The organism is Leisingera sp. S2M4 (genome assembly GCF_055398055.1).
Map to the genome: position 1 here is coordinate 2,268,818 of NZ_AP040861.1, position 53,570 is coordinate 2,322,387.

At 65.9% G+C, this 53,570-nt stretch carries 59 protein-coding genes and 1 tRNA gene (2 of these 60 running past the window's edge); 35 read left to right on the forward strand and 25 right to left on the reverse strand.

The window, feature by feature from the left end; genetic code table 11:
• On the reverse strand, positions 1-62 hold the start of the coding sequence (locus ACZ52D_RS11000) for a haloacid dehalogenase type II (RefSeq protein ID WP_464441335.1). 625 nt of this gene lie to the left of the window's left edge; only the first 62 of its 687 coding nucleotides appear in the window; its start codon is at positions 60-62; its stop codon lies beyond the left edge, outside the window.
• 160 nt (positions 63-222) lie between these two features.
• On the opposite strand from ACZ52D_RS11000, the gene ACZ52D_RS11005 reads away from it, so the two are divergent.
• Positions 223-651 (forward strand): FKBP-type peptidyl-prolyl cis-trans isomerase, encoded by a 429-nt coding sequence (locus ACZ52D_RS11005; protein WP_222454940.1) that lies wholly within the window; start codon positions 223-225, stop codon positions 649-651.
• A gap of 153 nt (positions 652-804) precedes the next feature.
• Here the strand turns inward: ACZ52D_RS11005 and ACZ52D_RS11010 are convergent, their stop codons facing one another.
• The 5 genes from ACZ52D_RS11010 to fabA all read right to left on the reverse strand — a co-directional run bounded on the left by ACZ52D_RS11010 (position 805) and on the right by fabA (position 4,779).
• A complete protein-coding gene (locus ACZ52D_RS11010) occupies positions 805-1,422 on the reverse strand; it encodes a TetR/AcrR family transcriptional regulator (RefSeq protein ID WP_464441336.1) in 618 nt (205 codons plus the stop codon).
• Between the two features lie 65 nt (positions 1,423-1,487).
• Positions 1,488-2,051 carry an HD domain-containing protein gene (locus ACZ52D_RS11015; RefSeq protein ID WP_464441337.1) on the reverse strand — a complete coding sequence of 188 codons (564 nt, stop codon included), beginning with the start codon at positions 2,049-2,051 and terminating at the stop codon, positions 1,488-1,490.
• A gap of 145 nt (positions 2,052-2,196) precedes the next feature.
• Positions 2,197-2,988, reverse strand: a complete 792-nt coding sequence (locus ACZ52D_RS11020) for an enoyl-ACP reductase FabI (RefSeq protein WP_417472830.1) — start codon at positions 2,986-2,988, stop codon at positions 2,197-2,199.
• A 6-nt stretch (positions 2,989-2,994) separates the two neighbouring features.
• Complete coding sequence (fabB, locus tag ACZ52D_RS11025; protein WP_369926776.1) at positions 2,995-4,224, reverse strand: beta-ketoacyl-ACP synthase I; 1,230 nt, start codon at positions 4,222-4,224, stop codon at positions 2,995-2,997.
• A gap of 45 nt (positions 4,225-4,269) precedes the next feature.
• On the reverse strand, positions 4,270-4,779 hold the full coding sequence (gene fabA / locus ACZ52D_RS11030; RefSeq protein WP_464441338.1) for a bifunctional 3-hydroxydecanoyl-ACP dehydratase/trans-2-decenoyl-ACP isomerase: 510 nt from the start codon (positions 4,777-4,779) through the stop codon (positions 4,270-4,272).
• 216 nt (positions 4,780-4,995) lie between these two features.
• Between fabA and irrA the strand changes: the two genes are divergently transcribed.
• Positions 4,996-5,412: an iron response transcriptional regulator IrrA gene (irrA, locus tag ACZ52D_RS11035; protein ID WP_222454946.1), complete on the forward strand. Its 417-nt coding sequence runs from the start codon at positions 4,996-4,998 to the stop codon at positions 5,410-5,412.
• On the opposite strand, the gene ACZ52D_RS11040 is transcribed toward irrA, so the two are convergent.
• Positions 5,377-6,309, reverse strand: coding sequence for a LysR family transcriptional regulator (locus tag ACZ52D_RS11040; RefSeq protein ID WP_464441339.1), 933 nt, complete (start codon positions 6,307-6,309; stop codon positions 5,377-5,379). The genes irrA and ACZ52D_RS11040 overlap by 36 nt on opposite strands.
• A gap of 99 nt (positions 6,310-6,408) precedes the next feature.
• Between ACZ52D_RS11040 and ACZ52D_RS11045 the strand changes: the two genes are divergently transcribed.
• Entirely contained in the window at positions 6,409-7,206 is a 798-nt protein-coding gene (locus ACZ52D_RS11045; protein WP_464441340.1) for a phytanoyl-CoA dioxygenase family protein, read from the forward strand.
• A gap of 80 nt (positions 7,207-7,286) precedes the next feature.
• On the opposite strand, the gene ACZ52D_RS11050 is transcribed toward ACZ52D_RS11045, so the two are convergent.
• The 5 genes from ACZ52D_RS11050 to ACZ52D_RS11070 are packed head-to-tail and all read right to left on the reverse strand — an operon-like array spanning position 7,287 to position 10,940.
• On the reverse strand, positions 7,287-8,123 hold the full coding sequence (locus tag ACZ52D_RS11050; protein WP_464441341.1) for an energy transducer TonB family protein: 837 nt from the start codon (positions 8,121-8,123) through the stop codon (positions 7,287-7,289).
• Positions 8,120-8,503 carry an ExbD/TolR family protein gene (locus ACZ52D_RS11055; protein WP_222454950.1) on the reverse strand — a complete coding sequence of 128 codons (384 nt, stop codon included), beginning with the start codon at positions 8,501-8,503 and terminating at the stop codon, positions 8,120-8,122. The genes ACZ52D_RS11050 and ACZ52D_RS11055 overlap by 4 nt, the downstream gene beginning before the upstream one ends.
• 10 nt (positions 8,504-8,513) lie before the next feature.
• Positions 8,514-8,891, reverse strand: a complete 378-nt coding sequence (locus ACZ52D_RS11060; protein ID WP_222454951.1) for an ExbD/TolR family protein — start codon at positions 8,889-8,891, stop codon at positions 8,514-8,516.
• Between the two features lie 4 nt (positions 8,892-8,895).
• The gene (locus ACZ52D_RS11065) at positions 8,896-9,891 is read right to left on the reverse strand and encodes a MotA/TolQ/ExbB proton channel family protein (RefSeq protein ID WP_464441342.1); all 996 of its coding nucleotides are present in this window, start codon (positions 9,889-9,891) and stop codon (positions 8,896-8,898) included.
• On the reverse strand, positions 9,888-10,940 hold the full coding sequence (locus tag ACZ52D_RS11070; protein ID WP_464441343.1) for a siderophore-interacting protein: 1,053 nt from the start codon (positions 10,938-10,940) through the stop codon (positions 9,888-9,890). The genes ACZ52D_RS11065 and ACZ52D_RS11070 overlap by 4 nt, the downstream gene beginning before the upstream one ends.
• A gap of 302 nt (positions 10,941-11,242) precedes the next feature.
• Here ACZ52D_RS11070 and rimO point away from each other — a divergent pair, with 302 nt between their 5' ends.
• The 6 genes from rimO to rpsA all read left to right on the forward strand — a co-directional run bounded on the left by rimO (position 11,243) and on the right by rpsA (position 20,018).
• Entirely contained in the window at positions 11,243-12,661 is a 1,419-nt protein-coding gene (gene rimO, locus ACZ52D_RS11075) for a 30S ribosomal protein S12 methylthiotransferase RimO (protein ID WP_222454954.1), read from the forward strand.
• Between the two features lie 127 nt (positions 12,662-12,788).
• Positions 12,789-13,241 (forward strand): MarR family winged helix-turn-helix transcriptional regulator, encoded by a 453-nt coding sequence (locus tag ACZ52D_RS11080; RefSeq protein ID WP_464441344.1) that lies wholly within the window; start codon positions 12,789-12,791, stop codon positions 13,239-13,241.
• A gap of 39 nt (positions 13,242-13,280) precedes the next feature.
• Positions 13,281-16,478 (forward strand): 2Fe-2S iron-sulfur cluster-binding protein, encoded by a 3,198-nt coding sequence (locus tag ACZ52D_RS11085; protein ID WP_464441345.1) that lies wholly within the window; start codon positions 13,281-13,283, stop codon positions 16,476-16,478.
• Positions 16,479-16,649: 171 nt separating this feature from the next.
• On the forward strand, positions 16,650-17,852 hold the full coding sequence (locus tag ACZ52D_RS11090) for a GTP-binding protein (RefSeq protein WP_464441346.1): 1,203 nt from the start codon (positions 16,650-16,652) through the stop codon (positions 17,850-17,852).
• Positions 17,845-18,114: a DUF6525 family protein gene (locus tag ACZ52D_RS11095; RefSeq protein ID WP_222454958.1), complete on the forward strand. Its 270-nt coding sequence runs from the start codon at positions 17,845-17,847 to the stop codon at positions 18,112-18,114. Before ACZ52D_RS11090 ends, ACZ52D_RS11095 begins: the two co-directional genes overlap by 8 nt.
• A gap of 224 nt (positions 18,115-18,338) precedes the next feature.
• A complete protein-coding gene (gene rpsA, locus ACZ52D_RS11100; RefSeq protein ID WP_222454959.1) occupies positions 18,339-20,018 on the forward strand; it encodes a 30S ribosomal protein S1 in 1,680 nt (559 codons plus the stop codon).
• 101 nt (positions 20,019-20,119) lie between these two features.
• Here the strand turns inward: rpsA and ACZ52D_RS11105 are convergent, their stop codons facing one another.
• Positions 20,120-20,509, reverse strand: a complete 390-nt coding sequence (locus tag ACZ52D_RS11105; protein WP_464441347.1) for a MerR family transcriptional regulator — start codon at positions 20,507-20,509, stop codon at positions 20,120-20,122.
• 87 nt (positions 20,510-20,596) lie between these two features.
• Between ACZ52D_RS11105 and ACZ52D_RS11110 the strand changes: the two genes are divergently transcribed.
• Together ACZ52D_RS11110 and ACZ52D_RS11115 are read left to right on the forward strand one after the other, a co-directional pair.
• Positions 20,597-20,920, forward strand: a complete 324-nt coding sequence (locus tag ACZ52D_RS11110; RefSeq protein WP_464441348.1) for a hypothetical protein — start codon at positions 20,597-20,599, stop codon at positions 20,918-20,920.
• 4 nt (positions 20,921-20,924) lie between these two features.
• On the forward strand, positions 20,925-21,143 hold the full coding sequence (locus ACZ52D_RS11115) for a GDCCVxC domain-containing (seleno)protein (RefSeq protein WP_464441349.1): 219 nt from the start codon (positions 20,925-20,927) through the stop codon (positions 21,141-21,143).
• 33 nt (positions 21,144-21,176) lie between these two features.
• Here ACZ52D_RS11115 and ACZ52D_RS11120 read toward each other — a convergent pair whose 3' ends face one another.
• Entirely contained in the window at positions 21,177-21,845 is a 669-nt protein-coding gene (locus ACZ52D_RS11120) for a ZinT family metal-binding protein (protein WP_464441350.1), read from the reverse strand.
• 102 nt (positions 21,846-21,947) lie between these two features.
• Here ACZ52D_RS11120 and ACZ52D_RS11125 point away from each other — a divergent pair, with 102 nt between their 5' ends.
• The 5 genes from ACZ52D_RS11125 (at position 21,948) to trpB (ending at position 25,221) form a co-directional block, all read left to right on the forward strand.
• Positions 21,948-22,172, forward strand: coding sequence for a hypothetical protein (locus ACZ52D_RS11125; protein WP_222454964.1), 225 nt, complete (start codon positions 21,948-21,950; stop codon positions 22,170-22,172).
• Complete coding sequence (ihfB, locus tag ACZ52D_RS11130) at positions 22,159-22,443, forward strand: integration host factor subunit beta (RefSeq protein WP_222454965.1); 285 nt, start codon at positions 22,159-22,161, stop codon at positions 22,441-22,443. Before ACZ52D_RS11125 ends, ihfB begins: the two co-directional genes overlap by 14 nt.
• Positions 22,443-22,793 (forward strand): lipopolysaccharide assembly protein LapA domain-containing protein, encoded by a 351-nt coding sequence (locus ACZ52D_RS11135; RefSeq protein ID WP_222454966.1) that lies wholly within the window; start codon positions 22,443-22,445, stop codon positions 22,791-22,793. Before ihfB ends, ACZ52D_RS11135 begins: the two co-directional genes overlap by 1 nt.
• Positions 22,794-22,799: 6 nt before the next feature.
• On the forward strand, positions 22,800-23,453 hold the full coding sequence (locus ACZ52D_RS11140) for a phosphoribosylanthranilate isomerase (RefSeq protein ID WP_464441351.1): 654 nt from the start codon (positions 22,800-22,802) through the stop codon (positions 23,451-23,453).
• A gap of 508 nt (positions 23,454-23,961) precedes the next feature.
• Positions 23,962-25,221 carry a tryptophan synthase subunit beta gene (gene trpB, locus ACZ52D_RS11145; protein WP_369926812.1) on the forward strand — a complete coding sequence of 420 codons (1,260 nt, stop codon included), beginning with the start codon at positions 23,962-23,964 and terminating at the stop codon, positions 25,219-25,221.
• 86 nt (positions 25,222-25,307) lie between these two features.
• On the opposite strand, the gene ACZ52D_RS11150 is transcribed toward trpB, so the two are convergent.
• From ACZ52D_RS11150 to ychF, 3 genes are all read right to left on the reverse strand, one after another.
• Positions 25,308-25,628, reverse strand: a complete 321-nt coding sequence (locus tag ACZ52D_RS11150) for an antibiotic biosynthesis monooxygenase family protein (RefSeq protein ID WP_464441352.1) — start codon at positions 25,626-25,628, stop codon at positions 25,308-25,310.
• 121 nt (positions 25,629-25,749) lie between these two features.
• Positions 25,750-26,127, reverse strand: a complete 378-nt coding sequence (locus tag ACZ52D_RS11155) for a DUF2237 family protein (protein WP_222454969.1) — start codon at positions 26,125-26,127, stop codon at positions 25,750-25,752.
• Between the two features lie 196 nt (positions 26,128-26,323).
• Positions 26,324-27,421 (reverse strand): redox-regulated ATPase YchF, encoded by a 1,098-nt coding sequence (gene ychF, locus ACZ52D_RS11160; protein WP_369926816.1) that lies wholly within the window; start codon positions 27,419-27,421, stop codon positions 26,324-26,326.
• Positions 27,422-27,646: 225 nt separating this feature from the next.
• On the opposite strand from ychF, the gene ACZ52D_RS11165 reads away from it, so the two are divergent.
• From ACZ52D_RS11165 to ACZ52D_RS11200, 8 genes are all read left to right on the forward strand, one after another.
• Positions 27,647-28,141, forward strand: a complete 495-nt coding sequence (locus ACZ52D_RS11165) for an acyloxyacyl hydrolase (protein WP_464441353.1) — start codon at positions 27,647-27,649, stop codon at positions 28,139-28,141.
• An 82-nt stretch (positions 28,142-28,223) separates the two neighbouring features.
• On the forward strand, positions 28,224-29,015 hold the full coding sequence (gene trpA / locus ACZ52D_RS11170; RefSeq protein ID WP_464441354.1) for a tryptophan synthase subunit alpha: 792 nt from the start codon (positions 28,224-28,226) through the stop codon (positions 29,013-29,015).
• A 26-nt stretch (positions 29,016-29,041) separates the two neighbouring features.
• Positions 29,042-29,836: a hypothetical protein gene (locus ACZ52D_RS11175; protein WP_464441355.1), complete on the forward strand. Its 795-nt coding sequence runs from the start codon at positions 29,042-29,044 to the stop codon at positions 29,834-29,836.
• Between the two features lie 145 nt (positions 29,837-29,981).
• Positions 29,982-31,148, forward strand: a complete 1,167-nt coding sequence (locus ACZ52D_RS11180; RefSeq protein WP_417472790.1) for an alpha-hydroxy acid oxidase — start codon at positions 29,982-29,984, stop codon at positions 31,146-31,148.
• 127 nt (positions 31,149-31,275) lie between these two features.
• Positions 31,276-31,905, forward strand: a complete 630-nt coding sequence (locus tag ACZ52D_RS11185; protein ID WP_222454974.1) for a 50S ribosomal protein L25/general stress protein Ctc — start codon at positions 31,276-31,278, stop codon at positions 31,903-31,905.
• Between the two features lie 158 nt (positions 31,906-32,063).
• Complete coding sequence (locus ACZ52D_RS11190; protein WP_464441356.1) at positions 32,064-33,305, forward strand: NAD(P)/FAD-dependent oxidoreductase; 1,242 nt, start codon at positions 32,064-32,066, stop codon at positions 33,303-33,305.
• Positions 33,306-33,382: 77 nt separating this feature from the next.
• Positions 33,383-34,081, forward strand: a complete 699-nt coding sequence (gene pth, locus ACZ52D_RS11195; RefSeq protein ID WP_464441357.1) for an aminoacyl-tRNA hydrolase — start codon at positions 33,383-33,385, stop codon at positions 34,079-34,081.
• A gap of 20 nt (positions 34,082-34,101) precedes the next feature.
• Positions 34,102-35,022 carry a nucleoside hydrolase gene (locus ACZ52D_RS11200; RefSeq protein ID WP_369926828.1) on the forward strand — a complete coding sequence of 307 codons (921 nt, stop codon included), beginning with the start codon at positions 34,102-34,104 and terminating at the stop codon, positions 35,020-35,022.
• A 150-nt stretch (positions 35,023-35,172) separates the two neighbouring features.
• Here ACZ52D_RS11200 and ACZ52D_RS11205 read toward each other — a convergent pair whose 3' ends face one another.
• The 3 genes from ACZ52D_RS11205 to ACZ52D_RS11215 are packed head-to-tail and all read right to left on the reverse strand — an operon-like array spanning position 35,173 to position 38,054.
• On the reverse strand, positions 35,173-36,453 hold the full coding sequence (locus ACZ52D_RS11205) for a TRAP transporter large permease (protein ID WP_464441358.1): 1,281 nt from the start codon (positions 36,451-36,453) through the stop codon (positions 35,173-35,175).
• Positions 36,450-37,013, reverse strand: coding sequence for a TRAP transporter small permease (locus ACZ52D_RS11210; RefSeq protein ID WP_222454979.1), 564 nt, complete (start codon positions 37,011-37,013; stop codon positions 36,450-36,452). Before ACZ52D_RS11210 ends, ACZ52D_RS11205 begins: the two co-directional genes overlap by 4 nt.
• 60 nt (positions 37,014-37,073) lie before the next feature.
• On the reverse strand, positions 37,074-38,054 hold the full coding sequence (locus ACZ52D_RS11215) for a TRAP transporter substrate-binding protein (RefSeq protein WP_222454980.1): 981 nt from the start codon (positions 38,052-38,054) through the stop codon (positions 37,074-37,076).
• Positions 38,055-38,310: 256 nt separating this feature from the next.
• Here ACZ52D_RS11215 and ACZ52D_RS11220 point away from each other — a divergent pair, with 256 nt between their 5' ends.
• From ACZ52D_RS11220 to ACZ52D_RS11245, 6 genes are all read left to right on the forward strand, one after another.
• Positions 38,311-39,486 carry an L-rhamnonate dehydratase gene (locus ACZ52D_RS11220; RefSeq protein ID WP_464441359.1) on the forward strand — a complete coding sequence of 392 codons (1,176 nt, stop codon included), beginning with the start codon at positions 38,311-38,313 and terminating at the stop codon, positions 39,484-39,486.
• Positions 39,483-40,394 carry a dihydrodipicolinate synthase family protein gene (locus tag ACZ52D_RS11225; RefSeq protein WP_464441360.1) on the forward strand — a complete coding sequence of 304 codons (912 nt, stop codon included), beginning with the start codon at positions 39,483-39,485 and terminating at the stop codon, positions 40,392-40,394. The genes ACZ52D_RS11220 and ACZ52D_RS11225 overlap by 4 nt, the downstream gene beginning before the upstream one ends.
• Before the next feature lies 1 nt (position 40,395).
• Positions 40,396-41,103, forward strand: coding sequence for a GntR family transcriptional regulator (locus tag ACZ52D_RS11230; protein WP_222454983.1), 708 nt, complete (start codon positions 40,396-40,398; stop codon positions 41,101-41,103).
• 15 nt (positions 41,104-41,118) lie between these two features.
• A complete protein-coding gene (locus ACZ52D_RS11235) occupies positions 41,119-42,126 on the forward strand; it encodes a 4-hydroxythreonine-4-phosphate dehydrogenase PdxA (protein ID WP_464441361.1) in 1,008 nt (335 codons plus the stop codon).
• Positions 42,123-43,634, forward strand: coding sequence for an aldehyde dehydrogenase (NADP(+)) (locus ACZ52D_RS11240; RefSeq protein ID WP_464441362.1), 1,512 nt, complete (start codon positions 42,123-42,125; stop codon positions 43,632-43,634). Before ACZ52D_RS11235 ends, ACZ52D_RS11240 begins: the two co-directional genes overlap by 4 nt.
• 204 nt (positions 43,635-43,838) lie before the next feature.
• Positions 43,839-43,928 (forward strand) — tRNA-Ser (locus tag ACZ52D_RS11245).
• A gap of 145 nt (positions 43,929-44,073) precedes the next feature.
• Here ACZ52D_RS11245 and ACZ52D_RS11250 read toward each other — a convergent pair.
• The gene (locus tag ACZ52D_RS11250; protein WP_369926842.1) at positions 44,074-44,535 is read right to left on the reverse strand and encodes an Lrp/AsnC family transcriptional regulator; all 462 of its coding nucleotides are present in this window, start codon (positions 44,533-44,535) and stop codon (positions 44,074-44,076) included.
• 175 nt (positions 44,536-44,710) lie between these two features.
• On the opposite strand from ACZ52D_RS11250, the gene ACZ52D_RS11255 reads away from it, so the two are divergent.
• The 3 genes from ACZ52D_RS11255 to ACZ52D_RS11265 are packed head-to-tail and all read left to right on the forward strand — an operon-like array spanning position 44,711 to position 47,652.
• On the forward strand, positions 44,711-45,751 hold the full coding sequence (locus ACZ52D_RS11255) for a pyridoxal-phosphate dependent enzyme (protein WP_464441363.1): 1,041 nt from the start codon (positions 44,711-44,713) through the stop codon (positions 45,749-45,751).
• On the forward strand, positions 45,744-46,904 hold the full coding sequence (locus ACZ52D_RS11260) for a M24 family metallopeptidase (RefSeq protein WP_464441364.1): 1,161 nt from the start codon (positions 45,744-45,746) through the stop codon (positions 46,902-46,904). The genes ACZ52D_RS11255 and ACZ52D_RS11260 overlap by 8 nt, the downstream gene beginning before the upstream one ends.
• Before the next feature lies 1 nt (position 46,905).
• Positions 46,906-47,652 carry a maleate cis-trans isomerase family protein gene (locus ACZ52D_RS11265; protein WP_464441365.1) on the forward strand — a complete coding sequence of 249 codons (747 nt, stop codon included), beginning with the start codon at positions 46,906-46,908 and terminating at the stop codon, positions 47,650-47,652.
• Positions 47,653-47,771: 119 nt separating this feature from the next.
• Here the strand turns inward: ACZ52D_RS11265 and ACZ52D_RS11270 are convergent, their stop codons facing one another.
• Genes ACZ52D_RS11270 through ACZ52D_RS11285 form a run of 4 tightly spaced genes read right to left on the reverse strand, consistent with a single transcriptional unit; the run spans position 47,772 to position 52,008 of the window.
• On the reverse strand, positions 47,772-48,554 hold the full coding sequence (locus ACZ52D_RS11270) for an arginine deiminase family protein (protein WP_464441366.1): 783 nt from the start codon (positions 48,552-48,554) through the stop codon (positions 47,772-47,774).
• Between the two features lie 3 nt (positions 48,555-48,557).
• Positions 48,558-50,165 (reverse strand): 5-guanidino-2-oxopentanoate decarboxylase, encoded by a 1,608-nt coding sequence (locus ACZ52D_RS11275; RefSeq protein WP_464441367.1) that lies wholly within the window; start codon positions 50,163-50,165, stop codon positions 48,558-48,560.
• Positions 50,162-51,346 carry a pyridoxal phosphate-dependent aminotransferase gene (locus ACZ52D_RS11280; protein ID WP_464441368.1) on the reverse strand — a complete coding sequence of 395 codons (1,185 nt, stop codon included), beginning with the start codon at positions 51,344-51,346 and terminating at the stop codon, positions 50,162-50,164. Before ACZ52D_RS11280 ends, ACZ52D_RS11275 begins: the two co-directional genes overlap by 4 nt.
• Positions 51,343-52,008 carry a TetR/AcrR family transcriptional regulator gene (locus ACZ52D_RS11285; protein WP_464441369.1) on the reverse strand — a complete coding sequence of 222 codons (666 nt, stop codon included), beginning with the start codon at positions 52,006-52,008 and terminating at the stop codon, positions 51,343-51,345. The genes ACZ52D_RS11280 and ACZ52D_RS11285 overlap by 4 nt, the downstream gene beginning before the upstream one ends.
• Positions 52,009-52,102: 94 nt before the next feature.
• On the opposite strand from ACZ52D_RS11285, the gene ACZ52D_RS11290 reads away from it, so the two are divergent.
• Together ACZ52D_RS11290 and ACZ52D_RS11295 are read left to right on the forward strand one after the other, a co-directional pair.
• Positions 52,103-52,900 carry an ABC transporter ATP-binding protein gene (locus ACZ52D_RS11290; protein ID WP_464441370.1) on the forward strand — a complete coding sequence of 266 codons (798 nt, stop codon included), beginning with the start codon at positions 52,103-52,105 and terminating at the stop codon, positions 52,898-52,900.
• 44 nt (positions 52,901-52,944) lie between these two features.
• A protein-coding gene (locus ACZ52D_RS11295; RefSeq protein WP_464441371.1) for a transporter substrate-binding domain-containing protein crosses the window boundary here: on the forward strand, positions 52,945-53,570 show its 5' portion. It continues 139 nt past the right edge of the window; the window shows 626 of its 765 coding nt (coding positions 1-626); its start codon is at positions 52,945-52,947; its stop codon lies off the right edge, out of view.

Here is a 53,570-nt window from a genome sequence, read left to right on the forward strand (position 1 = left end):
GCGGCGGCGCTGACGTCGAACAGGGTTCCGTAGGCGTCAAAGATGCAGGTTGTGATCGGCATGAAATCCTCCGCTATGGTTGCCAGCCGGTGGCTCGCGGCGACAGTGGCACGAAGCGCGCAACAGGGCAAAGCGGATAATTGTACCGGATACGGGTTTACATCAGGGCCTCAGCCTTTAGGCTGCGCGGCTTTGACACCCTATACCTGGACAGGAGATCCCATGACCGAGGTCAAGAACGGCGACACAGTGCGCATCCATTACACCGGCAAGCTGACGGACGGCACCGTCTTTGACAGCTCCGAAGGGCGCGACCCGCTGGAGTTCACCGTTGGCAGCGGTCAGGTGATCGCGGGCATGGACGCCGGTCTGACCGGCATGTCCGTGGGCGAAAAGAAGACGCTGGAAATCGCCTGCGCCGACGGCTACGGGCCGGTCAACCCCGATGCGCGCCAAGAAATCCCGCGTGAAGGCATCCCGGCGGATATCCCGCTGGACCTGGGCACCCAGCTGCAGATGCAAAGCCCCGAAGGCCATGTGCTGCCGGTGACCGTGGTCGATGTGACCGAAGAGACGGTGACGCTGGACGCGAACCACTTCCTGGCCGGCAAGGACCTGGTGTTCGAAGTCGAGCTGGTCTCGGTGAACTGAACCCAGACGCACGGCGGAGGGCGGGGCGCTCCCGCCCATTGCGGTGCAATCCCTAGGGATTGCCTCCTCATCGGTTGGGCCCGGCGCCGCCTGCGGCGGCGGGTCTTTTTCTGTTCCCGCATTGCCCGAAACCCGGGGGGCGGATTGCCGATATCAGGTGCGCGCGGCCGTCGCCCGGGGCTGTGCCACCAGGGCAGCGATGCCCTCAGCCGCCGTTGCGGCAAAGCGCATCAGGCTCTCCCGCTCGTTCCCGGCGCGTGCCCGGATGCCAAGCGAGTGCAGGGTTGCGGCTGCCAGAGCGGATGCGGCCTCCAGCGACGGCGGATCAGCCTGCGGTGCGCATCGGGCCAGCAGGCGGTGGAAGAATTCGTCATTCGATGCAATCTGCTGAAACAGGCGGGCGCGGATTTCGGGATGCGTCGGGGCCTCTGCCGCGGCGGTGGTGAAGACCAGGCAGCCGCGGCCTCCGTCCCTATCCAGATAGATGTCCAGCGCCGTCTCGAACACCAGTGTGAGCGCTGTGCGCGCAGATGATGCGCCGCCGCTCACCACCTCCAGCTGCTGCCGGATGCCCGCGGCAAAGTCCTCCATCGCGCCCAGGAACATCTGTTCCTTGCTGCCGAAGGCGGCGTAGAGGCTGGGCCGCACCAACCCGGTCGCCCGCGCCAGATCATCCAGCGAGGTCGCTGCATATCCCTTGGTGCGGAAGCAGTCGACGATTGCCGAGCGTACCTCCGCCTCGACGAACTTGCGCGGACGACCGCGGCTCATTCCGGGAAATCCGCTTCGTGCAGCATGTCGCAGAAATGCGGCACCGCGAAACCCGACACGTTGCGCTAGGCAATATCAGCGCCAAAATTGTGCAGCGCGGTCATCGGCTTGCGGGCATAGACCCGGCTCAGTGCATCTTCCATGGCCCGTTTGAACCCCAGCCGCGGATAGGCGTCAAGCACCTGCTCCATCACCTCGGGCGTGACCTGGCTGTGCGGCAGCACGCCCACATCCATGGCGGCGCCGATCTGCACCAGCGCCGCCTCGGGCGATTTCTTCTGCGGGATCGAGAAGGTGGTATGCAGCGCAATCGCGTCCCAGACACGGTCGATGCGGGACTGCTCGACCTTCTGGCGCGCAAGGAAGGCCGCCGCGGCCTCGGCACCGTCGATCTCGAAGCGGTCGTCGCCTTGGTAGGCTTCTGTCAGTCCGAGGTCATGCAGCATGGCGGCCACGTAAAACAGCTCCGGGTCGTATTGCATCTGCGATTGCCGCGCTGCCAGCGCGCCGAAAGCATAGGTGCGGCAGACGTGGTTGTAGAGAAACGGCCGACTTGCCATGCGCGCCACCTCGGCGGCGGCGGTGCAAAGCGCGGTATCGGGAATGCAAATGTGGTCGCTAAGGCCCATGTCAAAATCCTGCTGAGGTGGCTTTCGGGTATTTATATGCGATTCGGTATATAAATAAAAGCAGCCCTGGGCCGGTGCAGTGGCGGGCAAAAGAAAAGGCGCCCCGAAGGGCGCCTTGTCAGAATTAGCTATTGAAGACCGTGCTTTACAGGTGGTCCTGTTGCGGCATCCCCAGCACGTGGAAACCGCCGTCCACGCGGATGATCTCGCCGGTGGTGTAGGCGCCCGCATCCGAGGCCAGGTAGACCGCGGTGCCGCCCACCGCCTCCAGCGTCGCGTTGGAGCGCAGCGGTGCGTTCTGCTCGGTGTGCTTGTAGGTCTTGCGCGCGCCGCCGATGGCCGCACCCGCCAGCGTCTTCATCGGGCCGGGGGAGATCGCGTTCACCCGGATGCCGTCGGGGCCGAGGTCGTTGGCCAGATAGCGGGTGGCACTTTCCAGCGCGGCCTTGGCAACGCCCATGACGTTGTAGTTCGGGGTGACCCGGTTGGAGCCGCCATAGGTCAGCGTCAGCAGGGTGCCGCCGTTTTCCTGCATCATCGGATAGGCGCGCCGCGCCACCTCGATGAAGGAATAGGCGGAGATATCCATCGAGTTCTTGAAGTTGGCCCGGCTGGTGTTGATGAATCGGCCGGTCAGCTCGGTCTTGTCGGAATAGGCGATGGCGTGGACCAGGAAGTCGATCGTCGGCCAGCGGGCGCTCAGCTGGTCGAACGCCGCATCAAGAGAGGCATCGTCGGTCACGTCCACGTCGACCATGAAATCGGACCCGACGCTGGCGGCCAGTGGCTCCAGACGCTTGCCAAAGGCCTCGCCCTGGTAGGTAAACGCCAGTTCGGCGCCAGCATCGGCCATCGCCTTGGCAATGCCCCAGGCGATGGAACGCTCGTTGGCCACACCCATGATCAGGCCGCGTTTGCCGCTCAGCTGTCCAGCCATTTTCTGTTATCCTTTGTACTTGCTCAGGACCATGGAGCCATTGGTGCCGCCAAAGCCGAAGCTGTTGGTCATCACCGAATCCAGACCGGCGTTTTCCACCAGATCGGTGGCGATCTCGCCCGGCAGGATGCCATCGGCGAGGGTGTCGACATTGATCGACGGGGTGATGAAATCCTTGTCCAGCATCAGCAGGCAGAAGATCGCCTCCAGCGCGCCGGCCGCCCCCTGCGCGTGGCCGGTCATCGACTTGGTCGAGGAGATCGGCGGCACCTTGCCTTCGCCAAAGACGCGGCGGGCGGCTTCGACCTCACCCACGTCGCCCACCGGCGTCGAGGTGCCATGCGCGTTGATGTAATCCACCTTGCGGCCTTCGGGCAGGGTCTGCAGCGCCAGGCGCATCGCGCGCTCGCCGCCTTCGCCCGAGGGCGCCACCATGTCATGCCCGTCGGAAGTCGCGGCAAAGCCGGTTACCTCGGCGTAGATCTTGGCGCCGCGCGCCAGCGCATGGTCCAGATCTTCCAGCACCACGATGCCGCCGCCGCCCGAGATCACGAAACCGTCGCGGTCCTGGTCGAAGGCGCGGGAGGCCTTCTCCGGCGTGTCGTTGTATTTCGAGGACATCGCGCCCATGGCGTCGAACAGGCAGGACAGGGTCCAGTCCAGCTCCTCGCCGCCGCCGGCGAACATCACGTCCTGCTTGCCCATCATGATCTGCTCCGCGGCGTTGCCGATGCAGTGCAGCGAGGTCGAGCAGGCCGAGGTGATCGAGTAGTTGATGCCCTTGATCTTGAAGGCGGTCGCAAGGTTCGCCGAGATCGTCGAGGACATGCACTTGGGCACCGCGAAGGGGCCGATGCGCTTGGTGGCGCCGGATTTCAGCACCGTCTGATGTGCCGTGAACATGGCCGAGGTCGACGGCCCGCCGGAGCCTGCAACCAGGCCGGTACGCTCGTTCACGACCTGGGATTCGTCCAGGCCGGCATCGGCAATCGCCTGTTGCATGGCGATATGGGCATAGGCGGCCCCAGCCCCCATGAAGCGCAGGGTGCGCTTGTCCACATGCTCGGCCACGTCGATCTTCAGCGTGCCCGCCACCTGGCTGCGGAAGCCATGCTCCGCCATTTCGGGGCTGGCAACGATGCCGGATTTGCCCGCTTTCAGCGAGGCGGTGACTTCTTCGGCATTGTTCCCGATGGAGGAGACGATCCCCAATCCGGTGACGACGACGCGGCGCATTAGCGTACTCCTGTTTCTGTGCGGTTGGTCTCGTGCGAAAGCGGCTCAGCTTTCGGACAGGGCCACCTTCATGTCCTTGACCTGATAGATCACTTCACCATCCGCTTCGACGATGCCATCGGCAACGCCCATGGTCAGGCGGCGGGTCTGCAAGGCCTTGGTGAAGTTGATGCGATAGGTCAGCATCTTGCGGTCCGGGCGTACCATTCCGGTCAGCTTGACCTCACCCACACCCAGCGCATAGCCGCGGCCTTTCCAGCCGCGCCAGCCCAGGTTGAAGCCGGTCAGCTGCCACAGCCCGTCAAGGCCCAGGCAGCCCGGCATGATCGGATTGCCGGGGAAGTGGCAGTCAAAGAACCACAGGTCCGGGGTGATGTCGAATTCGGCGACCACGTGGCCCTTGCCGTGCTCGCCGCCGTCACCGGAAATCTCGGTGATACGGTCCATCATCAGCATCGGCGGGGCCGGTAGCTGGGCGTTGCCCGGCCCGAACAGCTCTCCCCGTGCGCATTTCAGCAAATCTTCCTTGTCAAAACTGCTGGGGTAATCGGCCATTCGGATCTGTCTCCCGCCATTTGGGTCTGGTATTTATATCTGGCCCCCTGTAGCACCCGGCCTCAGGGTCCTGCAAGAGGACGCTGGGTCACTTCCTGCGCTCAATCTGCCACAGACGGGCGGGAAAACGACGCGGAACTGCAAATGAATTTCATTTGAAATACCCCCGAAGGTGCTCCTATATATACGGTCAGCAACGCGATGCAGGAACTGCTCATGACGCCAAACAGCGAAGAAGTGGCCACACGCTGGCTGACCAATGCCGGTCTGCGCCCGACCCGGCAGCGGGTGGCGCTGGCCGAATTGCTGGTGGGGGACGGCAAGCACCGCCACATCACCGCCGAGAGCCTGTTTGAAAGCGCCCGCAAGAAGGGCGCGGCAGTGTCTCTGGCCACCGTCTACAATACCCTGCGCGCCTTCTGCGATGCCGGGGTGCTGCAGGAAATCCCACTGGACGGTTCCAAAAGCTACTTTGACACCAATACCCACGACCACCCGCATTTCTTCTGGGAGGACGAAGGCCGCGTCAGCGACGCGCCCGCCCAAGACCTCGTGATCAAGAAGCTGCCGGAAGCGCCCGAGGGGATGGAGATCGCCTCAGTCGACGTGGTGATCCGGCTGCGCAAGGTCTGAGCGGTCGCGGCGCAGAACGCGCAGAAGCACCGCATGCGCCCGGGCGGAGGCCGAGGTTTCGGGCTGTGACGCATGGCTGGCCAGAATCACTGGCTCCTGTGCTTGCCGATCGCGGATCGGCACCGCATGAAGCGGTTTTCCGTCATAGCTGATGTTGCCCGGCGGCAGGCTGTAGCTGATGCCGACACCTTCGCCATTGGCGGCCAGGCTGCGCAGCAGCTCCAGCGAGCCCGCCCGATGCGCAATGCGTGGCACCAGCCCCTGCGCCCGGAACAGCCCCAGCATATGCTGCACCGACAGCCCCTCCTGTGATAGCACCAGCGGCTGATCTGCCAGTTCCGCCAGCGTCAGGCTCTGGCGCTGTGCCAGCGGGTGCTGCGGCGGCACCAGCACATGCGGCGCCAGCCGGTCCAGCTCGCTGCGGGTGAAACTGGCGTCCAGCCCCAGGTCATAGGTGATCGCCAGATCCGCCTCGCCCGCACTCAGCGCCGCGATCAGCGGCTGGAAGGCGCAGCTGTGGTGGCGGATTTCCACTTCCGGTAGCGCCTGGCGCAGCGCCTTTAGCGCCGGGGCCAGCAGAAACGGCGCCAGATCCGCAAAACACAGCAGCGTCAGCCGCTGCGGGGCCGAGGTGGCGGCGCCGGGATCCTCCAGCTGCGCGGCCTGCTCCAGCAACTGTTCGGCGCGATCGGCAAACTGCCGGCCCTGCGGCGTCAGCGCCAGCGCGGCGCCGCGGCGGCGCAGGAACAGCTGATGGCCCAGATGCGCCTCGATCCGGGCCAGCGCCGCCGACAGCGCGGGCTGGCTCACATGCAGTGCCTCGGCCGCCGCGGACAGGCTGCCATGGCGGGCGACCGCGCAGACATATTCGTAGTGGCGCAGGGTGAGGTATAACATGAATCGAAAGGTACCTTAGGCAGATATGATTTGAAACTATGCCAGTCCGCGCGGCAGATAAAGGCATCACGAACAGCGATACCAACAGCGGAGACAGCCATGGTCCACCCCCTCATCACCCAGGAACACGTCCAACGTTACCAGCGCGACGGCGTCGTGCTGATCCGCGGATTGTTCGCCGAACAGGTTGAGCTTCTGCGCGCCGGCGTGGCTGCCAACATGGACGATCCCGGCCCCTATGCCTCGAACAACGAAAAGGCGGGGCAGACCGGCCGTTTCTTTGACGACTACTGCAACTGGACCCGGATCCCGCAGTTCCAGCAGGCGATCGAGCAGTCCCCGGTGGCCGAGGTCGCAGCCGATCTGATGCAATCGTCCACGGTGCAGATGTTCCACGACCACGTGCTGGTCAAGGAGCCGGGCACCTCGATGGCAACCCCCTGGCATCAGGACGGGCCCTATTACTTCGTCGAGGGCCAGCAGACGGTCAGCTTCTGGTCCCCGCTGGACCCGGTCAAAGAGGCCACCCTGCGCTGCGTCGCGGGCTCCCACAAATGGGAAAAAGAGGTGCTGCCGACCCGCTGGGTGTCCGAGGCGGACTTCTTCCCGGACGAGGGTCAGTACATGGCGGTGCCGGACCCGGATGCCGAGGGCATGACGGTGCTGGAATACGAAATGGAGCCGGGCGATGCGGTGGCCTTCAACTACCGCACCCTGCACGGCTCGCGCGGCAACACCAGCACCAGCCGCCGCCGGGCGTTCTCACTGCGGCTGGTGGGCGATGATGCGCGCTACGTCGAGCGCCCGGGTCCGACCTCGCCGCCGTTTCCCGGCCACGACATGCAGCCCGGCCAGCGCCTGCGCGAGGATTGGTTCCCGGTTCTCTTGCAGCGGTAACTACCCTGACCGCGAAGGGGAGGGGGCGTTGCCGCCCCCTCTCGGACCCTTGGGTGTGGATGCCAGCGACGCGCCAGGCCTTACCTGACAAACTGGATCGGCAGGGTAAAGCTCATCTGTGTCAGTCGCAGCTTCTTTGGGGCCGCAGGGAAGCGTCCGGCACTTCGCACGGCCGCCAGTGCCGCTTGGTCCAGCGTCGCATTGCCCGAGGAACGGACGATGCGGCTGTTCAGCAGCTGGCCGTTGCGGGCCACGGTGAGGTCCACCAGCACCGTGCCGGCCCCCTTGCCGCGCGGCGTGCGACGCGCCACGCGGGCACGGATCTTGGCACCCCAGACATGTTGCAGCTTCGTCTGGCGTCCCGCGTCTGCCGTGGCCGCCTGCGCCCCGCCGGCCTGTCCGGCATGGGCCCCGCCGCCTGAACCGGCAGACTTTTGCTCGGCCCGCCCGGCGGAGGTCTGCGCGGCCGGTTGGCCCTTTGGCTGCGGCTTGGGCGCAGGTTTGGGGCGCGGTTGCGGCTTTGGTTCGGGTTTGGGCTCGGGCTTGGGCTTGGGTGGTGGCGGAGGCGGGGGCGGCGCGGTGTCCGCCTGCGGTGCCTCCGCCCGTTGCGGCTCGCTCAGGGCGATGAGCGCTGCGGCGCGCGGCGTCCGGGCCAGCTCGAATTGTGGCAGCGCGGGCGATTGCGGCTGCTGCAGCGGCTCGGCCATCTCGGTTTCGAGCGTCGCTTGGGTCTCGGGCGGGCGTTCCCAGGCGTCCACCATTTTGGCAATCGTCTCCGGCGCCGCCTGGATCGAGACCATGGCCTCGCCACCTGAGCCGCTGGAGGCGGCACCGCTCTCGGGGGCGCTGCTGAACAGCGTGATGTGAATCACCCCCGCAATGGCGGCAAAGATGATGGGTTCGACAATTCGTTTCATGGCTGACGCACCACCAGTTCCGCGTGGCTCAGGCCCGCTTCCGCCAGCTGTCGCAGGATTCGGGCAAGGGCGCTGGCTTCCAGCTGCGCATCGGCGCGCAGTTGCACCTTGGCGGCGTCGGCGCTGGCGGCGGCCAGCGTGGCCAGGGCCGCGTCGCCCTCGTGCCCGCCATAGTGCAGCCTGCCGTCGGCGCGGATGAACAGCACCGGCTCGGCCTCCGGCTCGCTTTCCAGTGCCGCGTCGGGCGGGGTGACCTCGAATGGTTCCGGCTCGGCCAGTCGCGAGGTCATCAGGAAGAAGATCAGCAGCAGGAAGACCACGTTGATCATCGGCACGATGCTTTCGCCGCGCGGTCGGCGGGGTGGGTCGCTCAGGTCCATCGGCGCCTCCTCATTCCACCAGGACGAAATTGGTCAACCCTGCCTGCCGCAGCAGGGTGGTGACATCGGTGATCCGCTGCAGGTTGGCCCCGTCGCGGCCGCGCAGGATCAGCATGTCGGCGGGCGATGTCATCAGCGGTGCCAGCGCCTGGGTCAGGTTCTTGTCCGCAACCGGCACGCCGTTCACATCCAGGTTGTTCGCACCGATGCCGATCAGCCGGGGCGGCCCGTCGTAGGAGCCGCCCTGGCCCGCCAGCGGCAATTGCAGCACCGCGTCCGAGCCGAAGCGTGAGGCCAGCATGAAGAACACGAGGAGCAGAAAGACCACGTCGATCATCGGCGTCAGGCTGGGCTTGCGCCGCCGCCGCGGGGCTTGGGTGAACTGCATGGGATCACTCGGCCGCCAGCTGCAGGTGCTGCGGTTCCCGGGCGACGAAGATGCGGGTGGCACTGTCCTCGATGTCCTGGCGGATGCGGGCGATCACCGCCTCGAACCAGGTCAGCGCCGCGGAGGCGGGAATCGCCACCGCCATGCCCGCAGCGGTGGTCAGCAGCGCCTCCCAGATGCCGCCGGCCAGCAGCGCCGGGTCCGCCTTGGAACCCGCCGCCTGCAGCGCCTGAAAGGCGGCGATCATGCCCAGAACCGTGCCGAGAAGACCCAGGAGCGGCGCGATGGTGGCGATCAGCTCCAGCGCGCCAAGGCCGGTGCTGGCGCTGGCCAGATGCAGCTTGGCAACCCGCGCGGTTTCCTCGCGGGCGCGGTCTTCGGGTAGGGTCGCGCTGGCCGTCAGCGCGGCGGCGACGACGCGCGAACGGATGCCGATGCGGCCCTTGACGATGGCCAGCGCAGCCTCGGCGTCGCCGCGTTCAAAGGCGGCCACGGCCTTGCCCGCCTTGCCGCGCGACCAGGCACCGATCAGCGCCAGCCGCCAGATCTTCCACAGGATCAGTGCCAGCGTGATCACCGACAAAGCCGCGATCGCCCAGATCGAGGGGCCGCCGTCACGCAGAAACTTCAGCGCTTTGGCGGTGGCATCGCTGGCCATTTCCGTCAGCTCGTCCTGCCGCGTCACGGTCGCGGGCGCTTCGGCGCTGGCTGGCGAAGCCTGCTGCGGCGGCGCTTCCCTGACCGATGCGGCCTGTTCCGCCTCTGCGGACGGTGCGGTCTCTGTCGTGGCCTGCGCCGGTTGGGACGGGATCAGCGGCGTCGGTGCCGCCGCATCGGCGCCATCGCCGGGCAGCAGCGGCTCGGCCCCGGGTGCTTCGAGTGCGATGAAAGGGACCGGCGGTGCAGCCGGTGCGCCCTGAGGATCCTGTGCCTCCTGCGCCAGTACCGCCGGGACGCTCATCACAAGGGCGGCGAGGGCTGCGGAAATACGAAGGGTCATGGCTTGCTCCAATAAGCTGCAATGTAGTGGGTGGCGGGGTCGGCCTGGGCGTCTTTGACCGCCTTCCGCACCGGTTGTGTTTGGGATTTTTCGGCGGCGAACCACAGGAAGTGGTCGCGGTGTCCCGGCCACGCCGCCAGCGCCAGTTCGGTCAGTGCATCGCCTTGGCGCCGGTCCAGCCAGCGCAGGGTGATGCCTGCGGGTGGGGTGAGCGGATAGCCGCAGTCCGCGCCGCCATCGGCCTGCAGCACCGCCGCGCCGCTGGTGTCCGCAGGCAGGCTGTCCAGAATGCGCGCGATGGCGGGCAGGGCGGTTTCATCCCCGTACAGCAGTATCTTGCGCGTATCAGGGATGCCGCCGCCGCCGGGTCCGGCAATGGCCAGCCGGTCACCCGGCCGGGCGCGGTTGGCCCATTCCGTTGCGCGCCCCCCCTCGTGCACGAAGATGTCGAACGCCATCTCGCCGCTCTGGTGGCAGATTTTGCGGGTGGTATAGACCGGCCGGTGCAGCGCCATCTCTCCCTTGGGCCAGATGGTGGCGCCGTTCTCACCCAGCCGCGGCCACTCCGGCGTTTCGCAGTCAGAAGGCGGCAGCAGCAGGCGAAAGTGGATGGCATCTTCCCGAAATCCGGAGAGGGCGTCGCCCTTGATTGTTACCCGCAGAAAGCTGCGCCCCAGCGGTGCAACCGACTGCACGGTGGTGAAATGCACGTTCGGCGGCACCGCGCCCGCGGCCTCGCCGCCCTGCCAGCGCAGGGTCTCGGCCGCCTGCGGCTGCAGCCCGCGCAGTTGTTCGACGAAACTGTCCTGCAGCATCTGCAGCCGGTCGGGCAGGGCCGCGCGCAGCCGCACCTCGCAGCCCTCCGCGCACGCCTCGGCCTGAAGGCGGCCGAAATCGCGCACCTCGACAAGGATCCGCTGCGCGCTGTCTTCCAGTATCTCCAGCTCGTACACCTGCGCCTGCTGCCGCATGGTCCCGGCCAGGGCGGCAAAATCCAGCCCTGCCAGCGTTGTGCGGGTCTCCAGTGTGAATGTCGGGCTGATTGTCATTCCGGGCCTTCCCTGCTGCCAGCAAAGCCGCAGGAGGCAAGCGGCGCGGCGCAGCCGGGGCCGGGTCATCCTGTCAGCTGTTCGATTGTGCGTGGCTGGGCGCGGCGGCGGGACATGCGGGCCGGGGCCGTAGCTGGAAACGCGCCATGCGGCGCATCGCTGCGCCTAAAATAACCGAGTTCTTTTGTCAAGAAACTTGTCGCCAGAGGCCACCCCGCTGCTGCCCCCTGCATGGCTGCCATGCCGCCGCGGCAGCAATTCTTTCGTTCCCAAAGTCCGCGCCGCGCGCTATATGCGCGCGCATGACCAGTGACGCGCCCAGCAACCCGCCCAGCCTCCGTCCCGACCTTGCGCCGCAGCCGCAGTTCCGCGAGGCGCCCCGTGACGGCCAGCCGACTCTCGGCATGGTCTCGCTTGGCTGCCCCAAGGCGCTGGTGGACAGCGAGCGCATCCTGACCCGCCTGCGCGCCGAGGGCTACGGCATCTCGCCCGATTACGCGGGCGCCGACGCGGTGATCGTCAACACCTGCGGTTTCCTGGATTCGGCCAAGGCCGAAAGCCTCGAGGCGATCGGCGAAGCGCTGAAGGAGAACGGCAAGGTGATCGTCACCGGCTGCCTCGGAGCCGAGCCGGATTATATCCGCGAACATCACCCGCGCATCCACGCCGTCACCGGCCCGCACCAGTATGAGCAGGTGCTGGACGCGGTGCATTCCGCGGTGCCGCCCAGCCCGAACCCCTATGTGGATTTGCTGCCTGCGGCGGGGGTGAAGCTGACCCCGCGCCACTTCAGCTATCTGAAGATTTCCGAGGGCTGCAACCACAAGTGCAAGTTCTGCATCATCCCCGACATGCGCGGCAAACTGGCCTCGCGCCCGGTGCACGCCGTGCTGCGGGAGGCGGAGAAGCTGGTCGAGGCTGGCGTGCGCGAACTCCTGGTGATTTCGCAGGACACCTCCGCCTACGGTCTGGACCGCAAATATTCATCCCACCCGTGGAAGGGTGAAGAGGTGCGCAGCCATATCCAGGACCTCAGCCGCGAGTTGGGCAAGCTGGCCCCTGCCGAGGACCTCTGGGTGCGGCTGCACTATGTCTACCCGTATCCGCATGTGCGCGAGCTGATCCCGCTGATGGCGGATCCGGACAATGCGCTGCTGCCCTATCTGGATATCCCCTTTCAGCACGCCCACCCGGACGTGCTGCGCCGCATGGCACGGCCCGCGGCAGCGGCGAAAACGCTGGACGAGATCCGCAACTGGCGCGAGACCTGCCCGGACATCACCCTGCGCTCGACCTTCATCGTCGGCTACCCTGGCGAGACCGAGGCGGAGTTCCAGCATCTCTTGGACTGGATGGACGAGGCGCAGCTGGACCGGGTCGGCTGCTTCAAATACGAAAACGTCGACGGCGCGCGCTCCAACGACCTGCCGGACCACGTCCCGGAGGAGGTGAAGCAGGAGCGCTGGGAGCGCTTCATGGAGAAGGCGCAGGCCATCTCCGAGGCCAAGCTGGCGGCCAAGGTCGGCCAGACATGCCAGGTGATCGTCGATGATATCGACGAGGATGGCATCGCCACCTGCCGCACCAAGGCCGACGCGCCGGAGATCGATGGGAACCTGTTCATTGATGAGAACACCGAGGGGCTGCAGGTCGGCGATCTGGTCACCGTCACCGTGGACGAGGCCGGCGAATACGACCTCTGGGGTGCCCGCGCCGAGTGAGGCGCAGACGTAACCACCTGATTTTATTGAACCGGCCCGCTCAGTGCGGGCCGGTTTTTTCGTGGGACGGTGCCCTTGCAGAAACCACTGGCTTTTTGCGGCGATATAGTTGACACTGTCAATTACTATGACAGATGACCGTTTTCAGCTTCACAGCTCCCTGGGCTATCAGATCACCATGCTGGCGCGGGTGATCGAACGCCGGTTCGAACAGCGCATTGCCGACTACGGGCTGACCCGCCCGATGTGGTGCGTGCTGCTGGCGGCCGGGCAGGAGGGGCTGCACAGCCCGTCCGAGATCGCCGATTTCATCGGGATCGACCGCACCGCCACCTCGCGCACCCTGCGCAAGATGGAGGAGCGCGGCTTCATCACCCGCGGCAGCGGCGAGGGGGACGGGCGCTCGATCCATGTCACCCTGCGCGAGCGTGGCCAGCAGGCATTGGAGGCGGTGCTGCCGATGGCGCAGGAGAACGCCGCGCATTTCGAGGCCAAGCTGACCGAACAGGAGCTGGCGCAGCTGCGCACCGCCGCCGCCAAGCTGCTGCGGGACGAGCCGCGCATCGTACCGAAACTCTGACCCGCTCCCCCCCCAGCGAACGAACCGCAAGGAAGAACCATGGGCAAACTGTTTTCCTACCGCAACCGGCCGGTGCATCTGGGCGCCTATCCGATGGAAACTCTGGCGCGGCAGGCCGCCGCTGAGGGGCTGGAGGCAATCCCGGTGCGGCCCCAGACCGCCTTCCGCCGCCCCGAAGCGCCGCTGTCGATCGTCAACGCGATGCGCGACTACCAGGCGATGCTGGATGCCACCCGCGAGGGGCTGGTCAAACGCGAGCGCGCCGAAATCCCAAGCGACCCGCAGGAGCGCAGCGATCATCTGAAGGCCTTTGGCTATTTCTGCGATGCGTCCATCGTCGGCGCCTGCGCAGTGCCGCCGTCGGCCTGGCTGGACACGCCGCTGGCCAACCCGGACGTGGACGCGCTGGCCGAGGCGCTGCGCAGCAAGCAGACCAAGACCTTTGCCTCGGGCATCGACGCGGTGATGGCCACCTTGCGCGAAACCATGGATGCGCCGCCCGCCAGCTGCCGTCATCACGGCCATGCGCTGGTGTTCCTCTATGAATTTCCCCGTGACCCCGAACCGGGCGAAGACGGTACCGACTGGCTGGCGGACGCACAGGACCAGCGCGCCTGCCTGCGCGCGGCGGAAACCGTGGTGACGCTGGCCAGCTACATCCGTCTGCTCGGCTGGGAGGCCCGCGCCCATACTGGCGCGGCAACCGATGTCCACCTGGCGCAACTCGCGGTGCAGGCGGGGCTGGCCACGTTTGAGGATGGCGAACTGGTGAACCCCTTCCTCGGTCGTCGCTTCGGCATCGCCGCGGTAACCACCACGCTGGAGCTGGCCCACGACCTGCCGCTGGTGCCGGGGCAGACGCCGGGGCTGGGCTACCGCTATGGTCTTGGCCGTCACGCCAAAAGCGCCGCCACCCGCGACCCCTATGCCAAGCGCCGCTTCAAGGATGGCCCGCACCCGTTCGAAACCCTGAAGCGTGTTGACGATCCCACCACCTATATCGACGAGGTGAACGTCGCCCGCGTCCCAAAACGCGCCGACATGTTCGCCCGCACCCTGTTCGGCGACCTCGGCAAAGGCCCGCAGGAGGCCGCCAAGAACGGCAACTACGTGCGCAAGTCGTCCTCGGCTTTTGCCTTCCGCTTCTCGCTGGCGGCCTTCGTGCTGCTGCAGGACGGCGAGGTCGCGCCAGAGGTGCATCCCTCCGCCGCGGACGCCGCCCGCAACGCCGCCAATATCAAGGCCACCGCCTATTTCCTCGGCTGCGACGCGGTGGGCATCTCGCGCTGCCCGGACTGGGCCTATTATTCCCATGACGCGGCGGGCGAAAAGCTGGAGCCCTACCACAAGAACGCCATAAGCATCATCATCGACCAGGGGCACGAGACGATGGATGGTGCGTCGGGCGACGACTGGATCGCCTGCGCGCAATCGATGCGCGCCTATCTGCGGTTCTCGCTGCTGGGCGGGGTGATCGGTCAGCAGATCCGCAACCTCGGCTATTCCGCCCGCGTGCATTCGGTGATGGACGGCGAGGTGCTGCAACCGCCCTTGCTGCTGCTCTCGGGTCTGGGCGAGGTCTCCCGCATCGGCGAGGTGATCCTGAACCCCTTCCTCGGCCCGCGCCTGAAATCCGGCGCGATCACCACAAACCTGCCGATGGACCACGACAAGCCGGTGGATTTCGGCCTGCAAAAGTTCTGCGAGGCCTGCAACAAATGTGCCCGCGAGTGTCCGTCGGGCGCCATCACCGCCGGGCCGAAGCTGATGTTCAACGGCTACGAGATCTGGAAGTCCGACAGCCAGAAATGCACCACCTACCGGGTCACGGTCCCCGGCGGCGCCATGTGCGGGCGCTGCATGAAGACCTGCCCGTGGAACCTCGAAGGCCTGTTCGCCGAGGCCCCGTTCCGCTGGGCGGCGATGAACGTGCCGGGCAGCGCGCCGCTATTGGCCAGGCTGGACGATGCGCTGGGCAACGGTGAAGTGAACCCCGTCAAGAAATGGTGGTGGGATCTGGAGATGGAGGACGACGGCGCGTATCTGCCGTCGAAACACCCGGTCAATGCGCGCAAGCTCTCCAAGCATCTGGACCTGAAGTACGAGGATCAGACCCTTGCGGTCTACCCCGCGCCGCTGGCGCCGCCGCCCTACGCCTGGCCCGCGCCGATGGACCGCGAGGCAGGGATCGCCGCCTATGAGAACATGATAACGGCGGAAGAACACAAACGCCGCCGCGCCGCGGGCCAGCCGCCCGAGCATGTCTATAGCGCCGATCAGGGTGATGCGCCGGTGATGCGGGTCAGGCTGTCCAAGGTCGAGCACATGACCGATACGGTGACCAAGTATGAATTCTCCATGCCCGACGGATCGCCCCTGCCTGCCGCCACGGCCGGCGCCCACATCGACGTGGTCGTCGCGCCGGAATACTTCCGCCAGTACTCGCTGTCGGGCGACCCTGCCGACACCTCGAAATACCAGATCGCGGTGCTGCGCGAGGACGAAGGGCGTGGCGGCTCGCGCCTGCTGCACCGCATCTTCGAGGAAGGCCGCATGGTGTTTGTCTCCAAGCCCATCAACCACTTCCCGCTGCACGAGGATGCGGAGAAATCCTACCTGATGGGCGGCGGTATCGGGGTCACCCCGATGATCGCCATGGCCCACCGCCTGCACGCGCTGGGGCGCGATTTCGAGTTCCGCTACTCCTGTTCCAAACGGGCCAATGCGGGCTTCCTCGCGGACCTCAGGCAAGTGCCCTGGGCCGACAAGGTGCATCTGCATTTCTCCGACGAGGGCAGCCGCGTGGATCTGGCAGAGGTGCTGCAATGGGCACTCGGCCGCCATGTCTACACCTGTGGGCCGGACGCCTACATGCAGGCGGTTCTGGACACCGCCCGCGCCAACGGCTTCCCGGAAGAGAACCGTCACATGGAATATTTCTCGGTGCCGGAACAGCCCGAGTATGAAAACTACGACTTCACCCTGAAGCTTGCGAAAACGGGCCGCGAAATCGTGATCCCCGCCGACAAATCCGCAACCGACGTGCTGGCCGAGGCGGGCATCCATGTCGATGTGAAATGTTCGGACGGGATCTGCGGGGTGTGCAAATGCGGGCTGCTCTCGGGCGAGGCCGAGCACCGCGATTTCGTCCTGTCCAACAAGCAGCGCGAGCGGGCCATCATCCTCTGCCAGTCTCGCGCGGCGGAGCCGGGCGGCGTGCTGGAGGTGGATCTCTAAGGGGCTGCCCCTCGCCGTCAGCAGCGCAGTTCTCCGCACGAGGGAAATAATCAGAATTTGTGCCCGCGCTCGGATCACCTCCGACGCGGTGCGCGCTCGGGCTTGCCGGGCGCGGGCAGGAATGCTATGCGCTCCGTCAGTTTTGTTATGATATAACATAAAGGGTTTGGCATGACGGACAACAGGCTGCCGGTGACGGTGCTTTCCGGCTTTCTTGGGGCGGGCAAGACAACGCTGCTCAACCACGTTCTGAACAACCGCGCGGGCCGCCGGGTGGCGGTGATCGTCAACGACATGAGCGAGGTGAACATCGACGCGGACCTGGTGCGCGGAGATACCGAACTGTCGCGCCAGGACGAGAAACTGGTGGAGATGACCAACGGCTGCATCTGCTGCACCCTGCGCGATGACCTGCTGCAAGAGGTCCGCCGCCTCGCCGCCGAGGGGCGCTTTGACTACCTCCTGATCGAAAGCACCGGCATTGCCGAGCCGCTGCCGGTCGCCGCGACCTTCGATTTCCGCGACGCCGAGGGCAACAGCCTGTCCGACGTGGCGCGGCTCGACACGATGGTGACAGTGGTGGACGCGGTCAACCTGCTCAGGGATTTCTCCAGCCATGACTTCCTCAGCGACCGTGGTGAAAGCCTGGGCGCAGAGGATGACCGCACCCTGGTCAACCTGCTGACCGATCAGATCGAATTTGCCAATGTCATCATCCTCAACAAGGTTACCGATGCGGGGCCGCACCAGACCCAGGCCGCGATCACGGTGATCAAGGCGCTGAACCCCGATGCCGAGATCATCCAGACCGACCATTCGCAGGTCGACGCCAGCCGCATCTTCAATACCGGGCTGTTCGATTTCGACCGCGCGCATGAACACCCGCTCTGGGCCAAGGAGCTCTACGGCTTCGAACATCACGTGCCGGAGACCGAGGAATACGGCATCTCGTCCTTTGTCTACCGGGCCCGTCGCCCCTTTGACCCGGCGCGGATCCACGCGACCCTGAATGGCGACCTGCATGGGGTGATCCGCGCCAAGGGGCATTTCTGGATCGCCAGTCGCCCCGACTGGGCGGCGGAATTTTCGCTGGCGGGGGCGATGTCCTCGGTGCGGCCGATGGGATTGTGGTGGGCCGCGGTGCCGACCGAACGCTGGCCGAGCCATCCCGAGGCGCGCAGCGAATTCCTGCGCAACTGGGATGAAATCTGGGGCGATCGCCGTCAGGAACTGGTGTTCATCGGCGCGGGCCTGAACCCGGAGGCGTTGCGCGCGCAGCTGGATGCCTGCCTGATGCCGGAAGCCGCGCAGGGTCTGGACCCGGCCTGGGCCACACTGGAAGACCCGTTCCCGGCCTGGCGGCGCAATGGCTGACCGTCGTCCGCGCCGCAACCTCAACTCGACCCTGCGCCGCCGCCGCAGGGTCGGGGACCCGATGCAGGCCTATGACGCCCTGCCAGCGCCCCTGCGCCGCTGGCTGGCCTCGGCCTGTCTGCCCTGGAGTCCGGCCTCGGCGCTGCGGCTGTGGCGCAAGGCCGGTGGCGCGCGCGACCCGGCGGCGGCGCTGGCCCGGCTGGACGCCGCCGAACAGGCCATGCTGCGCCGCGACGCGCAGGTGTGGCAGGGCAGGGGATAACCCTCTGCCCCCTTGCGCTGGACCGGGAATCCGCCTATACGCGCGCTGTCGAGACAGGACGGCCAACGTCCGGGTGACATGTCTGAGCAGGGCTGGGGACTACCTCGGCCCTTTGTGTTTGTTTGATCGGACATGTTCCGGGCCACGTTCTTGACTGGCTAACCAAGACCGGCGGAGACAACCGCCCGGCCAGAAAACCGTTAGTAAAGGAAACCTGAGACCTCATGGCTCAAAACGCATCGATGGAGGAATTCGAAGCCCTCCTGAATGAAAGCTTCGAAATGGACACTCCGGACGAAGGTTCGGTTGTCAAAGGCAAAGTGCTGGCGATCGAAGCCGGCCAGGCCATCATCGACGTCGGCTACAAGATGGAAGGCCGCGTTGATCTGAAAGAATTCGCAAACCCCGGCGAAGCGCCCGAAATCTCTGTCGGCGACGAAGTCGAGGTGTACCTGCGCGCGGCTGAGAACGCCCGTGGCGAAGCCGTCATCTCCCGCGAGATGGCCCGCCGCGAGGAAGCCTGGGACCGCCTGGAAAAAGCCTACGCAGACGATCAGCGCGTCGAAGGCGCGATCTTCGGCCGCGTCAAAGGCGGCTTCACTGTCGATCTCGGCGGCGCCGTGGCCTTCCTGCCCGGCTCGCAGGTTGACGTCCGCCCCGTGCGCGACGCAGGCCCGCTGATGGGTCTGAAGCAGCCGTTCCAGATCCTGAAGATGGACCGTCGTCGTGGCAACATCGTTGTCTCCCGCCGCGCGATCCTCGAAGAGTCCCGCGCCGAACAGCGCGCCGAAGTCATCGGCAACCTGTCCGAAGGCCAGGCAGTGGACGGTGTCGTCAAGAACATCACCGAATACGGTGCGTTTGTTGACCTCGGCGGCGTTGACGGCCTGCTGCACGTCACCGACATGGCATGGCGCCGTGTGAACCACCCCTCCGAGATCCTGTCGATCGGCGAAACCGTCAAGGTTCAGGTCATCAAGATCAACAAAGAGACCCACCGCATCTCCCTCGGCATGAAGCAGCTGCAGGAAGACCCGTGGGATCTGGTTGGCGCCAAGTACCCGCTGTCCTCCGTGCACAAGGGTCGCGTCACCAACATCACCGATTACGGTGCATTTGTTGAGCTGGAGCCCGGTGTCGAAGGTCTGGTCCACGTCTCCGAGATGTCCTGGACCAAGAAGAACGTGCACCCCGGCAAGATCGTCTCCACTTCGCAGGAAGTCGACGTCATGGTTCTGGAAATCGACGGTGCCAAGCGCCGCGTGTCCCTGGGCCTGAAGCAGACCATGCGCAACCCGTGGGAAGTCTTTGCTGAGACCCACCCGGAAGGCACCCAGGTCGAAGGCGAAGTCAAGAACATCACCGAATTCGGTCTGTTCATCGGCCTCGAAGGCGACATCGACGGCATGGTTCACCTGTCCGACCTGTCCTGGGACGAGCGTGGCGAAGACGCGATCCAGAACTACCGCAAAGGCGACGTGGTTCAGGCCGTTGTCTCCGAAGTGGACGTCGAGAAAGAGCGTATCTCGCTGTCGATCAAAGCCCTGGGCGGTGACAAGTTCGCCGAAGCCGTGGGCGGCGTGAAGCGTGGCTCCATCGTGACCGTTGAAGTGACCGCGATCGAAGACGGTGGCATCGAAGTGGAATACGAAGGCATGAAGTCCTTCATCCGCCGCTCCGACCTGGCCCGCGACCGTGCCGACCAGCGCCCCGAGCGTTTCTCGGTTGGCGACAAGGTCGACGTCCGCGTCACCAACGTCGACTCCAAGACCCGCCGCCTGGGCCTGTCCATCAAGGCGCGCGAGATCGCGGAAGAAAAAGAAGCAGTCGAGCAGTATGGCTCCTCGGATTCCGGCGCATCGCTGGGCGACATCCTGGGCGCCGCTCTGAAGTCGGGCGACTAATCGCCCGGCCTCACGGCTGACAAAACTGAGCCCCGCAGGAAACTGCGGGGCTTTTTCATTGGCGCGCAGCGCTGGCTGATCGCGCGGCTCGGGCGGCCGTGTCAGGCGTCCTGCAACTCGGCCAGCATCGGGCAGGATACATTGCCGCTGGCGCAGTTGCGGGTCAGCTCGTGTAGCGCTGCCTCCAGGCGTTCCAGCTCGGCGATCTTGCGGCGGACTTCCGCAATATGCCCCTCTGCCAGTGCCTTGACCGCCGGACAGTCGTCGCTGCCTTGCTCGGCCAGATCCAGCATCGTCTTGGCATCCGCCAGCGAGAACCCCAGCGCCCGGCACCGTTTCAACAGCCGGAGCCGCCCCACGTCCCGGGCGGAGTAGAGCCGCCGGTTGTTCGCCGCCCGGGCAGGCTTGGGCACGATGCCTTCGCGCTCATAATAGCGGATCGTCTCGATGCCGACGCCGCTTTGGCGGGAGGCTTCTCCAATGGCGATCATCTCTCTTTCCCGCTTGCTCCTGTAGTGGCTACAGGAAGTATACCTGCCGTCATGGCTTGCAGCAAATCCACGCGGAAAGGGCGGCAGATGCAGACATACCTGAAGCTCAGCTACCTTGGTTCGTCCTCGGCGCTGCTGGCGGCGACCTGCTGCGTTCTGCCGATGCTGCTGATGTTGCTGGGGATCGGCGGCAGCGGGCTGGCGGTCTTTGGCCTGCTGGCCGCGGCCAGCTATCCCGTGCTGGTCCTGTCGACCGCGCTGCTGCTGGTCGCCGGATGGCTGGCACATCGCCGCGGAACTGCGGCGCGGCTGCGCTGGTGGCTCGGCGGCAGCGCCGCGCTGACTGCCATCGCATGGCTGATCGCGCTGAACGAAAGCCGGATAAACGATTACCTGATTATGCAGATGTGAGCCGATGACCGAGCAACCGATCGAATTGCAAAGCACCCTGACCTGCCCTGAATGCGGCCATGCGCAGACGGAAACCATGCCGACCGAGTCGTGCCAGTGGTTCTATGAATGCACGGCCTGCCAGACCGTCCTGAAGCCGCAGCCGGGCGATTGCTGCGTGTTCTGCTCCTATGCCACCGTCCCGTGCCCGCCGGTGCAACGGGGCGGCGGCTGCTGTGGCTGACCACGGGAACCGGCCCGGATCAGCCCTGCGGCGTCAGTGCGCCAGCATTTCGTGCAGGATCTCCTCGCCGCTCATCGAGGCGGGGTAGTAGGTCGGCCAATTGGTCAGCTCCTTCAGCACCTCGGCACGGTCATCGCCCCAGTAGAGGTGGTAGTGATCCACCTTCTCCGGCGCGATGCGATGGTCGCTGAACTGGATGTAGCCGGGGGCCGCCGCATCACCGCTTTCCTTCCGGAAGACATAGCGCACCCCGCGGTTGCCCTTCTTGTAGGTCAGCACTTCGTAGCCGTCCGAGACATAGGTGCCGCTGACACTGCCCGCGTCGCTGGTGAACGTGACGGTCTGCCCGTCGATGCGGATGGCATGCGTGTCGGTGCCATAGCCGGTGGTGTAGTAGGCGCGGTACTCCTCGACAGTCTTGTCGCCATGGGCGGCGCGGTCTTCCAGCACCGGGTCAAGCGTGCCGTCCTGCAGGTAGGGGAACACCGACTGCCAGTCGCCCTCCCAGTCGGACAGCGGCCGCGGCTGGATCTGGCTGTCCTCGAAATAGCCCTCGTAGATGCGCTTTTCGGCCTCGGTCTGTTCATGGCTGTGGCCGTGGTCGTGGGCATGGGTCTTGGCGGCCACGGCGGGCAGGGCGGTGGTCAGGAACAGGGCCGCGGCGGCCAGCGCGGGCAGAGAGGTCAGTCTGGTCTTGGTCATTGGATCACCCTATCGATTCGGAATGTAATAACATAACAGTCACTGGTTAGGCCCATTCCCGCAGCTCTGCAAGGGGGCAGAGCGGGCAGATTGGCCCGAATCATGCAGCGCGGCGTTGTATCCAGCTTTGTCCAATGCCGCATTGCGGCGGCGAAATGCCGCCCGAAAATTGGCGGTGCGGCGTTGAAAACCTGCGCATTGGTGGTGGAATACCCGGCCTCCGGTGCGGCATTTTGTTCCCCCGCCACTGGATTTTTCCTATACTCTCAGAATAATAGCCGAAACAACACGGTGATCTGGGAGGAAACAGACCATGATCCGCTCTGAACTCATTCAGAAGATTGCAGACGAAAACCCGCACCTGTATCAGCGGGACGTAGAGAGGATCGTGAACACGGTGTTCGAAGAGGTGACCAACGCCATGGCCCGCGGTGACCGGGTCGAATTGCGCGGCTTTGGGGCCTTTTCGGTCAAGAAGCGGGATGCCCGCGTCGGTCGCAACCCGCGCACCGGTGAAACGGTCAATGTTGAAGAAAAACATGTGCCGTTCTTCAAGACGGGTAAACTCTTGAGGGACCGCCTGAACGGGAAAGCCTGATGCGTTACATTCGCTACGCGGTTCTTGCGGCCCTGGCCATCGTGCTGGTGTCGGTGTCTCTGGCCAACAGCGCGGTGGTGCAGCTTCGGCTGATGCCGGACGCGCTGGCCGATCTCTTCGGATTCAACCACGGCATCGCGCTGCCGCTGTTCGTGGTGGTTCTGGGCGGCGTCGGGGTCGGCCTGATCATCGGCTTCCTCTGGGAATGGATCCGCGAGCACAAGCACCGCAGCGAAGCGGCGCAAAAAGCGCGGGAGGCCCGCAGGCTCGACCGCGAGGTGAAGCGGCTGAAAAAGCAGAAACACGAAGGCAAGGACGAGGTTCTCGCGTTGCTCGACGACGCGGGCTGACCGGTCATGTCTGATATCCGGGTCAAGATCTGCGGTCTGAAGACGCCGCAGGATGTGGCGGCTGCCGCCGCCGCGGGGGCAGCCTACGCGGGCTTTGTGTTCTTTGCGAAATCGCCGCGCCACGTCACGATTGCCGAGGCGGCGGCGCTGGCGATCGATGCGCCGGTCGGCCTGTGCAAGGTGGCCCTGACGGTCAATGCCACCGACGCCGAGCTGGATGCCATCACGGATGCGGTGCCCCTGGACATGCTGCAGCTTCACGGTAAGGAGCCTCCGCAGCGTGTCGCAGAGGTGCGCGCGCGTTATGGTCTGCCGGTTATGAAGGCGGTGGGCATCGCCGATGCCTCCGACCTGCCGCAGATTGCGGAATACGAACAGGTCGCTGACCAGCTGCTGATCGATGCCAAGCCCCCCAGGGACGCGGTGCTGCCGGGCGGCAACGGTCTTGCCTTTGACTGGCGGCTGTTGGCGGGGCGCAAGTACTGGCAGAAACCCTGGATGCTGGCAGGAGGCCTGACACCCGACAACGTGGCCGAGGCCATTCGCATGACCGGCACGCGCCAGGTCGATGTCTCCTCCGGTGTCGAAAGCGCACCGGGACAGAAGGACGCCGCCCTGATCGACGCCTTCACCAAGGCGGCCATCGCCGCCCGCGGCTGACCGGGCGGGCGGTCGGCCGACGGCAGCGCGCGGGTAGGCTTTGGATTTGAGTATTTGTGGAAAGATGAAGGCACAGGCCCCGGGTCTTCATCTTTCTGAAAATACTCATTGCTCACCCTGGCGCCAATCCGGCTCCCCGGGTGTTGCGCACAGGGCGTGCGCCCCTCTCATGCGATCTTAAGCCCGGTCAGCCACACTGCTTCCCGATCGCGATCATCGCCGGGCCTGACACCCCCGGCATCCAGGAACAGGGCCCCCGCGGCAGGGGGCACGCAGAGACAACGTTTAGCGTGCGGGCGGATACGCCCGTCCCGCCTCCGCCCCCGTGGCGGCGCCGCCATCCTTGACTGCTCCCGATAGAACGGACGGCAACCGGCAGGACCAGAACTTCGGCGACACTGGCAGGGCAGCGCCCCGCGCCAGGTGGTCGCGCTTGCGCAATCCCCTTTACCAAGCCCCCGCCGCGCTATAGTCAAGGCTGGCACGGCGAAAGCGAGAGGGAACACCCATGGCCGACGATCTTTTCAACAGCTTCATGAACGGGCCGGACGAACAGGGCCGTTTCGGCATCTTTGGCGGGCGCTTCGTGTCCGAAACCCTGATGCCGCTGATCCTGAGCCTGGAAGAAGAATACAACCGCGCCAAGGATGACCCCTCCTTCTGGGCCGAAATGCGCGACCTGTGGACGCATTACGTCGGCCGTCCCAGCCCGCTCTATCACGCCGAACGGCTGTCGGCGGAACTCGGCGGTGCCAAGATCTACATGAAGCGCGACGAGCTGAACCACACCGGCGCGCACAAGGTGAACAACGTGCTGGGCCAGATCCTGCTGGCGCGGCGCATGGGCAAGACCCGCATCATCGCCGAGACCGGTGCGGGCCAGCACGGCGTGGCCACCGCCACCGTCTGCGCCAAGTTCGGCCTGAAATGCGTGGTCTACATGGGCGCGCATGACGTCAAGCGCCAGGCGCCCAACGTCTTCCGCATGCGCCTGCTGGGCGCCGAGGTGATCCCGGTGACCTCTGGCCGCGGTACCCTGAAGGACGCCATGAACGACGCGCTGCGCGACTGGGTGACCAACGTGCGCGACACCTTCTACTGCATCGGCACCGCGGCCGGCCCGCACCCCTATCCGGCGATGGTGCGTGATTTCCAGTCCGTGATCGGCAAGGAAGTCCGCTGGCAGCTGGCCGAGCAGGAGGGCGAAGGCCGCCTGCCGGACACCGTGATTGCCGCCATCGGCGGCGGCTCCAATGCCATCGGCCTGTTCCATCCGTTCCTGGATGATCCGTCGGTGAAGATCATCGGCGTGGAGGCCGGTGGCAAGGGCGTCGACGACCGTATCCAGCATTGTGCCTCGCTCACCGGCGGTCGGCCCGGCGTCTTGCATGGCAACCGGACCTACCTGCTGCAGGACGAGGATGGCCAGATCCAGGAAGGCTATTCGATCTCGGCTGGGCTGGATTATCCGGGCATCGGCCCGGAGCATTCCTGGCTGCATGACACCGGGCGCGCCGAATATGTCTCGATCACCGACAAGGAAGCCCTGGAAGCCTTCCAGGTCAGCTGCCGCACCGAGGGGATCATCCCGGCGCTGGAGCCCTCCCACGCGCTGGCGCATGTGATGAAGATCGCGCCGGACCTGCCGTCGGACCACATCATCGTGATGAACATGTGCGGCCGCGGCGACAAGGACGTCTACACGGTCGCCAAACATCTCGGCTTTGACATGTCCGACACCGAGGAAGGCCGCACCTTCGAGGAGTGAGCCCGCGAGGTTAGACACAGGAACAGGCGCCCAGCGGGGCGCCTTTTTCGTCTCTGATCAGCGGTTTGACAGATCCCGACCGGGGATTACGCCTCGTGCAGTACGGTTTCGAACCCTTCGAACTGCGGGTGCCCCATGATCGGGCTTTCGCCCTCGCGCTTGCCCGCGTTGCGGTGCGACGCGCGGAATTGTTCGGATTTGGTCCAGGCTTCGAAGTCTTCACGGCTGTCCCAGATCACGTGGCTGGAATAGAGCCGGTGATCCGCGGCTTCGGGGCCTTTCAGCAGCCGGAATTCGCGAAAGCCGGGCACCTCTTTCAGGCGGCTTTCCCGCGATGCCCAGATGGATTCGAAATCAGCCTCGCGGCCAAGGCGGATCTTGAAGCGGTTCATGGCAATATAGCCCATGCAGGGTGCCTCCTCGGGGTGGTCAGTCTCGGAACGAAGGCTGGCAAGGCAGGCGAGGGATCCGGCGGGCTGGCTTGCATGTGCACTTACGGCAGTGCTGCCGACAGGTCAATGCAGCGGCTCAGGCCGGGTCGGCGGCATAGGATTGCAGGATGCGCATCGGCACGATGTCGAGCGCCCGCAAGTGGGTCGCCTCCAGGTTCACCTGCGGCGCGCAGCCCTCATCCGCTGCCTGCAGGAACCGCGCGGCACAGAGGCACCAGCGGTCGCCGGGTTTCAGCCCGGCGAAATTGAACTCGGGCCGCGGGGTCGACAGGTCGTTGCCGACATATTTGGAAAAGGCCAGAAATTCGGCCGTCATCACCACGCAGACGGTGTGGCTGCCCTGGTCCTCGGCGCAGGTGTTGCAATGGCCGTCGCGGAAAAAGCCGGTCAGCGGCGCGGTGGAGCAGGGGGCCAGCGGGCCACCCAGAACGTTGATGCTGGTCTCTTTTTGCATGATGCGGCCCCGTGATCTGCGGATGAGGATGACTCTAGCGCGATTGCTGGCGGACGCCCGGATTTTCCGCGCGCCGCCGCCATCATGGCAAAGCCGGGTCCGCGGTCAATCCCCGCTGAGGGTCGGTTGCGGGGCGCAAAAGAAAACCGCCTGCCAAGGGGTTGGCAGGCGGTGAGCTGTCACGTTTCGGGGCGCTTCAGGTGTTGAACAGGAAGTGCAGCACGTCGCCATCCTTGACGATGTAGCTCTTGCCTTCGGCGCGCATCTTGCCCGCTTCCTTGGCGCCCTGTTCGCCGTTGCAGGCGATGAAATCCTCATAGGCGATGGTCTCGGCGCGGATGAAACCCTTTTCGAAATCGCCGTGGATCACGCCTGCCGCCTGTGGTGCCGCGGTGCCCTGGCGGATGGTCCAGGCGCGGGCTTCCTTGGGCCCGACGGTGAAGTAGGTCTCAAGGTGCAACAGGTCGTAACCCGCGCGGATCAACCGATCGAGGCCCGCCTCTTCCAGCCCCATTTCCTCCAGGAACATCTGCGCTTCTTCCGGGTCGAGCTGGCTGATCTCTTCCTCGATCTGGGCGGAGATGATCACGTGGCTGTTGCCCTGCGCCGCCGCCATTTCGGCGACCTTGGCGGAATGCGCGTTGCCCTCCACCGATTCCGACTCGCCGACGTTGCAGACATAGAGCACCGGCTTGGTGGTCAGCAGCTGCAGCATCTTCCAGGCCTTGGCGTCTTCGGCGTCGACCTCGACCAGGCGGGCGGGTTTGCCATTTTCCAGCATCTCCTGCGCGGCGGCCAGCAGGCGGTCCTGCTGCTGCGCTTCCTTGTCATTGCCCTTCAGCTTGCGCACCAGGTTGGCGCGGCGCTTCTCGATGCTTTCGAGGTCGGCCAGCATCAGCTCGGTCTCGATCACCTCGGCATCAGCCACCGGGTCGACGCGGCCGTCCACATGGGTGACGTCGCCGTCTTCAAAGCAGCGCAGCACATGGGCGATCGCATCCGTTTCGCGGATGTTGGCGAGAAACTGGTTGCCGAGGCCCTCCCCCTTGGAGGCGCCTTTGACCAGACCCGCAATATCGACGAAGGTCATCCGGGTCGGGATGATCTGCTTGGACTTGGCGATTGCCGCCAGCTTGTCCAGCCTTGCGTCCGGCACCGCCACTTCGCCCACGTTGGGCTCGATGGTGCAGAACGGAAAGTTGGCCGCCTGCGCCGAGGCGGTTTTGGTCAGCGCGTTGAACAGCGTCGATTTACCCACGTTGGGCAGGCCGACGATTCCCATTTTAAAGCCCATACCGGCCTCCTGATACCACTTGGGAGCTGCTTCTAGGCAGCAATCGACGTGCGTGCAAGGCACCTGTGCCGGGCAGGTGTGCCACTTTTGCCATCTGTGCACCTGTTCACAGACAGCCTGCAGCGCAAAGCAGCATAGGGGGGTTCAGATATCGCAAGCAAAGCCGTATCTCTGGGCGGCGTAAAGCTGCCGACAAGCGGCATGTAATGATCGAGGGGCTTGATAATGAAAAAAGCGGCTGTGTTGGCGGCGGTCTTGTCGACCGCAGCTCTGCCTGTGGCGGCACAGGAAGTGACATTGGGCGTGGGGTACTCCGACTATCACCGCGAGATCGCCGAGGATGGCGCGATCGTCTCGCTGGAGTATCTGCACACGCCGTTTCACCAGCGTGGCCGACTGTCGGCGCGCTTTGGCGCGACGCTGGACGTGCAGGAGACCGGCGATGTCTTTGCCGGCGTGGGGATCAGCGGTGTGTATGATCTGAAGAACGACTGGTTCATCGAGACCAGCGTGATGCCCGGCGCCTACCACGATAACTCTCCGGAGAATGATCTGGGGTCGGCCTTCGAGATCCGCAGCCTGCTGGCGGTGGGCAAGCGGTTCCAGAATGGCAAGGCCGTGTCGCTGGCGATCAGCCACAAATCCAACGCCTCGACCGCTGACGAGAATCCCGGCGTCAACTCCTTGACGCTGCGCTGGCATATCCCGCTCGGCCGCTGAGAGCGCTAGCCAGGCTGCGCGGGATTGATTTCCCGCGCAACATTCGGCACACCGGGGCGGACAGATTTCAAAAGGCCCGCCCATGACCCGTATTGATGCCAAATTCGCCGAACTGAACGCCGTCGGCAAGAAAGCCTTTGTCACCTATGTGATGGCGGGCGATCCGGATTACGATACCTCGCTGGAGGTGGTGAAGGGGCTGCCGGGTGCCGGTGTCGACATCATCGAACTGGGCCTGCCCTTTACCGACCCGATGGCCGACGGCCCGACCATCCAGCTGGCCGGCCAGCGCGCCCTTGACGGCGGCATGACGCTGGAGCGCACGCTGCAGCTGGCGGCCGACTTCCGCAAGACCGACGACACCACCCCGATCGTGCTGATGGGCTACTACAACCCGATCTACAACCGCGGCGTGGACACATTCCTGGCGGATGCCAAGGCGGCCGGCATCGATGGTCTGATCGTGGTGGACCTGCCGCCCGAGGAAGACGAAGAGCTGTGCATTCCGGCGCAGAAGGCGGGGCTGAATTTCATCCGCCTGGCCACCCCGACTACCGACGACGCACGCCTGCCCAAGGTGCTGCAGAACACCTCCGGTTTTGTCTACTACGTCTCGATCACCGGCATCACCGGTGCCGCCGAGGCCGAGGCCGGTGACGTTGGTCCCGAGGTTGCCCGCATCAAGGCGGCCACTGATCTGCCGATCATCGTGGGCTTTGGCATCAACACGCCGGAGAAGGCGGAGAAGATCGCCTCGGTCGCCGATGGCGCGGTGGTGGGCAGCGCCATCGTGAGCCAGATCGCCTCCGGCAAGTCGACGGAAGAGGTGCTGGCTTTCGTGAAGTCGCTGGCTGACGGCGCGCACAGGGGCTGAGCACGGCAAACACCGCTTGGCGGGTATTGACCGCCAAGCGTTTCGTCCATTTCTTTACCGACAATTTTGGATCTTGCATGTTTAAGATGTATGCTCGCGCCACCCGCGTATTCTGCGCGAGCTTTCCGCTGTTTGCAGTGTTCGCGGCTTTGGCCGTAGCGCTTGATGTCATCTCCGAGATTACCGGGTCCAGCAGTGGTGTTTTAGTCGCAAGCCTTATGGTGTTTGGCTTTGTCAGCCTGTTCAGCCACCGTCTGCTGCTGAGCGGCCAAAAAGCGGCTGTTGCTGACGTGTTCAAACGGCAGCCGGTTGGACCGCTGGCAGGGGCGCAGAAGCCTTTCATGTTGCGATTGGTTGGCCTTTGGCTGGTCGGCTTTCTGGCCTGGGCGTTTTTCGCGTGGCTTCTCTATGGGATTGTTCCGGGGCCTAAGCGGACCCTTCCGATGGTTGTCATGATGCTCGGGATCCTTCCTGCGGGGCTGCTGATCTATGTTGTTCTGGCCTTGTTCGGCACGGCTTTGCCCGCGGCGGCGGCGCTGCAGGATGCGCGGTTCTCTACGGCTTTGCAGCGTGGCAAACAGTCCTTCTGGACGACACTGTTGCTGTTGCTGACAGGGAACGGGTTGTTCACCTTGGCCTCCTTCGCCGGTGTCATTCTGCTGGGAAACAGTCTGTGGGAAGATGCGCCCAGGGCCGTGACGCTGCTGCTCGATTTCCTTGTCCAGCTGGCTGCTTTGTTCAGCATTCACCTGACCGCAACAGCGCTGTGTATGGCATATGAGGCAGCAGAGCCGCAGGCAGCGGCCGAAGCCGTCGGCTGAAGGGGAAAGGGTGTTACTGCTGGGCAGCTGAGCCGCACCAATGGGTGCGGCTTTTTGCGTTTTCAGCCTGCGGCAAAGGCGCCGTTGATTTTGATCGCCGGGATTGGTAAAGAAATTTTACCAGATTAAGGCGGGAGAATGGCCGGTGCCGGTAATCACGAATATCAACGACCTCAAGCGCATCTATGAACGCCGCGTGCCGCGGATGTTCTACGACTATGCCGAAAGCGGCAGCTGGACCGAGCAGACCTTCCGCGAGAACACCTCGGATTTCGAGAAGATCCGCCTACGCCAGCGGGTTGCGGTGGACATGTCCGGACGCTCGACCGCGAGCCAGATGATCGGTCAGGACGTGGCGATGCCGGTGGCCTTGGCGCCAGTGGGGCTGACGGGCATGCAGCACGCCGACGGCGAAATCAAGGCGGCGAAGGCGGCGGAAGCGTTCGGCGTGCCCTTCACCCTGTCGACCATGTCGATCAACTCGATCGAGGAGGTGGCCGAGGCGACCTCCAAGCCTTTCTGGTTCCAGCTTTATACCATGAAGGACGAGGATTATATCCGCCGCCTGATCCAGCGCGCCAAGGATGCGCAGTGCTCGGCGCTGGTGATCACGCTGGACCTGCAGATCCTCGGCCAGCGCCACAAGGACCTGAAGAACGGCCTGTCGGCGCCGCCGAAGCTGACGCCGAAAACCATTGCCAACCTGATGACCAAATGGGCCTGGGGCATCGAGATGCTGGGCGCCAAGCGGCGCAACTTCGGCAATATCGTCGGCCACGTGAAGGGCGTCTCCGACACCTCGCAGCTGGGCGCCTGGACGGCCGAGCAGTTCGACCCCTCGCTGGACTGGGGCAAGGTCGAAAAGCTGATGGAGATGTGGGGCGGCAAGGTGATCCTGAAGGGGATTCTGGATGCCGAGGACGCGCGCATGGCCGCCAAGCTGGGCGCGGATGCCATCGTGGTGTCGAACCACGGCGGGCGGCAGCTGGACGGCGCGCTGAGTTCGATCCGCATGCTGCCGGAGATCGTCGATGCGGTCGGCGGCGACGTCGAGGTGCATCTGGACAGTGGCATCCGCTCCGGTCAGGACGTGCTGAAAGCGCTGGCTCTGGGGGCCACTGGCACCATGATCGGCCGGGCCTTTGTCTATGGCCTCGGCGCGATGGGGCAAAAGGGCGTCAGCACCGCGCTGGAGGTGATTCGCAAGGAGCTGGACACCACTATGGCGCTGTGTGGTGAACGCCGCGTGCAGGATCTCGGCCGCCATAACCTCCTGGTGCCGGAGGATTTCGGCGGGCGCTGGCAGCAATAATGCTGCTGCGGGGCAGGGCCGGAGGGCTTTGCCCCTTCCCAAAGCCTGCGTTCCGGTCTATAGGCACGGCTTCACGCGGGGTGACAGCCTTGGAGGCACCCCGCCCTAGACATATTGGAGAATAGACATGGCAAAAGAGATTCCTGATCTCGTAGCCGAAGTACGTGCGGGGACGGGCAAGGGCGCCGCTCGCGCAGCTCGCCGCGCAGGCATGGTTCCCGGCGTTGTGTACGGTGGTGACGTGGATCCGGTTGCGATCCAGATCCCGTTCAACGAGCTGCTGAAAAAGCTGAAAGCCGGCCAGTTCAAGTCCACCCTGTGGAACCTGAAAGTGGAAGGCCAGGACGACGTGCGCGTGATCTGCCGCGACGTTCAGCGTGACGTGGTCAAGGACCTGCCGACCCACTTCGACCTGATGCGCCTGCGCCGCACCTCGAAAATCAACCTGTTCATCCCGGTTGAGTTCGTGGGCGAAGAAGCCGCTCCCGGCATCAAGAAGGGTGGCGTTCTGACCGTCGTTCGCCCCGAGGTGGAACTGGTTGTGACCGCCGGTGACATTCCGGAGAAGATCACCGTCGACCTGACCGGCCTGAACATCGGCGATGTTATCACCATCTCCTCGATCGAGCTGCCGAACGGCACCAAGCCGACCATCGACCGCGACTTCGTGATTGCCAACATCTCCGCACCTGCGGGCCTGGCCGCTTCCGATGACGAGGAAGCCGAAGGCGAAGAAGGCGAAGCCGCCGAAGCATAAGCATCGCACCCTGGTATCAGGGTCTGCTGCACGGGCTCCCGTTTCGGGAGCCCGTTTTTTTATGCGCATTTGGCGGCCCGGCGTCGCGGCAATTGACATTCTCCCGCGGCGCTGTCCCTCTGGCGCCGGATGTCAGCATTTTTTCTTCGGGGGCAGGGATGGCGGATTACGACATGGTGATTGCCGGCGCCGGGATCATCGGCGTTTCCTGTGCGCTCTGGGCGCGCATGCGGGGCTTGCGGGTGCTTCTGGCGGATCCGAACCCGCCGGGCAGTGGCACCAGCTCCGGCAATGCCTGCACGTTGGCGACCTATGCCTGTCTGCCGGTGAATGATCCCTCGGTGCTGCGCAGCCTGCCCAGCCTGATGCTGTCCGGCGACAGCCCGCTGGGGGTCTCCTACGCCCACGCGCTGAAGAACCCGCGCTGGATGCTGGCGTTCCTGGCCAATTGCCGCGCTGCGCCGTCGGCGCGGATTGCCGGGTACCTGGCGGCGCTGATGGCGCAGGCCGACGACGGCCTCGACCCGCTGATCGAGGCGGCGGGCGCGCAGGATCTGGTGGAAGCGCGCGGCCAGCTGAACATCTGGTCCACCGCCGCCGGGGCCGCCGCCGCCGAAGCCGGACTGCAACGTCGGCGCGCGTTGGGGGTTGCTTGGCGAGAGGTCTCGCCGCGCGAGGCCCAGGCGATGGAGCCGGGTTTGAAATTGCCGATCCAGCGCGCCGTGCATTTCCACCAGGCCCGCCATCTGCGCAACCCGCAGGCGCTGATTGCGCGGATGCACCAGAGGTTCAGCGACCTCGGCGGCAGCAGCATGACGGCGCCGGTCGAGGCTGTTCAGGCCGGGCAGGACCGGGTGACGGTGACGGTGGACGGCCAGCGCCTGAGCGCCGATCACGCGGTGATCGCGGCCGGAGCCTATTCCGGCCGCATCCCCGGCGCGGGCACTGCCGATCTGCCGCTGGGCACCGAGCGGGGCTATCACCTGATGTTTCAAGGCGAAGCGCACAGGGTGACCCGCCCGGTCGGCTGGGCCGAGGGCGGCTTTTACGCGGTGCCGCACGCCGACGGGCTGCGGCTGGCGGGCACGGTGGAGATTGCGGGCCTCGATGCGCCGGTCAACCGGCAGCGGCTCGACTACCTCGCGCGTCGCGGGGCAGAGATGCTGGGACCGCTGCCTGCGCCCTCCAGCGAGTGGCTGGGCCGCCGCCCGACGATGCCGGATTCGCTGCCGGTGCTGGGCCACAGCGCGCAGTCGCCGCGGCTGCTCTACGCCTTTGGCCACCAGCACGTGGGGCTGACGCTGGGCGGGCTGACCGGGCGGCTGATAACGGACCTTGCGCAGGGGCGCGATCCGGGGCTGGATCTGGCGCCCTTTGCCGCCAGCCGCCGCTACGCCTGATCCACCGTCAGCTCTGGATTTCGCGGGCCAGATAGGGCATCACCTTGGGTCACGGAAAACACAAGCGGGCAGACCCCATGAAACTCTTTGTCGGCCTTGGCAATCCCGGCCCGAAATACGAACGCAACCGCCACAATATCGGCTTCATGGCGCTGGACCGGATCGCCTCCGATCACGGCTTCAGCCCGTGGAAGGCCAAGTTCCAGGCGCTGGTCTGCGAGGGCAGCCTCGGCGGCGAGAAGGTGCTGCTGCTGAAGCCGCAGACCTTCATGAACCTCTCCGGCCAGTCGGTGGGCGAGGCGATGCGGTTCTACAAGCTGACGCCGGCCGATGTGACGGTGCTGCATGACGAGCTGGATCTGGCGCCGGGCAAGGCGCGGATCAAGCAGGGCGGCGGCCATGCGGGCCACAACGGGCTGCGCTCGATCCATTCGCACATCGGGGCGGATTATGGCCGGGTGCGGCTGGGCATCGGCCATCCGGGCCACAAGGACGCGGTCGCGGGCTACGTGCTGCGCGATTTCCCCAAGGCGGACGAAGGCTGGCTGGACGATCTGATGCGCGGCATCTCCGACGGCGCGGCAGAGCTGGCCCGCGGCGACGGCGGCAAGTTCATGAACGCGGTGGCGCTGCGGGTGGCCCCGCCGCGCAGTTCCACCACCAGGCCCAAGGGCGAGGCCAAGGCTGGCGGCACTGGCAGCGCCAAACCCGCCAAGGAAGAGCCCGCTGCCGACACCCGCTCCGCGATGGAGCGGCTGCTGGACAAATTCAAGTGACACGCCAGGAGGCACCACAGATGGTTAAGCTGATTATCGACACCGATCCGGGCATCGACGATGCCATGGCGATCTTCTATGCCGTCGCGGCGCCGGATATCGAGCTTTTGGGGCTGACCACGATCTTCGGCAATGTGACCACGCCGATGGCGACCCGCAACGCGCTGCGCCTGCTGGAGGCCGCGGGGCTGGATGCGCCGGTGGCGCAAGGCGCGGAGGCACCGCTGGTGCTGCCGCCCTTTACCCCCTCGGCGCATGTGCACGGGGCCGAAGGTTTCGGCGACATTCCGGCGGCCGACCCCAAGGCCAAGCCGCTGGAGGAGGACGCCGCCGATTTCCTGTGCCGCATGGCGCGCGAGCACAAGGGCGAGCTGGTGGTCTGCCCGGTCGGCCCGCTGACCAACATCGCCCTGGCGATGCAGCGCGATCCTGATTTCATCGAGAACGTCAAAAGCATCGTCATCATGGGCGGCTCGCTGGAGGAGGGCGGCAACATCACCCCCCACGCCGAGGCCAATATCTACCACGATCCCCATGCGGCCGATGTGGTCTGCACCGGCGGCGACAAGGTGGTCTTTGTCGGGCTGGACGTCACCCACCGCATTCTCTGCGTGCCCGAGGATTTCGCCGCCATCGCCGCCAGGTCGCCGCGTCTGGGTGGCATGCTGCAGGAGATGTCGCATTTCTACATCAAGTTCTACCTTGAGGTCGCAGGTCTGAACGGCTGCTCGCTGCACGATCCGGCAGCGGTGATCGCCTGCACCCACCCGGAGCTGTTCGGCAAGCGCCAGCTGCCGCTGCGCGTCTCCTGCGAGGGGGAGACCTCGGGCGCGACCCTGGCCGCCGAAGACAGCGGCCGCGCGCCGGTCAACGTCTGCATGACAGTCGAGGCGGATGCGGTGAAAAACCTGTTCCTGGAACGGCTGGCACTGCTGCCCTGAGCGGCGTCCCAATGGCAGGACATCCGTGTGGCCTTGACCTGCGCGGATGCTCCGGGCTGAACAGAAAATGCCCTGCCGGTCCGCGTTGGCACGGGCTGGCAGGGCGAGGGTCTGCGGGCCGCCCGATCGAGGCCGCCCGCGACAGGGAGGTCAGTCAAGGTAGCCGGTCAGCGCCAGCGAGACCTCGGGCACATAGGTGACCAGCAAAAGGATCACCGCCAGCACGCCGATGAACGGCAGGTTGGTGCGCGAGGTTTCCCAGATCCCCGCCTTGGCAATCGAGCAGGAGGTGATCAGCACCGAGGCAACCGGCGGCGTCTGCTGGCCGATGGCGAGGTTCAGCGTCACCATGATGCCGAAGTGGATCGGGTCGATCCCCACCGCGTTGACCAGCGGCATCACCACCGGCACCACCAGGATGATCGCCGCCGCACCGTGCAGGAACATGCCCAGCACCAGCAGCAGCAGGTTCAGCAGTGCCAGCACGATCAGCGGGTTGGTGGTGACCTCGGTGATTTCCGCCGCCAGCGTCTGCGGCACCTGCGCCTGGGTCAGGAACAGCCCCAGCGCCGCCGAGGTGGAGACCAGCAGCATCACGATGCCGGTCTGGCTGACGCCCTCCAGCATGGTCTTGCGCAGGCGCGAGACGTCAAGGTCGCGGTAGACGAACAGGCCGATCACCAGCGCTGCCAGAACCGCAAGTCCTGCGCCCTCGGTCGCGGTGACGAGGCCGGAGAAGATGCCGCCGAGGATGATGACCGGCATGGTCAGCGCCCAGAAGGCTTCCTTGAAGGTCTTCCAGACGTAGCCGAGGTCGAAACCTTCGGCGCGGGGCAGGTCATAGCGCACCGCCAGCACCCAGGTGACCAGCATCAGCAGGAAGGCGCCCAACAGGCCCGGCACCACGCCGGCCACGAACAGCTTGATCACCGAGGTCTCGGCGATGGCGCCATAGAGGATCATCGGGATCGACGGCGGGATGATGATGGCCAGCGAGGCGGAGGAGGAGGTGATCGCGGCTGCGAGCGTGCGCGAATAGCCGCGCCGCTTCATCTCGGGGATCAGTACGGTGCCGGTGGCGGCCACGTCTGCCACCGCCGAGCCGGAGATCTCGGCAAAGACCATCGACACGCCGATGTTGACCATGCCGAGGCCGCCGCGGATGAAGCCGATCAGCGCGGTGACGAAGTTGATGAGCCGCAGCGAGATGCCGGAGGTGTTCATCAGGTTGCCCGCGAGGATGAACAGCGGGATCGCGATCAGCGGAAAGGAGGTGGAGCCGGAGTAGAGCTTGATCACCATGTCGTTGAGCGCATCCGGCCCGGAGGTGAGCAGGAAGCCCCCCATCGACACCACGCCGATGGCCACCGCGATCGGCACGTTGATGAGGATCAGCGTGATCAGGGCACTCGTGGTCAAAAGCAGGATCATTTCAGGCCTTCCTTCTGGGCAAGTGCGGCGGTTTCGGCCTCGGCCTCGGCGATGGCCTGCTCGATCTCGGCGTGCTCGGGGTCGATGCCGTCAGCCGCGGCGCGCAGGGCGCGGGGCAGGGTCAGCAGGGTGCCGAGGATCATGATGACGGAGGCAATCGGGATCACCGATTGCACGATGTCCAGCGTCATCCAGCGCAAGGACAGCAGCGAGTCCCATTTCGCCACCGCCAGCACCGCGTTGCCGTACCAGGCGACGACGGCGAAATAGGTGATGACCAGCAGTTCGGAAAACAGCGCCAGCGCCACCGCCAGATGCCGTGGCAGCGCGGTGACGATGCCGGAGAACCCCATGTGCTGGCGCAGAAACACCGCATAGGCGGCGCCAAAATAGGTCAGCCAGGCCAGCAGCACGCTGGCAATTTCATCATACCATGCGGGGGATGCCCCGAGATAGCGCATGGTGGTCGCGTAAACGACGGACACTGCCAGGATCACCAGCAGCAACAGGCAAATCGTCTCGATGGCTCGTAAAAGTATGCGCTCGATCAGTGCGATCATGCCCACCTCCAGTCTTGTAGTTGCCCCGGCCGGGCATGCCGGGCCGGGGCGTTGGATTTGTTACTTGGCCAGGTCCTGGGCGCGCTGCACCAGCGCATCGCCGCCGGGAACCTGGGTGGCGAAGGCCTCGTAGATCGGCGCGGAGGCGGCGATGAAGGCGGATTTGTCGGCCTCGTTCACCTCGACCCCGGCGGCGCGGACTTTCTCGACCAGTTCGTTGTCGGCGGTTTCCCCCTGGGCCAGCGCCCAGTCCTGCACCGAGGCGGCGACGTCGGACACGGCGGTCTGGACCTCGGCGGGCAGCTTGGCCCAGGTCTCGGCGCCGGTTGTCAGGTAGGTGGGCGAGTAGACGTGGCCGGTCAGGCTCAGGTAGCCCTGCACCTCCTGGAAGTTGGCGCCGACGATGTTGGTCAGCGGGTTTTCCTGGCCGTCCATGGTGCCGGTCTGCAGCGCGACGAAGACCTCGGAGAAGGACATCGGGGTGGGGTTGGCGCCCCATTCCTTGAACATCGACACCCGCCATTCAGACGAGGGCGTGCGGATTTTCAGCCCTTCGAGGTCGGCCGGGGTGTTGATGGGGCGGGCACTGTTGGTGATCTGGCGAAAGCCGTTCTCCCAGGTCGACAGCACCTTCAGGCCTGCCTTCTCGGCCAGCGGCGCAAGATCGGTCTGAACGATCTCGGCGTCGATGGCTTTCAGATGGGCGCGGTCCTGCACCAGGAACGGCATGTCGAACAGGGCAAATTCCGGTGCCACGTTGGTCATGATCGAGGAGATCAGGGTGAAGTCGACGGTGCCCAGACGCAGCCGTTGCATCAGCTCCTTTTCGTTGCCGAGCTGGGCATCGGCGTAGAATTCCACCTTGTGCGCGTCCCCCAGGCGGTTTTGCAGCTCCTCGGCAAAGCGGGCGGCGCTTTTGCCCTGCAGGCTGTTCGAGGCGGCGCCGACGGCCACGATGTAAGTGTCCGCCGCGGCGGGCACGGCGATGGTCAGCGTCGCGGCGGCGAGGCTCGCGCTCAGGGTCTTCTTCAAGGTTTTCATGATGTCTCCTCCGGTGTGTTTGGAACGTCCTGCCGCATCCGCGACGCCGTCTTGGGGTGTTTGTACAGGGCAGACGCATCTGGCGGAAAGCCGCGTTTCTGCGCTGCGCCGCCTCCTCCTCGTTTTTTGGCGCTTTAGCATTTTGGCATTCCAAAATACCATTGCCATGTTACAACAGATGTCAACATGATTCGTGTCCCGGCCGGTGAGGCCCGGCCCCGGACGCGCCACCAAGTGAGAGAAAGAGGAGCCCTGAATGACCAAGATCAAATCTGTCCGAACCCGTGTTTGGAGCTGGAAGGGGCCGACGGTTCCGCCTGCCGGAAACTTCTGCACCAACGCCTCGGACGCGCTGTGGATCAAGGGCGACGCGATGGAGTCCTTTCGCTTTCACCAGTGGCTGACCTGCGAGGTGGAGACCGAGGATGGCACCATCGGCATCGGCAATGCGGCGCTGGCGCCGCGGGTGGTGAAACAGGCGATCGACGAATGGTATGCGCCGCTGGTGATCGGTGAGGATCCCTTTGACTACGCCTACCTGTGGGAAAAGATGTACCGTCGCAGCCATGCCTGGGGCCGCAAGGGCATCGGCATGACCGCGATCTCGGCGATCGACATCGCGATCTGGGACCTGATGGGCAAGCTGGTCGGCAAGCCGGTGTTCAAGCTCCTGGGCGGGCGTACCAAGGAAAAGATTCCGGTCTACTACTCCAAGCTCTACTCCGGCTCGGTTGACTCGATGCAGGCCGAGGCCGAGGAGGCGATGAAGAACGGCTACACCGGTTACAAGACCCGGTTCGGCTTTGGCCCCAAGGACGGCATGGCGGGCATGCGCGAGAACCTGAAGCGGGTCGAGGCGCTGCGCGAGGTCATCGGCTACGACAAGGACCTGATGCTGGAATGCTACATGGGCTGGAACCTGGACTACGCCAAGCGGATGCTGCCCAAGTTGGCCAAGTATGAACCGCGCTGGCTGGAGGAGCCGGTGATCGCTGATGACGTGGCGGGCTATGCCGAGCTGAACGCGATGAACATCGTGCCGATCTCGGGCGGCGAGCATGAATTCTCGGTCATCGGCTGCGCCGAGCTGATCAACCGCCGCGCCGTCAGCGTGCTGCAGTACGACACCAACCGCGTCGGCGGCATCACCGCGGCGCAGAAGATCAATGCCATCGCCGAGGCGGCGCAGATCCCGGTGATCCCGCACGCCGGGCAGATGCACAACTACCACCTGACCATGGCCAACGTGAACTGTCCGATCGCCGAATACTTCCCGGTGTTCGACGTCGAGGTCGGCAATGAACTGTTCTACTACATCTTCGAGGGCGACCCGGAGGCCGTGGACGGCTTCTTGCAGCTGGATGACGACAAGCCGGGCCTTGGCATCGAGATCACCGACAAACACCTGCACAACTTCGAGATCACAGAATGACCACATATTCCGGTATCTGGCCCGTCGCACCGACCCCGTTCAACCCGGACGGCACGGTGGATTACGAGGGCATGAAACGCGTCATCGACTGCATGGTCGATCAGGGCAGCGATGGCATCTGCATCCTGGCCAATTTCTCCGAGCAGTTCCTGATCACCGACGAGGAGCGCCGCAAGCTGACCGAGGTGTCGCTGGCGCATATGGCAGGTCGGCTGCCGGTGATCGTCACCATCAGCCACTATGCCACCCAGATCGCGGTGGCGCGGGCGCAGCATGCCAAGGATCATGGCGCGGCGATGGTAATGATGATGCCGCCCTACCACGGTGCGCTGCTGAAGGGCTCGGCCGAGCAGACGTACGAGCAGTTTGCCCGCGTGGGCGAAGTGGGCCTGCCGATCATGGTGCAGGATGCGCCCCTCTCCGGGGTTGATCTGCCGGTGCCGCTGCTGGTGCGGATGGCGCGCGAGATCGAGATGGTGAAGCTGTTCAAGATCGAATGCCCCCAGGCCGCGGCCAAGCTGCGCGATCTGGTGGCGGCGGGCGGCGATGCCATCGAAGGTCCGTTTGACGGCGAGGAGGCGATCACCCTGCTGGCGGATCTGGAGGCCGGTGCGACCGGTGCCATGACCAGCGCGATGATCCCCGATCAGATCAAGCCGGTGCTGGATCATTTCGCCGCCGGCGATCTGGATGCGGCCACCGCGGCCTATGCAAGGGTGCTGCCCGCGGTGAACCATGAAAACCGCCAATGCGGCTTCCGCTCTGCCAAGGCGGCGATGGTCGAGGGGGGCGTGATTGCCTCGGATTTCTGCCGCCACCCCATCGCGCCATTGCATTCGCAGGCAAAGGAGGCTCTTTTCCGACTGATCCGGCCGCTGGATCCGGTGGTGCTGAAATGGGGCAAATGACATGAGCAAGAAGGCTGAAATCTCCGACCTGGACACCAGTGAACTGGCCCTGGCGCGCCCGCGTGCCACGTTGGTCGAGATTGCGGCCGACAAGCTGCGCGAGCTGATCCTGCTGGAGAAGCTGCCCGCCGGGGCGCATATCTCGGAGCGCGATCTGGCGGCGGCGCTGGGCATCAGCCGCACGCCGCTGACCAAGGCGCTGACCATCCTCGAGCAGGACGGGCTGATCGAATACTCGGTCACCCGCCGCCCGCAGGTGGCCAATCCGCCGATCCGCGAGATCGAGGAAAACCTGGTCGTCATGGGTGCGCTGGAGGCGCTGGCGGGCGAGCTGGCCTGCGCCAGCATCACCGAAGAGGAGATCGCCAAGGTGATCGACTGCCAGCAGCGGATGGAGGCCGAGGACGGCAGCCTGACGCCGCTGGAATCCTTCCGGCTGGACATGGAGCTGCATGAGACCATCGTGCAGGCCAGCCGCAATGCGCCGCTGATCGACACCCATCAGAAATACAACGCGCGCCTGTGGCGGGCGCGTTTCCAGTCTTCGCAGCGCCAGTCCGGCCGCGAGCAGACCTTTGCCGAACACCGGGCAATCGTCGACGCGCTGAGCCGACGCGATGCCAAGACCACCTCAACCGCCCTGCGCCGCCATCTGGCCTCGGCTGTGACCAACATCAGAAATGCCCTGCGCGACGAGCGCCAGGGCTGACGAAACGGAGTAGACATGTCCCCAAGGATTGGACTCATCCCCGGTGACCCCAGCGGCATCGGGCCGGAACTGGTTGCCCGGCTGCTGGCCGAGGACTGCATCGCCGAGGCCGAGGTGCTGCTGATCGGCGACCGCCATGTGTTTGAACTGGGCCAGGCGCAGGCCGGGCTGTCCCACGAGATGACGGCGGTGGATGCCGCCACCACGGACTGGACCGGGGTGGACGGGCTGGCGCTGCACGAGATGCAGACCCTGACGCCGGACGAGGTGGTGCTGGCCGAAAGCACCGAGGCCTCGGGCCGTTCGACCCTGCGGGTGCTGGATCAGGCGCTGGACTTCGTGCAGCAGGGGGTGATCGACGCAATTGTCTTTGCGCCGTTCAACAAGGCGTCGATGCATATGGCCGGGATCGGCCATTCGGACGAGCTGCATTACATGGCCGAAAAGCTGGGCGTCAGCGGCTATATCTCGGAGCTGAACACGCTGGACGGCATGTGGACCAGCCGGGTGACCAGCCATATCGCGCTGAAGGACGTGGCGGATGCCATCGACGCGCACCGTATCGAGGAGGCGACCCATCTGATTGACCGCACCCTGCGCCGGGCCGGCTATGCGCGGCCGCGCATCGCGGTGGCGGCGCTGAACCCGCATGCGGGCGACGGCGGCAACTTCGGCCGCGAGGAGATCGACGTGATCGAACCGGCCGTGCGCAAACTGGCAGGCGGCCAGATGGCGGTGACCGGGCCGCTGCCGTCGGACACGGTGTTCCTGAAGGTGACCCGCGGCGAGATCGACGCGGTGGTGACCATGTATCACGACCAGGGCCAGATCGCGCTGAAGCTGTTGGGGTTTGACCGCGGGGTGACGGTGCAGGGCGGGCTGCCGGTGCCGGTGACCACCCCGGCGCATGGCACCGCCTTTGACATCGCGGGCCGCGGCGAGGCGGACGTGGGCGCCACCCGCGCCGCCTTCGAGATCGCCTGCAGGATGGTCAGCAACTGGGAACAGGAGAGCGCGGCATGAGCTTTGAACCGCATGGCAAACATCTGATCGCGGGCGAATGGATCGCCCACAGCGAGACCTTCCGCTCGGAGCCCGCGAGCGGCCCGGCACATGCCTTCAGCCGCGGCACCCCGGCGCTGGTGGAGCAGGCCTGCGAGGCCGCCGAGGCGGCGTTCTGGAGCTACGGGTACAGCAGCCGCGCCGAGCGCGCCGCCTTCCTCAACGCCATTGCTGACGAGATCGAGGCCCGCGGCGACGCGATCACCGAGATCGGCTGCCAGGAGACCGGCCTGCCGCAGGCGCGGCTGGAGGGCGAGCGCGGCCGCACCACCGGCCAGCTTCGGCTGTTTGCCCAGCACATTCTGGAGGGTGCCTATCTCGACCGCCGCCACGACGAAGCTATGCCGGATCGCGCCCCCTTGCCGCGTCCGGATCTGCGCATGGTGCAGCGCCCGATCGGCCCGGTTGCGGTGTTCGGCGCGTCGAACTTCCCGCTGGCGTTCTCCACCGCGGGCGGTGACACGGCGGCGGCACTGGCGGCGGGCTGCCCGGTGGTGGTCAAGGGCCACTCCGCCCATCCCGGCACCGGCGAGATCGTCGCCGAGGCGGTGCATGCGGCGGTGCAGAAATGCGGCATGCCGACCGGGGTCTTCTCGCTGATCCAGGGCGGCAAGCGCGATGTCGGCCAGGCGCTGGTGCAGCATCCCTTCATCAAGGCGGTGGGCTTTACCGGCTCGCTGGCCGGGGGGCGGGCGCTGTTTGACCTCTGCGCGCAGCGGCCCGAGCCGATCCCCTTCTTCGGCGAGCTGGGCAGCGTCAACCCGATGTTCGTACTGCCCGAGGCCGCGGCCGCCCGCGGTGCCGAGATCGGCGCGGGCTGGGCGGCCTCGCTGACCATGGGGGCGGGGCAGTTCTGCACCAACCCCGGCGTTGCCGTGGTGCCCGCGGGGGCGGCAGGCGATGCGCTGGTGCAGGCCGCCGCCGCCGCGCTGGAGCAGGCGCCGGAGCAGGTCATGCTGACCGACGGCATCGCGCAGGCCTACCGCGACGGCAAGGCGCGCCTTGACGCTGCGGGTATGGTGCGCCCGGTGCTGGTCACGGACAGCGCGGGGCGCTGCGCGCGGCCCAACCTCTATGAAACCACGGCCGAGGCCTACCTGCAGGACCACAGCCTGGGCGAGGAAGTCTTTGGCCCGCTGGGGCTGGTGGTCCGGGTGGCGGATGCAGGCCAGATGGAGACCCTGGCACGCGGGTTGGAGGGTCAGCTGACCGTGACCCTGCACATGGACGAGGGCGACACGGATGCCGCCCGCGCGCTGTTGCCGATCGCTGAGCGCAAGGCAGGACGGGTGCTGGTCAACGGCTTTCCCACCGGGGTCGAGGTGGCTGACAGCATGGTGCATGGCGGGCCTTACCCGGCCTCGACCAATTTCGGCGCCACCTCGGTCGGCACGCTGTCGATCCGGCGTTTCCTGCGCCCGGTGTGCTATCAGAACCTGCCGGAGGCGCTGGTGCCTGCGGATCTGTGATCTGCGGTCAGTCGGCCACGAAAGGGGAAGGCCCGCGCAGCCCGCGCGGGCCTTCTTCATGTTCATCGGGGCGGCACTGCGCAGAGACCCTCGCAGGGGGAGCGAGCCTTCGGGAAACACCGGGAAATCCACACGTTTGCGGGCGGCAAAGAAAATTGAAAAAACGCCTTGTCTCTCCGGGCGGTGGGTCATATACGGGTCAGCGGAGACGTGGCCGAGTGGTCGAAGGCGCTCCCCTGCTAAGGGAGTAGGCGGGAAACCGTCTCGAGGGTTCGAATCCCTTCGTCTCCGCCATAAATCATTGATTTTCATGTGTACTATGGCGCCGCTCGGATGAGCCGCGGTTGATTTGGCGTGTCACGCCGTTCCTGGGTGGAAGCCGGGAGCGTCAGCATCCGCAGGTTGGGCAAGCCGCAAGGGCGAGCAGCGCCGGGGTGTCTCACGCGGGGGCAACGGGCAGGGCGAACCCTGCCTTCACGCGATCCATCACGGCACTGGTTCTGAACTTCAGGACGTTCTCGTCGGCAAAGAAATGACGGCGGGTGAAGGCTTCGTAGTCGGCCATGCTCTCGGCCGAAAGGATCAGGACAAAATCAGCGTCGCCGGTGACGTAGTAGCATTGCATCACTTCCGGTGCGGCGACCATGCGGGCCTTGAAATCGTCGATGTCGCCGAGCCGTTCGTTCTGCAGGGAGACCTCGACGATCAGCAGGAGCTCCCTGCCGACGGATTTCGGCTCGAGGATGGCGATCTCGGCTTCGATGATCCCCGAGGCGCGGAGCTTGGCGAGCCGTTTGCGGCAGGCGTCCGGGGACAGGCCGACGGTGGTCGACAGGGCCTCGGCCGTCAATCGGGCGTTGCCCTGAATGGCATTGAGAATGAGCGCGTCGAATCTGTCCATCTTGCGAGAGTGTCCGAAATTCGGCCGCAGGGGAAGTTGTGACCGGCCTTCGATCCGAACTTCGGCCCTGTAGGCGTATCCCGGTCCTGATAACGGCGCAGATTGGGTGGAATGATCCGATTAAGATCCCGCCCCCGCTGATATGCTGACCGTCAGGAAATCAGGGGGCGTATCCATGGCAAACATCCTGCAGAACCCGTGGCGCGGCAGAGGGCTTGATCTGAAGGCCCCGATGCCAAGCGTTGAGGCGCAATCGGTGCTGGAGCTTCTCGGCCGTTGCCCGGCCTATGCGGCCACGCCGCTGCTCTCCGTGCCGGAACTGGCCAGACGGGCGCAGGTTTCGGAGGTCTGGCTGAAGGACGAACGCGACCGCATGGGGCTGGGCAGTTTCAAGGCGCTGGGTGCGGCCCATGTCATCGCGCGCGCGGCGGCGGCTCGTGGCGGCGATATCAAGCACGCGCTTGCCGACCGCTGTTTCGTGACTGCCAGTGCCGGCAATCATGGGCTGTCGGTTGCGGCGGGCGCGGCGCAGTTCGGCGCGCGGGCGATTGTCTATCTTGCGACGACCGTGCCCGACAGTTTTGCGGATCGGCTGCGGGCCAAGGGGGCGGAGGTCGTCGTCGAAGGCGCGGATTACGCTGCCAGCATGGCGGCGGCCGAGGCCGCTGCCGAGGCGCACGGCTGGACGCTGCTGTCCGACAGTTCCTGGCCCGACTATGTCGACCTCCCCGGCCAGGTGATGCAGGGCTATCTCGCGCTCGCCGCCGAGGTGACCGCGCAACTGGCGGAGCCGCCGACGCATATTCTGCTTCAGGCCGGAGTGGGCGGCTTGGCGGCCGCCGCCGCTGCCTGGTTCCGCCACACTTGGGGTCGCGCGCCGCAGATCATCGTTGTTGAACCCGACGCGGCACCGGCGCTGATTGAAAGTATCCGCGCGGGCAGGGTCGTTGAAACGCAGGGACCGGTGTCCGCGATGGGGCGGCTGGATTGCAAGACCCCCTCGTTGATCGCGCTGAATGGGCTGGCGCGGGACGCGGATCTTTTCGTCACCCTCTCAGAGGACGAAGCGGCGGAAGGCATTGCCGCGCTTGCCGACTGCGGGGTGGCCACCTCGCCCTCGGGCGGCGCCGGGTTGGCGGCAATGCTGGCCGGGCTGGAGATCGGTGCCGAGGCACGGGTGCTGGCCATCCTCAGCGAAGGGGCGACGGATGACTGAGCGATCGCTGATCTTTCCGGCGGCAGAGTATCGCTCCCGCCTGCGGCGTTTGCAGGCGCAGATGGCGCAGGCGGACCTCGATGCGCTGCTGCTCAGCTCGGCGGCGGATGTGTTCTATACCACCGGCTTCCTGACCCGGTTCTGGGAAAGCCCGGCCCGTCCGTGGTTCGTGGTGATCCCGCGTGAGGGAGACCCTGTTGCGGTCATTCCCGCGATCGGCGCGGAGCTGATGGGGCGGACCTGGGTGTCCGAGATCCGGACCTGGAACGCGCCGGATCCGGAGGATGACGGGGTTAGCCTGCTCACGCAGACGCTGCTGGACCTGACACCGCGCAAGGGGCGTGTCGGGTTGCCGATGGGGTTGGAGACCCATCTGAGGATGCCGCTTGCGGATTATCACCGCCTTGTCGGCCTCTTGGGTGACAGGCAGGTGGTGGATGCGACCCGGGCTGTCCAGCGCGTGCGCGAGATCAAGTCCCCGGCAGAGGTGGACCGGATACGCGCGACCTGCGCGATTGCCGCCCGGGCCTTTGCCCGGGTGCCGGAGTTCGCGCAGGCCGGGCAGGGGCTGGACGCGGCTTTCCGCGCCTTTCAGGTCGCGTTGCTGCAGGAGGGAGCGGATTGGGTCAGCTATGTCGCCGGAGGCGCCGGTGCCGGTGGCTATGGCGATGTGATCTCGCCCGCCACGGCCCATCCGCTGGCCCGCGGTGACATATTGATGCTGGACGCGGGGGCCGTGCGCGACGGCTACTTCTGCGACTTTGACCGCAACTATTCGGTGGGCCCTGCCAGCGCCTCGGCCCGGCGCATGCACGAGGCGCTGTGGGAGGCAACGGAGGTCGCGCTCGACGCCCTGCGGCCGGGCATGCGGGCTGCGGACGTGCACCGGCTGATGGCAGAGGCGCTGCGCAAAAAGGGGTATGAGCCCGCCAGCGGTCGCCTTGGCCATGGGCTTGGGGTTACGCTCACGGAATGGCCCTCCTTCACGCCGCAGGATGTGACGGAGCTGCGCGAGGGCATGGTGCTGACGCTTGAGCCGGGGGTGTTCGGCCCGGACGGGGTCGGGCTGGTGCATGAGGAAAACATCGTTCTGGGCGCGCAAGGGGCCGAGCTTCTCTCGCCCCGTGCGCCCTATCATCTGCCGGAGATCTGACGTGTCCCATTTCCACTGTGACCTCTCCGATAGCCCGCTGCCGCGACTTGGGGTGCTGGTGCTGGAGAATGATGAAACGCTTGAAGAGGACCTGCGCCGAATCTTCCCGCCGGAGGTCGCGCGCCTCCACGTGAGCCGGGTTCCCTCGCGCGCCGAGCTTAATCCCGAGACCCTGCAGGCGATGGAGGCCACCATTCCGGCGGCGGCCGATCTGTTGCCGAAAGCGCCGCGTTATGCTGCGGTTGGATATGGCTGTACCTCGGGCGCGATGATGATCGGGGCGGACCGGGTGCGCGAATTGGTGTCGGAGGCCGCGCTGACGGATAGCGTCACGGAGCCGTTCACTGCAACGCTGAAGGCGCTCGAGGTGACAGGTGTGCGGCGGCTGGGCCTGATCTCTCCCTATATTGAAACCGTGGCGGCGCCGTTGCAGCGGGCCCTGGAGGCGCAGGGGATCGTGGTGCCGCACAGCCTGTCATTCGGCGAGGAGCAGGAGCCGACGGTCGCCCGCATCTCGCCGCAATCGCTGATGGATGCCGCCGGGGCGATCGCTCAGGAGGGCGAAATCGATGGCATCTTCCTGTCCTGCACCAATCTGCGCACGCTGGATATCATTCCCACGTTGGAGGATACCCTGGGCCTTCCGGTGCTCAGCTCAAATCAGACCCTTGCCTGGCATATGGCCACCCTTTCCGGCGTGGTCGGTCAGGCCGTCGGGCCGGGAAGGCTGTGGCGCTTGCGCCCCTAAAGTCTGCCGGGCTGAAATGATGCCGGTCGCTGCCCGGCCATGCTGTGGCGTTCCCGCTGCGCAAGGGAGGGGGCGTGGGGTCCGGCTGATCCCAGCCGGACCCGGGTCGTTTTCGCGCTTCAGAAGCGCAGCGACAGGCAGGACATGCCGCCGTCGAGCAGGGCGCAGTCGGTGTTGTCGATCTCCACGATCTCATACCCTGCCTTGTCTAGTATCTCGGCGGTGCGCGGGAAGCCCGCGGCCATCAGCACCAGATTGTTGAAGCGGATCGCGTTGGCGGCGGCTTCCTCTCCCTCGGCCACGTGGAGAACCCGGTAGCCCTCGAAACAGCCCGAGGCATCGAGGCGCTTGGTGGCGAGAATGGTTTCGGCGTCCATCAGTGAACAGTCGGTCTTGAAGTGCAGAACACCGGGGGGCGTGAAGACCTCGCGCAAGCTGTGGCCCCATTCGGCGACGATCTCGGCCAGCTCGGCCACGCCGGCGGCATCGGTGCGGTCGGAGCGGCCGACGAGGATTTCGCGACCGGTGACCAGGATGTCGCCGCCCTCGATATGGCCGGGGCCGGTGGTCTCGCGCACATCGTCGTAGCAGGCCCGCAAGGTCGGAGCCATTTCCGCCACTTCGCCCAGTCGCGAGGGTGCGCCGGGGCGCATCAGGATGGCACCCTGCGGCAGGCACAGGGCGGTGTCCTCGACGAACTGCGCGTCGGGAAAAGCCTCCAGCGGCGGCAATTCGATCACCTCCGCGCCGGTGCTGCGCAGCGCGCTCACATAGGCGGCGTGGGCGGCCAGCATGCCTTCGAGGTCCGGGTTGCCCATGTCCTCGGCCCGCAGGCCATCGGCGATGCTGGACGCGGGGCGGCGGGTGATGGCGCGGGCGAATTCATATGAAGGGTTCTGCATGGCTTACTCCTGTCCCGGCGCGGCGGCGGGGATATCGATTTCCAGAAAGGACGGCGCGTTGAGCGCGCGCGCCCGTGTCAGGGCGGTGGCGATGGCTTCCGGCTCTTGCGGCACGCGCACATGGGCGATGCCGAAGGAACGCGCGGTGGCGGCAAAATCCGGTGGCGTGGGGTCGCAGCCCACCACCGGCACCTCGACCTCCTCCATGGCGGAGGCGATCTCGCCGTAGCCGCGGTTGTTCCAGATCACGAAGGTGACGGGCAGGTTTTCATCCACCGCCGCCATCACTTCGGGCAGGGAGAACTGCGCGCCACCGTCGCCGGTGATGCAGATCACCGGGCTGTCGGGCGCGGCGATGGCGGCGCCGATGGCAGCCGGAATGCCAAAGCCGAGCGCGCCATAGCCGGTGGCGGCATTGAACCAGCCGCCGGGGCGGTCGTGGTCATAGTAGAGGTTGCCGGCATAGATCGGCTGGGTGGAATCGCCCACCATCAGCGCATCCGGCACCGCGTCGCGCATGGCGTTCAGCACCTCGACCTGGCGGCGATAGGCGGGGCCGATTTCCTCGAACGCGGCGGCGCGGGTGGTCTCGGCGCGGGCTGCCCCGCCGGTTTCGCGCGGCTGGGCGGGCAAGGCCGAGCGCAGCGCCGCGGCGGCCGCCTGGGCCTGGCCGGGGATGGTCAGCGCCGCGGGATGGCGGGCCAGCTGATGCGGGCAGATGTCGATGCGGATCAGGTTGCGCATCGCCGCCATCTGGCCGGTGGCATACATGTCGTAGTCGGTCGGTCCCAGCTCGGTGCCGAGCGCCAGCACGCAATCGGCGTCCTCGATCAGCGCGCGCACGGCTTTGAGGCTGGGGCTGGCGGGCACCGACAGCGCATGGCCGTGCATCAGCCCGCGGGCGTTGACGGTCTGCACCACCGGCGCGTCCAGATGCTCTGCCAGCGCGCGCAGCTCGGCGCTGGCGTTCCTGGCACCGCCACCGGCGAGGATCACCACGCGGTCCGCCTGCGCCAGCTGGCTGGCGGCGCGGGCGATCAGTTCCGGGTCCGGGGGCGGCGGGGTGCAGGTCTCGGCCGGGGTGGGGCTGGCGTCCGCGGCGGCACCCGCCACATCCAGCGGGATCTGCACGTGGGTCGGGCCGGGGCGACCGATGGCAAAGGGCGCAAAGGCGGCGGTGAGCGCGTCATCCAGCTCGGCCGGGCGGGCGACATGCTGCGAGGTCAGCGCCACGGTTCCGGCCAGCGCGTGCTGGTCCGGCAGCTCATGCAGGTGTCCGTGCTGGAGGCCGAGCGTTGCGCTGGCGTTGACGCCGGAGACCACCAGCATCGGCACGGAATCTGCGCGTGCCTGGGCCATGGCGGTCAGCGTGTTGGTGAGGCCGGGGCCGGTGATGACAAAGGCCACGCCCGGCTTTCCGCAGGCGCGTGCATAGCCATCGGCCATGAAGCCCGCGCCCTGCTCGTGGCGCGGCGTGACATGGCGAATGCCCGAATTCGCAAGCCCGCGGTAGAGCTCCACCGTGTGCACGCCGGGGATGCCGAAGACGCAGTCCACGCCGCGCGATTTCAGACGGGTGACCAGTGCCTGGCCGACGGTTTCCGTGGTCATGCGACGCTCCGTTTGTTGCGGGCTGCGTGGGCGGTGATCCGGTCGAGCGCGGTGGTGAAATCCGCATCATCTATGGTGAGCGCAACCCGCACCCAGTCGCGCAGGCCGTCGCCAAAGGCGGAGCCGGGCATCACCGCAACCCCGTGGTCCAGCAGGTCCCAGGCATAGGCCTCGCCGTCCATGCCGGTGGCGGAGACGTCGATGAGGGCGAACATGCCGGCCTCGGGACGGTGGACGCGCAGGGCGGTCTCGGTGTGCAGGCGCTGCGCCAGCAGGTCCGCGCGGGCGGCAAAGCGGGCGGCCATGCCCGCAGCCACGGGGGAGCCGTCACGAATCGCCTTTTCGGTCATGTCCGCGATGAAGGGTTGGTTGCCGAACAGCATGGTTTCCGAAACCGGCAGCAGGGCGGTGCAGAAGTCCGCGGGCCCGACGCACCAGCCGCTGCGAAAGCCCGGCGCGGCGTGGGACTTCGAGATCGAGGAGACCGCGATCACCCGGTCGGCCAGCGCCGGGTCGGACAGCGGCGAGACAAAGTCGGAGCCTTCGAAGATCAGGTGCTCGTAGACCTCGTCGGAGATGATCCACAGATCGTGCTGCAGCGCCAGCTGGCCGATCTCCTGCAGATCCCGGGCCGTCAGGATGGCGCCGGTGGGATTGTGCGGGGTGGTCAGCAGGATGGCGCGGCTGCGCGGGGTGAGGCGGGCGGCGATGTCGCTGGCCTGAATGCGAAAACCCGCCTCCGGGCGCAGCGGCACCGGCACCATGTCGGCGCCGGATGCGCGCACCACGCCCTCGTAGGTGGCATACATCGGATCACCCACCAGCACCTCGTCGCCGGCCTCGGCCACGCCTTGCAGCACGGCATAAAGCGCGGTCTGGGTGCCCGGAAAGCACAGGATGTTGTCCGCGCTGAAGGCGCGGCCGCGGCTGGCGCTGTAGGTCTCCGCCAGGGCGGCGCGCAGGCCAGCCTCGCCGCGGCCATCGGAATAGCCGGTGCGCCCGGCCTGCATCGCCTGGATGGCGGTGGCGATCAGCTCCTCCGGGGTCTGCACATCCGGTTCGCCGATGGTCATTTCCACCACGTCGGCACCGGATTCGGCCAGTTGCCGGGCTTTCAGATGCACCTCCCACTTGCCGCCGCCGAGACCGGCCAGGCGCTTGGTGACTGCTGTCAGTTTCATGGCTGTTCCGCCTCTTGTTCCAGATCCAATCCGATGATGGCGGCAACCGATTGCCGCCCGATGTCTGCCAGTTCCCCGGCTGCAAAGGCGTCGGGCAGGGCACCGCCTTCGAGCCACAGCCCGTCGATCACCGCGTTGCAGGCGATGGCCAGGCGGCGCTGGCGGGCCGGGTCCGCGTGCCGGCCTGCCTCGGCCAGGGCGGCGGCGATCAGCCCCTGCAGATGGTCGCGGAAATAGGCGTAGGTGCGCTCGTGCGTTGCCTTCATCTGCGGATCCTGCTGCACCTTGTTGAGGAAGCTGGCCCAGAGCGCGATGGCGCGCGGATCCACCACCGGCGGCGTCAGCGAGGCGTTGACGAAGGCGATCAGCCGCTGGCGCGCGCTGTCGGTCCGCGCGGCATCGTCGGGCAGGGCGCTGGCGGGGGCCATGGTCTGATCGGTCATCGCCGTCATGTGGTGCTCATAGGCGGCGATGATCAGCTCTTCCTTGGAACTGAAATAATGCCGGATCAGCCCCTGGGTGACATTGGCGCGCTCGGCGATGGCGCGCACGGTGGCACCGCGGACGCCGTTTTCCGCCACCAGGTCCAGGGTGGCGAGAATCAGCGCCTGCTTCCGCGCCTCGGCGGATTCGCGTTTGAATTTGCGGCGCTCGTCGGTCACCTCGGCTCCTGTTTTGGCTGTGAGGAAATTATACACTTGAATAATTACGCGAGTCGCGGCTTACTGCAATCGGAAAATTCAGGAAGACGCATCAATGGACACAGCCACAGCAGACGCCGCCAGCCCAGAGATCGAGACGCGCCCCGAGGCGATCCGGGTTGCCGGGCTGCACAAGTCGTTCGGCGATCTGGAGGTTCTGAAGGGGGTGTCGCTGACGGCGCGGCAGGGCGATGTGGTGGCGATCATCGGCGGCTCGGGCTCGGGCAAGTCGACGATGCTGCGCTGCATCAATTTCCTCGAGACGCCGAGCGCCGGGCAGATTGTCATCGGCGGCGAGGAGGTCGCGATGCGGCCCGATGGCAGCCCGGCGAACCAGAAGCAGATCGAGCGCATCCGCACCCGGCTGGCGATGGTGTTCCAGCAGTTCAACCTGTGGACCCACCGCACCCTGCTGGAAAACGTGATCGAGGTGCCGGTGCATGTGCTGAAGACGCCGCGCGCCGAGGCCGAGGCCCGCGCCCGCCAATTGCTGGAGCGGGTCGGGCTGGCGGGGCGCGAGGACACCTATCCTGCCTATCTGTCCGGGGGTCAGCAGCAGCGCGCGGCGATTGCGCGGGCGCTGGCGGTGGACCCGTCGGCGATGCTGTTCGACGAGCCGACCTCGGCGCTGGACCCGGAGCTGGTGGGCGAGGTGCTGACGGTGATCCGCGATCTGGCCGCCGAGGGGCGCACCATGCTGCTGGTCACCCATGAGATGAAATTCGCCCGCGAGGTCGCGAACCACGTAGTTTACCTTTACCAGGGCCGCATCGAAGAGCAGGGACCGCCTGCCGAGGTCTTTGGCAATCCGCAGTCAGAGCGGCTGAAGCAGTTCCTGAGTTCGGTCGCCTGACACCCCCACCGCAACGCAAAATAAAAACCAACTGGGAGAATGACATGAAACTGACATCACTGCTTGCCGCTGCCACCGCAGCCTCGGCACTGTTTGCCGGTGCCGCCGCGGCCGAACAGGTCAAGATCGGCATCGCCGCTGAGCCCTATCCGCCGTTTGCGGCGCCCGACAGCTCCGGCAACTGGAGCGGCTGGGAGGTCGAGATCATCGATGCGGTCTGCGCCGCGGCGGAGCTGGACTGCGTCATCACCCCGGTGGCCTGGGATGGCATTATCCCGTCGCTGACCGGCCAGCAGATCGACGCCATCATGGCCTCGATGTCGATCACCGAGGAGCGGATGAAGACGATCGATTTCACCGATCCCTATTACAACACCCCGGCGGTGATCGTGGCGGACAAGTCGATGGACATCGAACCCACCCCGGAGTCGCTGGCGGGCAAGATACTGGGCATCCAGGCCTCGACCACCCACCAGGCCTATGCGCAGGCGCATTTCGGTAATGCCGAGCTGAAGGTCTACCAAACCCAGGACGAGGCCAACCAGGACCTCGTTGCAGGCCGCATCGATGCGACCCAGGCGGACAGCATCGCGATGGCGGATTTCGTGAACTCCGACACCGGCGGCTGCTGCGAGATCAAGGGCGCGGTGGCGGATGATCCGGCCATCCT

Coding starts and splice junctions, on each gene's coding strand:
- ACZ52D_RS11005 (WP_222454940.1), top strand. CDS start 223: ATGACCGAGGTCAAGAACGGCGACACAGTGCGCATCCATTACACCGGC.
- ACZ52D_RS11010 (WP_464441336.1), bottom strand. CDS start 1,422: ATGAGCCGCGGTCGTCCGCGCAAGTTCGTCGAGGCGGAGGTACGCTCG.
- ACZ52D_RS11015 (WP_464441337.1), bottom strand. CDS start 2,051: ATGGGCCTTAGCGACCACATTTGCATTCCCGATACCGCGCTTTGCACC.
- ACZ52D_RS11020 (WP_417472830.1), bottom strand. CDS start 2,988: ATGGCTGGACAGCTGAGCGGCAAACGCGGCCTGATCATGGGTGTGGCC.
- fabB (WP_369926776.1), bottom strand. CDS start 4,224: ATGCGCCGCGTCGTCGTCACCGGATTGGGGATCGTCTCCTCCATCGGG.
- fabA (WP_464441338.1), bottom strand. CDS start 4,779: ATGGCCGATTACCCCAGCAGTTTTGACAAGGAAGATTTGCTGAAATGC.
- irrA (WP_222454946.1), top strand. CDS start 4,996: ATGACGCCAAACAGCGAAGAAGTGGCCACACGCTGGCTGACCAATGCC.
- ACZ52D_RS11040 (WP_464441339.1), bottom strand. CDS start 6,309: ATGTTATACCTCACCCTGCGCCACTACGAATATGTCTGCGCGGTCGCC.
- ACZ52D_RS11045 (WP_464441340.1), top strand. CDS start 6,409: ATGGTCCACCCCCTCATCACCCAGGAACACGTCCAACGTTACCAGCGC.
- ACZ52D_RS11050 (WP_464441341.1), bottom strand. CDS start 8,123: ATGAAACGAATTGTCGAACCCATCATCTTTGCCGCCATTGCGGGGGTG.
- ACZ52D_RS11055 (WP_222454950.1), bottom strand. CDS start 8,503: ATGGACCTGAGCGACCCACCCCGCCGACCGCGCGGCGAAAGCATCGTG.
- ACZ52D_RS11060 (WP_222454951.1), bottom strand. CDS start 8,891: ATGCAGTTCACCCAAGCCCCGCGGCGGCGGCGCAAGCCCAGCCTGACG.
- ACZ52D_RS11065 (WP_464441342.1), bottom strand. CDS start 9,891: ATGACCCTTCGTATTTCCGCAGCCCTCGCCGCCCTTGTGATGAGCGTC.
- ACZ52D_RS11070 (WP_464441343.1), bottom strand. CDS start 10,940: ATGACAATCAGCCCGACATTCACACTGGAGACCCGCACAACGCTGGCA.
- rimO (WP_222454954.1), top strand. CDS start 11,243: ATGACCAGTGACGCGCCCAGCAACCCGCCCAGCCTCCGTCCCGACCTT.
- ACZ52D_RS11080 (WP_464441344.1), top strand. CDS start 12,789: ATGACAGATGACCGTTTTCAGCTTCACAGCTCCCTGGGCTATCAGATC.
- ACZ52D_RS11085 (WP_464441345.1), top strand. CDS start 13,281: ATGGGCAAACTGTTTTCCTACCGCAACCGGCCGGTGCATCTGGGCGCC.
- ACZ52D_RS11090 (WP_464441346.1), top strand. CDS start 16,650: ATGACGGACAACAGGCTGCCGGTGACGGTGCTTTCCGGCTTTCTTGGG.
- ACZ52D_RS11095 (WP_222454958.1), top strand. CDS start 17,845: ATGGCTGACCGTCGTCCGCGCCGCAACCTCAACTCGACCCTGCGCCGC.
- rpsA (WP_222454959.1), top strand. CDS start 18,339: ATGGCTCAAAACGCATCGATGGAGGAATTCGAAGCCCTCCTGAATGAA.
- ACZ52D_RS11105 (WP_464441347.1), bottom strand. CDS start 20,509: ATGATCGCCATTGGAGAAGCCTCCCGCCAAAGCGGCGTCGGCATCGAG.
- ACZ52D_RS11110 (WP_464441348.1), top strand. CDS start 20,597: ATGCAGACATACCTGAAGCTCAGCTACCTTGGTTCGTCCTCGGCGCTG.
- ACZ52D_RS11115 (WP_464441349.1), top strand. CDS start 20,925: ATGACCGAGCAACCGATCGAATTGCAAAGCACCCTGACCTGCCCTGAA.
- ACZ52D_RS11120 (WP_464441350.1), bottom strand. CDS start 21,845: ATGACCAAGACCAGACTGACCTCTCTGCCCGCGCTGGCCGCCGCGGCC.
- ACZ52D_RS11125 (WP_222454964.1), top strand. CDS start 21,948: ATGCAGCGCGGCGTTGTATCCAGCTTTGTCCAATGCCGCATTGCGGCG.
- ihfB (WP_222454965.1), top strand. CDS start 22,159: ATGATCCGCTCTGAACTCATTCAGAAGATTGCAGACGAAAACCCGCAC.
- ACZ52D_RS11135 (WP_222454966.1), top strand. CDS start 22,443: ATGCGTTACATTCGCTACGCGGTTCTTGCGGCCCTGGCCATCGTGCTG.
- ACZ52D_RS11140 (WP_464441351.1), top strand. CDS start 22,800: ATGTCTGATATCCGGGTCAAGATCTGCGGTCTGAAGACGCCGCAGGAT.
- trpB (WP_369926812.1), top strand. CDS start 23,962: ATGGCCGACGATCTTTTCAACAGCTTCATGAACGGGCCGGACGAACAG.
- ACZ52D_RS11150 (WP_464441352.1), bottom strand. CDS start 25,628: ATGGGCTATATTGCCATGAACCGCTTCAAGATCCGCCTTGGCCGCGAG.
- ACZ52D_RS11155 (WP_222454969.1), bottom strand. CDS start 26,127: ATGCAAAAAGAGACCAGCATCAACGTTCTGGGTGGCCCGCTGGCCCCC.
- ychF (WP_369926816.1), bottom strand. CDS start 27,421: ATGGGCTTTAAAATGGGAATCGTCGGCCTGCCCAACGTGGGTAAATCG.
- ACZ52D_RS11165 (WP_464441353.1), top strand. CDS start 27,647: ATGAAAAAAGCGGCTGTGTTGGCGGCGGTCTTGTCGACCGCAGCTCTG.
- trpA (WP_464441354.1), top strand. CDS start 28,224: ATGACCCGTATTGATGCCAAATTCGCCGAACTGAACGCCGTCGGCAAG.
- ACZ52D_RS11185 (WP_222454974.1), top strand. CDS start 31,276: ATGGCAAAAGAGATTCCTGATCTCGTAGCCGAAGTACGTGCGGGGACG.
- ACZ52D_RS11190 (WP_464441356.1), top strand. CDS start 32,064: ATGGCGGATTACGACATGGTGATTGCCGGCGCCGGGATCATCGGCGTT.
- pth (WP_464441357.1), top strand. CDS start 33,383: ATGAAACTCTTTGTCGGCCTTGGCAATCCCGGCCCGAAATACGAACGC.
- ACZ52D_RS11200 (WP_369926828.1), top strand. CDS start 34,102: ATGGTTAAGCTGATTATCGACACCGATCCGGGCATCGACGATGCCATG.
- ACZ52D_RS11205 (WP_464441358.1), bottom strand. CDS start 36,453: ATGATCCTGCTTTTGACCACGAGTGCCCTGATCACGCTGATCCTCATC.
- ACZ52D_RS11210 (WP_222454979.1), bottom strand. CDS start 37,013: ATGATCGCACTGATCGAGCGCATACTTTTACGAGCCATCGAGACGATT.
- ACZ52D_RS11215 (WP_222454980.1), bottom strand. CDS start 38,054: ATGAAAACCTTGAAGAAGACCCTGAGCGCGAGCCTCGCCGCCGCGACG.
- ACZ52D_RS11220 (WP_464441359.1), top strand. CDS start 38,311: ATGACCAAGATCAAATCTGTCCGAACCCGTGTTTGGAGCTGGAAGGGG.
- ACZ52D_RS11225 (WP_464441360.1), top strand. CDS start 39,483: ATGACCACATATTCCGGTATCTGGCCCGTCGCACCGACCCCGTTCAAC.
- ACZ52D_RS11230 (WP_222454983.1), top strand. CDS start 40,396: ATGAGCAAGAAGGCTGAAATCTCCGACCTGGACACCAGTGAACTGGCC.
- ACZ52D_RS11235 (WP_464441361.1), top strand. CDS start 41,119: ATGTCCCCAAGGATTGGACTCATCCCCGGTGACCCCAGCGGCATCGGG.
- ACZ52D_RS11240 (WP_464441362.1), top strand. CDS start 42,123: ATGAGCTTTGAACCGCATGGCAAACATCTGATCGCGGGCGAATGGATC.
- ACZ52D_RS11250 (WP_369926842.1), bottom strand. CDS start 44,535: ATGGACAGATTCGACGCGCTCATTCTCAATGCCATTCAGGGCAACGCC.
- ACZ52D_RS11255 (WP_464441363.1), top strand. CDS start 44,711: ATGGCAAACATCCTGCAGAACCCGTGGCGCGGCAGAGGGCTTGATCTG.
- ACZ52D_RS11260 (WP_464441364.1), top strand. CDS start 45,744: ATGACTGAGCGATCGCTGATCTTTCCGGCGGCAGAGTATCGCTCCCGC.
- ACZ52D_RS11270 (WP_464441366.1), bottom strand. CDS start 48,554: ATGCAGAACCCTTCATATGAATTCGCCCGCGCCATCACCCGCCGCCCC.
- ACZ52D_RS11275 (WP_464441367.1), bottom strand. CDS start 50,165: ATGACCACGGAAACCGTCGGCCAGGCACTGGTCACCCGTCTGAAATCG.
- ACZ52D_RS11280 (WP_464441368.1), bottom strand. CDS start 51,346: ATGAAACTGACAGCAGTCACCAAGCGCCTGGCCGGTCTCGGCGGCGGC.
- ACZ52D_RS11290 (WP_464441370.1), top strand. CDS start 52,103: ATGGACACAGCCACAGCAGACGCCGCCAGCCCAGAGATCGAGACGCGC.